The 57,671-nt window shown below is 72.6% G+C and carries 48 protein-coding genes, 1 tRNA gene and 2 pseudogenes (1 of these 51 running past the window's edge); 9 read left to right on the top strand and 42 right to left on the bottom strand.

Going from position 1 to position 57,671, the window contains the following annotated elements; all coding sequences use genetic code 11:
- Both abc-f and V6U88_RS22390 read right to left on the bottom strand, forming a co-directional pair.
- Positions 1-769 carry the start of a ribosomal protection-like ABC-F family protein gene (abc-f, locus tag V6U88_RS22395; RefSeq protein WP_334455823.1) on the bottom strand. 869 nt of this gene lie to the left of the window's left edge, so only the first 769 of its 1,638 coding nucleotides appear in the window; its start codon is at positions 767-769; its stop codon lies beyond the left edge, outside the window.
- A gap of 249 nt (positions 770-1,018) precedes the next feature.
- Complete coding sequence (locus V6U88_RS22390; RefSeq protein WP_334455822.1) at positions 1,019-1,744, bottom strand: hypothetical protein; 726 nt, start codon at positions 1,742-1,744, stop codon at positions 1,019-1,021.
- Between the two features lie 341 nt (positions 1,745-2,085).
- Between V6U88_RS22390 and V6U88_RS22385 the strand changes: the two genes are divergently transcribed.
- From V6U88_RS22385 to V6U88_RS22375, 3 genes are all read left to right on the top strand, one after another.
- Complete coding sequence (locus V6U88_RS22385) at positions 2,086-4,329, top strand: hypothetical protein (protein WP_334455821.1); 2,244 nt, start codon at positions 2,086-2,088, stop codon at positions 4,327-4,329.
- A gap of 110 nt (positions 4,330-4,439) precedes the next feature.
- Positions 4,440-4,820 (top strand): VOC family protein, encoded by a 381-nt coding sequence (locus V6U88_RS22380; RefSeq protein WP_334455819.1) that lies wholly within the window; start codon positions 4,440-4,442, stop codon positions 4,818-4,820.
- A 127-nt stretch (positions 4,821-4,947) separates the two neighbouring features.
- A complete protein-coding gene (locus tag V6U88_RS22375; protein ID WP_334455818.1) occupies positions 4,948-5,364 on the top strand; it encodes a nuclear transport factor 2 family protein in 417 nt (138 codons plus the stop codon).
- 68 nt (positions 5,365-5,432) lie between these two features.
- Here V6U88_RS22375 and V6U88_RS22370 read toward each other — a convergent pair whose 3' ends face one another.
- The 6 genes and pseudogenes from V6U88_RS22370 to V6U88_RS22345 all read right to left on the bottom strand — a co-directional run bounded on the left by V6U88_RS22370 (position 5,433) and on the right by V6U88_RS22345 (position 10,265).
- Positions 5,433-5,699 (bottom strand): hypothetical protein, encoded by a 267-nt coding sequence (locus V6U88_RS22370; protein WP_334455817.1) that lies wholly within the window; start codon positions 5,697-5,699, stop codon positions 5,433-5,435.
- Between the two features lie 112 nt (positions 5,700-5,811).
- The gene (locus V6U88_RS22365) at positions 5,812-6,831 is read right to left on the bottom strand and encodes a zinc-binding dehydrogenase (protein WP_334455816.1); all 1,020 of its coding nucleotides are present in this window, start codon (positions 6,829-6,831) and stop codon (positions 5,812-5,814) included.
- 297 nt (positions 6,832-7,128) lie between these two features.
- Positions 7,129-7,806: pseudogene (locus V6U88_RS22360) on the bottom strand (class I SAM-dependent methyltransferase); the annotation flags it as partial.
- 211 nt (positions 7,807-8,017) lie between these two features.
- Positions 8,018-9,268, bottom strand: a complete 1,251-nt coding sequence (locus V6U88_RS22355; RefSeq protein WP_334455815.1) for a glycosyltransferase — start codon at positions 9,266-9,268, stop codon at positions 8,018-8,020.
- Between the two features lie 23 nt (positions 9,269-9,291).
- Complete coding sequence (locus V6U88_RS22350) at positions 9,292-9,918, bottom strand: tetratricopeptide repeat protein (RefSeq protein ID WP_334455813.1); 627 nt, start codon at positions 9,916-9,918, stop codon at positions 9,292-9,294.
- Positions 9,915-10,265: a hypothetical protein gene (locus tag V6U88_RS22345; protein WP_334455812.1), complete on the bottom strand. Its 351-nt coding sequence runs from the start codon at positions 10,263-10,265 to the stop codon at positions 9,915-9,917. Before V6U88_RS22345 ends, V6U88_RS22350 begins: the two co-directional genes overlap by 4 nt.
- 39 nt (positions 10,266-10,304) lie before the next feature.
- On the opposite strand from V6U88_RS22345, the gene V6U88_RS22340 reads away from it, so the two are divergent.
- Entirely contained in the window at positions 10,305-11,849 is a 1,545-nt protein-coding gene (locus V6U88_RS22340; protein WP_334455811.1) for a hypothetical protein, read from the top strand.
- 276 nt (positions 11,850-12,125) lie between these two features.
- Positions 12,126-12,370: pseudogene (locus tag V6U88_RS30320) on the top strand (IS630 family transposase); the annotation flags it as partial.
- 522 nt (positions 12,371-12,892) lie between these two features.
- Here V6U88_RS30320 and V6U88_RS22330 read toward each other — a convergent pair.
- A complete protein-coding gene (locus V6U88_RS22330) occupies positions 12,893-13,204 on the bottom strand; it encodes a hypothetical protein (protein ID WP_334455810.1) in 312 nt (103 codons plus the stop codon).
- 101 nt (positions 13,205-13,305) lie between these two features.
- Here V6U88_RS22330 and V6U88_RS22325 point away from each other — a divergent pair, with 101 nt between their 5' ends.
- The gene (locus V6U88_RS22325) at positions 13,306-13,980 is read left to right on the top strand and encodes a cytidylate kinase family protein (protein ID WP_334455808.1); all 675 of its coding nucleotides are present in this window, start codon (positions 13,306-13,308) and stop codon (positions 13,978-13,980) included.
- A gap of 262 nt (positions 13,981-14,242) precedes the next feature.
- Here V6U88_RS22325 and V6U88_RS22320 read toward each other — a convergent pair whose 3' ends face one another.
- From V6U88_RS22320 to recN, 26 genes are all read right to left on the bottom strand, one after another.
- On the bottom strand, positions 14,243-15,142 hold the full coding sequence (locus tag V6U88_RS22320) for a hypothetical protein (protein WP_334455806.1): 900 nt from the start codon (positions 15,140-15,142) through the stop codon (positions 14,243-14,245).
- 448 nt (positions 15,143-15,590) lie between these two features.
- A complete protein-coding gene (locus V6U88_RS22315; RefSeq protein WP_334455804.1) occupies positions 15,591-16,664 on the bottom strand; it encodes a LysR family transcriptional regulator in 1,074 nt (357 codons plus the stop codon).
- A gap of 760 nt (positions 16,665-17,424) precedes the next feature.
- Positions 17,425-18,630, bottom strand: a complete 1,206-nt coding sequence (locus tag V6U88_RS22310) for a hypothetical protein (RefSeq protein ID WP_334455802.1) — start codon at positions 18,628-18,630, stop codon at positions 17,425-17,427.
- A 40-nt stretch (positions 18,631-18,670) separates the two neighbouring features.
- Entirely contained in the window at positions 18,671-19,123 is a 453-nt protein-coding gene (locus V6U88_RS22305) for a hypothetical protein (RefSeq protein ID WP_334455800.1), read from the bottom strand.
- 189 nt (positions 19,124-19,312) lie between these two features.
- Entirely contained in the window at positions 19,313-19,567 is a 255-nt protein-coding gene (locus V6U88_RS22300; RefSeq protein ID WP_334455798.1) for a hypothetical protein, read from the bottom strand.
- A 786-nt stretch (positions 19,568-20,353) separates the two neighbouring features.
- Positions 20,354-21,052, bottom strand: a complete 699-nt coding sequence (locus V6U88_RS22295; RefSeq protein ID WP_334455797.1) for an HAD family hydrolase — start codon at positions 21,050-21,052, stop codon at positions 20,354-20,356.
- 771 nt (positions 21,053-21,823) lie between these two features.
- Positions 21,824-22,708, bottom strand: a complete 885-nt coding sequence (locus V6U88_RS22290; protein ID WP_089006402.1) for an aminoglycoside phosphotransferase family protein — start codon at positions 22,706-22,708, stop codon at positions 21,824-21,826.
- A gap of 244 nt (positions 22,709-22,952) precedes the next feature.
- The gene (locus V6U88_RS22280) at positions 22,953-23,516 is read right to left on the bottom strand and encodes a DinB family protein (protein ID WP_334455795.1); all 564 of its coding nucleotides are present in this window, start codon (positions 23,514-23,516) and stop codon (positions 22,953-22,955) included.
- A gap of 228 nt (positions 23,517-23,744) precedes the next feature.
- Positions 23,745-23,818 (bottom strand) — tRNA-Pro (locus V6U88_RS22275).
- A 174-nt stretch (positions 23,819-23,992) separates the two neighbouring features.
- Positions 23,993-25,399, bottom strand: coding sequence for a ribosome biogenesis GTPase Der (gene der, locus V6U88_RS22270; protein WP_334455793.1), 1,407 nt, complete (start codon positions 25,397-25,399; stop codon positions 23,993-23,995).
- Positions 25,396-26,076, bottom strand: coding sequence for a (d)CMP kinase (cmk, locus tag V6U88_RS22265; RefSeq protein ID WP_334455791.1), 681 nt, complete (start codon positions 26,074-26,076; stop codon positions 25,396-25,398). Before cmk ends, der begins: the two co-directional genes overlap by 4 nt.
- Positions 26,077-26,265: 189 nt before the next feature.
- Entirely contained in the window at positions 26,266-27,036 is a 771-nt protein-coding gene (locus V6U88_RS22260; protein WP_334455789.1) for a pseudouridine synthase, read from the bottom strand.
- Entirely contained in the window at positions 27,023-27,958 is a 936-nt protein-coding gene (scpB, locus tag V6U88_RS22255; protein WP_334455787.1) for an SMC-Scp complex subunit ScpB, read from the bottom strand. The genes V6U88_RS22260 and scpB overlap by 14 nt, the downstream gene beginning before the upstream one ends.
- On the bottom strand, positions 27,955-28,938 hold the full coding sequence (locus V6U88_RS22250) for a segregation and condensation protein A (RefSeq protein WP_334455785.1): 984 nt from the start codon (positions 28,936-28,938) through the stop codon (positions 27,955-27,957). The genes scpB and V6U88_RS22250 overlap by 4 nt, the downstream gene beginning before the upstream one ends.
- A gap of 53 nt (positions 28,939-28,991) precedes the next feature.
- Positions 28,992-29,915 (bottom strand): ParA family protein, encoded by a 924-nt coding sequence (locus V6U88_RS22245; protein WP_154937924.1) that lies wholly within the window; start codon positions 29,913-29,915, stop codon positions 28,992-28,994.
- A gap of 188 nt (positions 29,916-30,103) precedes the next feature.
- The gene (locus V6U88_RS22240) at positions 30,104-31,096 is read right to left on the bottom strand and encodes a site-specific tyrosine recombinase XerD (protein ID WP_442934674.1); all 993 of its coding nucleotides are present in this window, start codon (positions 31,094-31,096) and stop codon (positions 30,104-30,106) included.
- Positions 31,093-32,208: an alanine dehydrogenase gene (gene ald / locus V6U88_RS22235; RefSeq protein WP_334455782.1), complete on the bottom strand. Its 1,116-nt coding sequence runs from the start codon at positions 32,206-32,208 to the stop codon at positions 31,093-31,095. Before ald ends, V6U88_RS22240 begins: the two co-directional genes overlap by 4 nt.
- Positions 32,209-32,636: 428 nt before the next feature.
- Entirely contained in the window at positions 32,637-33,242 is a 606-nt protein-coding gene (locus V6U88_RS22230; RefSeq protein ID WP_334455781.1) for an NUDIX hydrolase, read from the bottom strand.
- Positions 33,239-34,990: a CTP synthase gene (locus V6U88_RS22225; RefSeq protein ID WP_334455779.1), complete on the bottom strand. Its 1,752-nt coding sequence runs from the start codon at positions 34,988-34,990 to the stop codon at positions 33,239-33,241. The genes V6U88_RS22230 and V6U88_RS22225 overlap by 4 nt, the downstream gene beginning before the upstream one ends.
- A 150-nt stretch (positions 34,991-35,140) precedes the next feature.
- The gene (locus V6U88_RS22220) at positions 35,141-37,642 is read right to left on the bottom strand and encodes a hypothetical protein (protein ID WP_334455777.1); all 2,502 of its coding nucleotides are present in this window, start codon (positions 37,640-37,642) and stop codon (positions 35,141-35,143) included.
- The gene (locus V6U88_RS22215; RefSeq protein ID WP_334455775.1) at positions 37,642-38,808 is read right to left on the bottom strand and encodes a glycosyltransferase family 4 protein; all 1,167 of its coding nucleotides are present in this window, start codon (positions 38,806-38,808) and stop codon (positions 37,642-37,644) included. The genes V6U88_RS22220 and V6U88_RS22215 overlap by 1 nt, the downstream gene beginning before the upstream one ends.
- Positions 38,809-38,926: 118 nt before the next feature.
- Entirely contained in the window at positions 38,927-40,615 is a 1,689-nt protein-coding gene (murJ, locus tag V6U88_RS22210) for a murein biosynthesis integral membrane protein MurJ (RefSeq protein ID WP_334455774.1), read from the bottom strand.
- Position 40,616: 1 nt separating this feature from the next.
- Positions 40,617-41,477, bottom strand: coding sequence for a hypothetical protein (locus tag V6U88_RS22205; protein WP_334455773.1), 861 nt, complete (start codon positions 41,475-41,477; stop codon positions 40,617-40,619).
- A 58-nt stretch (positions 41,478-41,535) separates the two neighbouring features.
- A complete protein-coding gene (locus V6U88_RS22200) occupies positions 41,536-42,474 on the bottom strand; it encodes a copper transporter (RefSeq protein ID WP_334455772.1) in 939 nt (312 codons plus the stop codon).
- Positions 42,475-42,502: 28 nt separating this feature from the next.
- Entirely contained in the window at positions 42,503-43,681 is a 1,179-nt protein-coding gene (gene steA, locus V6U88_RS22195) for a putative cytokinetic ring protein SteA (protein ID WP_334455771.1), read from the bottom strand.
- Between the two features lie 119 nt (positions 43,682-43,800).
- Positions 43,801-45,558: a DNA repair protein RecN gene (gene recN / locus V6U88_RS22190; protein WP_334455770.1), complete on the bottom strand. Its 1,758-nt coding sequence runs from the start codon at positions 45,556-45,558 to the stop codon at positions 43,801-43,803.
- A gap of 80 nt (positions 45,559-45,638) precedes the next feature.
- Here recN and V6U88_RS22185 point away from each other — a divergent pair, with 80 nt between their 5' ends.
- On the top strand, positions 45,639-46,640 hold the full coding sequence (locus V6U88_RS22185; protein ID WP_334455769.1) for a helix-turn-helix domain-containing protein: 1,002 nt from the start codon (positions 45,639-45,641) through the stop codon (positions 46,638-46,640).
- A 46-nt stretch (positions 46,641-46,686) separates the two neighbouring features.
- On the opposite strand, the gene V6U88_RS22180 is transcribed toward V6U88_RS22185, so the two are convergent.
- The 5 genes from V6U88_RS22180 to V6U88_RS22160 form a co-directional block, all read right to left on the bottom strand.
- Positions 46,687-50,415 carry a S8 family peptidase gene (locus V6U88_RS22180; protein WP_334455767.1) on the bottom strand — a complete coding sequence of 1,243 codons (3,729 nt, stop codon included), beginning with the start codon at positions 50,413-50,415 and terminating at the stop codon, positions 46,687-46,689.
- Positions 50,416-50,635: 220 nt separating this feature from the next.
- Positions 50,636-51,520 (bottom strand): NAD kinase, encoded by an 885-nt coding sequence (locus tag V6U88_RS22175; protein WP_334455765.1) that lies wholly within the window; start codon positions 51,518-51,520, stop codon positions 50,636-50,638.
- Between the two features lie 97 nt (positions 51,521-51,617).
- Positions 51,618-52,478 carry a TlyA family RNA methyltransferase gene (locus tag V6U88_RS22170; RefSeq protein WP_334455763.1) on the bottom strand — a complete coding sequence of 287 codons (861 nt, stop codon included), beginning with the start codon at positions 52,476-52,478 and terminating at the stop codon, positions 51,618-51,620.
- A gap of 20 nt (positions 52,479-52,498) precedes the next feature.
- On the bottom strand, positions 52,499-52,765 hold the full coding sequence (locus tag V6U88_RS22165; protein WP_334455762.1) for a hypothetical protein: 267 nt from the start codon (positions 52,763-52,765) through the stop codon (positions 52,499-52,501).
- A 25-nt stretch (positions 52,766-52,790) separates the two neighbouring features.
- A complete protein-coding gene (locus V6U88_RS22160) occupies positions 52,791-53,306 on the bottom strand; it encodes a phasin family protein (RefSeq protein WP_334455760.1) in 516 nt (171 codons plus the stop codon).
- 113 nt (positions 53,307-53,419) lie between these two features.
- Here V6U88_RS22160 and V6U88_RS22155 point away from each other — a divergent pair, with 113 nt between their 5' ends.
- Positions 53,420-53,755: an SCP2 sterol-binding domain-containing protein gene (locus tag V6U88_RS22155; RefSeq protein ID WP_334455759.1), complete on the top strand. Its 336-nt coding sequence runs from the start codon at positions 53,420-53,422 to the stop codon at positions 53,753-53,755.
- A gap of 22 nt (positions 53,756-53,777) precedes the next feature.
- Here the strand turns inward: V6U88_RS22155 and V6U88_RS22150 are convergent, their stop codons facing one another.
- Positions 53,778-54,800 (bottom strand): HAD-IIA family hydrolase, encoded by a 1,023-nt coding sequence (locus V6U88_RS22150; RefSeq protein WP_334455757.1) that lies wholly within the window; start codon positions 54,798-54,800, stop codon positions 53,778-53,780.
- Positions 54,797-55,741 (bottom strand): tetratricopeptide repeat protein, encoded by a 945-nt coding sequence (locus V6U88_RS22145; protein ID WP_334455756.1) that lies wholly within the window; start codon positions 55,739-55,741, stop codon positions 54,797-54,799. The genes V6U88_RS22150 and V6U88_RS22145 overlap by 4 nt, the downstream gene beginning before the upstream one ends.
- Between V6U88_RS22145 and V6U88_RS22140 the strand changes: the two genes are divergently transcribed.
- Positions 55,664-57,520, top strand: a complete 1,857-nt coding sequence (locus V6U88_RS22140; protein WP_334455755.1) for a hypothetical protein — start codon at positions 55,664-55,666, stop codon at positions 57,518-57,520. The two genes, V6U88_RS22145 and V6U88_RS22140, sit on opposite strands and share 78 nt — an antisense overlap.
- Positions 57,521-57,671: the final 151 nt, after the last annotated feature.

Raw genomic sequence — 57,671 nt, 5'->3', positions numbered from 1 at the left:
GCTGCATCTCCCGCTTCTCCCGCTTGACCTCCTGTTCGGCGTGGCGGACGTTGCGCTCGGCGACCTCCTGCGCGGCCCGCACCGCCTCGGAGTACGCGGTGAAGTTGCCGCCGTAGGAGCGGACCTCACCCCGGTCGAGTTCGAGGATGCGGTCCATCCGGTCGAGCAGCGCCCGATCGTGGCTGACCAGCAGCAGGCAGCCGGACCAGTCGTCGAGCAGGTCGTAGAGCACCCGCCGGGCGTCGAGGTCGAGGTTGTTGGTGGGCTCGTCGAGCAGCAGGACGTCGGGGCGCTTCAACAACTGCGCGGCGAGGCCCAGCGAGACGACCTGACCGCCGCTGAGGGTGTCCAGGCGACGGGTCAGGGTGACGTCGGCGAGGCCGAGCCGGTCGAGCTGGGCGCGGCTGCGCTCCTCGATGTCCCAGTCGTTGCCGATCGTGGTGAAGTGCTCCTCGCTCGCGTCGCCGGCCTCGATCGCGTGCAGGGCCCGGAGCGCGGGGGCGACCCCCAGCACCTCGGCGACGGTCAGGTCACCGGCCAGCGGCAGGCTCTGCGGGAGGTAGCCGAGCACCCCCTTGACGGTCACCGAGCCGCCGGTGGGCCGGCACTCCCCCGCGATCAGCTTGAGCAGGGTGCTCTTGCCGGCGCCGTTCGGGGCGACGAGACCCGTACGACCACCGGTGACGGTGCACGACAGGTCCGCGAAGACCGGGGTGTCGTCGGGCCAGGAGAAGGAGAGGTGGGAACAGACGATGTACGCGTCGGACATGAGAGGAACCTCGACGGTGATGCGGGCGTGCCAGAGCCGCCCGGGCGGGCAATGGTCGACGAGGGCACGGCCTGCCGGCGGCGGGGCGCTCGCCGCGCGTCTGCCGGTGGCCGAACACGTCCGGTCTCACCCGGAGATGTCGTCGTCACCCGCCATGTCTGGTCTCCCTGATCCGATCACCGGCCGCCGAGACTACCAGCAGCGTGCCCAGTACCGCGTGGTCGTGACGTCACCGGACGGCTGCGCGGGTCACTGGAACCGGACGTCTCGCAGATCGATCGAGACGATGACCGTGCTCTTGTCGGGGCGGCCCTCGGCGTCGGTCAGGTACACCAGGCGGCGGGTCGGGACGAGGATGCCGTCGTACCGCCGGGGGTCGAAGCTGTAGTTGGCGGCGACGGGCGCGCTCGGGCCGAACACCTCCGGCACGTAGTCGTGCCGGCGGACGTGCCCCTCCGCGTCGACGTAGTAGATCTGCTCCCGGCTGTGCGTCGCCACCTCGTCCGGGAACACCACCCGCAGGGCTCGCCAGACCTCGCCGTCCTCGTGGTGGGGTGCCAGCTCCTCGATCCGGTATCCGGGGCCCGCGAGCAGGAAGGGCTCGGTCAGGTAGTTCCACATGGCGTACCCGTTGAAGTACGCCAGGTGCAGGCGGTCCCAGGCGGTGGCGATCTCGTGGCCCGCGAAGGAGTCCCTCGGTCGGGACCGCTCCTCGACCACCTCCCCCGTCTCGGTCTCGATCACGACGCGGTCCGGGGTGACGACGCTGCGCAGGTCCGGCCGGCCGAACGGGGTGGTGCGGGCGACCTGGCGGTGCAGTTCGGCCTGCGTCACCACGTCGTCCAGCACGCCCTCCTGGCCCTTGAGACCCCACAGCGCGCCGCCGCCGCGCACCCGCGCGCTGACCGAGGTCAGCTCGTTCCACCGCTGCATGCCGCCGTGCGCGGCGATGACCCGCTCCAACAGTTCGTTCACGTCTGCTCCCGGTTCTCGTGGTGGCCGGCGCCCAGCGTGGGGAACGGCACCGACATCGAGGCGAGCCGCACGGCAGGGGCGTCTCGCCGCTCGCCTCATGCGGTCGGCTCCCGCTGGCCTCGGCGGGGGCGGGCCCGGCGTGCCAACCATCCACGGTAGTACCGGTGAGCTGCGGCAAGGCGCTGTTCACCGGGTCCCCGACGGAGCGGGAGGAGGGGGCGAGTGCCCTGGTTGACGGCCCGCTGCGCGGGTACTCCCCCGCGCCAGCCGGTGCCGGTGCGGCTCGTCCGTCCGGTCACCGTCCCGAAACTGCTGGCCGCGCCGCCGGGGGTCGCAGGCCGATGTCGGACACCTCACCGCCGTCCGGGAAGCAGGGCCCGCCGGACGACGTCATCGAACTGCGGGTCCACGGGGTCTCGGGCGCCGCCGCCGAACAGGTGCTCGACCGGCCGCACGCCCACCAGGTGGCCGGCGACCGCAGCGGCGGCTTCTACCGGCCCAGGCCGGGCTATCCGGACAGCACCGGGCCGAGCGGCGTGGTGCTGGAGGCGTACCGGTGGAGCGACCTGCCCTCGGGCACCGCGGCCCGGACGCTCTCCCTGGTCTTCCTGCTGCCGTTCATGTTGAGCAACGTGGCGATCTGGATGCGGCCGGCCCGGCGGGGGCCCGGCTCGGGCGTCAAGGTGCTGTGCCGGCTCCTCGCGCTCAACCTCACCGTGGTGTACGTCCTCTCCGCCGCCGGCGTCGCCCTCGACCTGATCGCCTGGAAGTGCATGGGCTCGTCCCCCTGCCTGATGGGCCGCACCTGGCTGTCCTGGCTCGGCGGTCGGCCCATCGGCCTGCGGCTGGCGGTGCTGGCCCTGCTGCCGATCGCCGCGGTCGGGCTGGTGTGGCTGCTGGGCGCCCGCCCCGGCCGCTCGTACGACGCCTTCCGGATGGAGGTGGGCGGGCCGGAGGGCGACCGGCTCAGCGCCGTCGGCCAGTGGGACGCCATGCCGATGGTGGGCCGGCTGCGGGCGATCCACATCGCCGCCGCGTTCGCGATGCTCGACCTGACCCTGCTCGTCGCGCACGGCGCCACGGGCCCGTCGGTCGTGACGGTCGCCCTGGCCGGCCTCGCCGTACTCGTGCTGGTCGCCTGCGCGGCACTGCTCTGCGCGCCCGATCTGCTCGAACGGGCGGGCACCGCCCGTACCGTCGACCGGCTGGCCACCGGGCTGCGGGCGGTGGCCTGTGCCCTGACGGTGGCGGCCCTCGGCGTCCTCGCGCTGGACCGGAGCCGATGGCCGACGTCCGACGGGCTGCCCGGGTACGGCCGCATCGTCGGCTGGGCCTTCTTCAGCCAGATGGTGCTGCTGGCCGTGCTGGCCGTGCTGGCCCTGTGGCGCAGCGCCGACCGGGAACGCCGGCCGGCGCTGCTGCACGGCCTCGGCGCGCCGGTCATCGCGGCCTTCGCGGTCGGTCTGTCCGGAGCATTCTCCGCCGAGTTGGTCTACCGGACGGCCTACTTCCTCAACCGGCGGGCGATCACGGGACGCGCGACCGACCTGCCGGCCCCGCCACTGGCCTACAAGTGGGCGCTGTTCACCTTCTTCCTGACCACGATGGCGGCGGCGCTGATCGCGGCGGCGCTGACCCTGCTCTCCTGGCGGGGGCGCCGCCGGGCGGCGGCGGAGATCGTCGCCCGGGACTTCCCGAACGCCCCACCGCAGGCCGCCGAACGGATGCGCCGCGTCGAGAAGATGATCGCGCGGGCCCGGTTCACCGAGTGGCTCGGCCCGCTGGCCCTCGCGTACGCCTGCCTCTCCGCACTCGGCCTGGCCACGGGGCTGCTGGGGTTGTTCGGCCTGCAGCCCAGCCCGCTGGCGGAGCGTCTGCTGGGGGTACCGGTCGGGTTCGTGAACTTCGGGCTCACCATCGGCAGCTACCTCATCGCCGGCGTCGTCGTCGCCCTGGTGGTGGGCGGCCTCTTCGCCTACCGGACGGCGGAGTTCCGCCGGTACGTCGGCGTGGTCTGGGACCTGGGCACGTTCTGGCCCCGGGCGGCCCACCCCTTCGCGCCGCCGTGCTACGCCGAACGGGCGGTGCCCGAGCTGGCGAAGCGGATCTGCTACCTGGCCGAGCGGCACACCGGTGTCCTGCTCACCGGGCACAGCCACGGCTCGGTGCTGCTGGCGGCCACGGTGCTGCAACTGCCGCCGCAGGTGCAGCAGCGGGTCGCGCTGCTGACCTACGGCTCCCCGCTCGACCGCCTGTACGCCCGGCTCTTCCCCGCCTACCTGGGCCGGGACGTGCTGCACGAGGTGGGCGAGCGGCTCGACTGGCGCTGGCTGAACCTGTGGCGGGAGACCGACCCCATCGGGGGCTGGATATTCGCCGCGCACCGGCCCGGCGACCCGCCGGCGCGCGCCGACCCGAGCGGGCAGGTCGACCGCCGGTTACGGGACCCGGAGAGCCTGCTGGCGCCCCCGAGCGACAGCGTCCCACCCCCCGTGCAGGGGCACTGGCCGTGCGAGTCGGACGAACGGTTCGCCGCCGCGGTGCGCGAGCTGGCCGAACGGCTCCGCGCCCAGCACCGCACCTGAAGCGGGGCCGGGCCGGCACGGGCAGGCTCGCGGTCGGCGTCGTGCCCCGACCGCCACCGCCGCGCTGCGTCGGGATGCGCCGACCCGGTAGAGGCACTAGCTTGCGCGGCATGCATCGCAGCCGCGTCCATGCCGTCCTCATCGACGCCCCGCACGCGGAGGCCGCCCAGGCGGCGGCCTTCTGGTCGGCCGCGCTCGGCGTCCCTGCCGAGGCAGACCCGGAGCATCCCCAGTTCGTCGACCTGCACGGCGCCCTGCCCGGGCTGGTCACCGCCGTGCAGGCCGTCGACGACGCGCCCCGCTTCCACCTCGACTTCGAGACCGACGACGTCGAGGCGGAGACGGCACGGCTGGTCGCCCTCGGCGCCACGCAGGTGGCCCGGTGGCTGGACTGTCGCGTCCTGCGGGTGCCGGGCGGGCACCTGGTCTGCGTCCTGCCCGTGGCGAGTGCGCCGGAGGTCTTCGACGCTCAGGCCAGGACCTGGCCCTGACCCCGGTCCGGCGGCGCGGTCCGCCGGGGGACGTCCGCGGCGTCCGGCACCGGGCGGCGCCCGCCGGTGCTAGCGTCCAGGTACGCAGGTCAACAGGCAAACCTCCGTTCGGACGGAAGGTTGAGCTATGGACGAGACCGTCGCACGGGCGATGATCAAAGCCCACTTCGCGGCCTCCAACGTCAGCGCACCCGGCGGCGGGCCTGGCGACGACATCGCCCGCGCTTCCGAGATCTACGCCGACGACGCGGTGCTGGAGTGGCCCCAGGGCGGCGAGCGCATCCGCGGCAAGGCCAACATCACCGCCTTCCGGTCCCGCTACCCCGCCCGCCAGGAGTTCCAGCTGCACCGGACCATCGGCTGCGGGGATCTGTGGGTCAACGAGTACACCATCCGGTACGACGATCGGCCCATGATGGCCGTCGGGATCATGGAGTTCCGCGACGGCAAGGTCGTCCGCGAGCGGATCTACTTCGGCGAGCCCTGGGAACCGCCGGCCTGGCGGGCCCAGTGGGTCGAGCGGATGGAGCAGCCGATCACGTGAAGGCGGGCGTTCTTACCAGCGATTCCTTTCCCCCCGCCGCCGTTCGCACCCGTCCGCCACCGACAGGGTCACTCAGCAGATGCGGAGAGCAGCCCCACCAACGCGACGACAACAGCGACGGCAACAGCGGCGCATCCGACGAAGATCATTAGCCTCGGGTTGGCGAGCCAGGGCGATGATCGCAACCATCGCGGCAGGCTGGACGGTCGGCGTGCCTCGCGATCTCTCAGTTCGACGATGCCGCAACTGATCCAGATCACCCCGATGAGACAGGCGAAGACCGCCCAGACGATGACGAAGGCAGGACTGGCGGTCCTGGTAGCGGCCTGGAGCATGGCCCAGACGATCGCATGAGAGTGGACCTCATGTCAGCGTCGATGCTGGGCAGCGGGCCGCAACCGACCCGCCACGGTCAAGCACACCGCTGGTCCCCGGAGGCGTGGCCGGTCAGGGACGGACCAGGACCTTGAGGGCCTCACGACGGTCCATCGCGCGGTACCCGTCGGGCACCTCGTCGAGGCTGACGGTGCGGTCGAAGACCTTGCCGGGCTCGACCGAGCCGTCAAGGATGCCGGGGAGCAGCTCGTCGATGTACGCCCGGACCGGGGCGGGGCCGCCGGTGAGGGTGAGGTTGGCCCCGAACAGGCCCCAGCCGATCGGTCCCTCGTCGTACTGCGGCACGCCGACGCGGCTGATCACGCCGCCCGCGCGGACCACGCCGAGCGCCTGCTCGTAGGCCGCCCGGTAGCCGACGGCCTCCAGCACGGCGTGGGTGCCGTCACCGCCGGTCAGCTCGCGCACCTTGGCGATCCCTTCCTCGCCGCGCTCGGCCACCACGTCGGTGGCGCCGAACTCGACGCCCAGGTCGGTGCGGGACTTGTGTCGGCCCATCAGGATGATCCGCTCGGCGCCGAGCTGCCTCGCCGACAGCACGGCGAGCAGGCCGACCGCCCCGTCGCCGATCACGGTGACGGTGGTGCGGGGGGTGACGTTGGCCCGCTTGGCGGCGTGGTAGCCGGTGCCGTACACGTCGGCCAGGGTCAGCAGCGACGGCAGCAGCGCGGAGTCCTCGCCGACCGGCAGCTTGACCAGGGTGCCGGTCGCCTGCGGGACGCGGATCAGCTCGGCCTGGGCCTCGCTGAAGAAGCCGCCGTGGCGGCAGGAGGTCTGCACGCCCTCACGGCAGAAGTCGCAGGTGTTGTCCTGGAACGCAAAGGGCGCCACCGCCAGGTCGCCCTTCTTCAGTCCGGTCACCTCCGCGCCGAGGTCCTCGACGACGCCGAGGAACTCGTGCCCCATCTGCGTGCCCTGTTCCGAGGCCGGCATGTTGTGGTAGGGATGCAGGTCGCTGCCGCACACGCAGGTGCGCACGATTCGTACGATCGCATCGGTGGGCTGCTGCAGCACCGGGTCCGGGATTTCCTCCACCCGCACATCCCCGGCGCCGTACATCAAGGTCGCTCGCATCGCATGTCCTTCGCAGATTGTCGTGTCGCGGTTGCACCCGGGCGCTCAGCACGCCCGGTTCACTATCCCCGCCACGCCGGCGTCGCACCGGGCAACAGCCAGCAAACCGGGGCCGAGGACGATCGGGGAGAGCCTGTCGTTCCCGGTACTGGCAGACGCTCCCACACCGGCCCTGCCGGCCGGGGTCAGCGTCGACTGCTGCAGAACCATGGAAGCGGCTAGTCCTCGCCCTGCCCGCCGGCCCCCGAACGGCCGGCGCAGCTGAGCGGTGCGGTCGCCATGGACCGGATCTCCGCCGCTGCGTTCTTCCCACCGACCTGAGGCGAGGTCATCACGCAGACTGTGCACTGCCCTCTGCTCGGCGTCCGGCCCGACTCTGGCCCAGACCGATACTCCGCGACGGACCTGCTCGTCCAGGTAGGCCTCGGGTCGGCGCCAGTAGGCCTCGAAGAAGCCGCCGACGCAGTCCCACGGGATGAGCACCGGCTCCACGCGGGCTCCGATCGCACCGGCCAGTTCGGTCAGCGAAGCCCGGCCGACAAGGAGGTCAGCGACTTCAGGCAGGTAGTCGCGAGTAAGCCAGAACCGACGGAGCCATCCGGTGTCATCGGTGTCGTGCGTGAACACCACCAGGCGGCGAGCAACGCGCCGCATCTCGCGCAGGCCCGATCGGGTCCTGCCAGTGATGGATGGTGGCAGAAACCCGTCGCTGCGTCGAAGGACTGGTCCTCGAACGGAAGGCTCTCCGCGGCGGCAGCCACGCACGGCGCTGCGCCTGCGGGGCGCTCGCACGCATGAGCGCCGACGGTTCCACCGCAGTGTCCTCACGGTCGGCGGGCCCGTAGGAGCCGGTACCAGCCCCGACATTCAATACCGTCGCGCATCGCCGAGCGCAGCCCAAACCCTTGCGGCGATCCGCGGCTCGGTGCGCCGCGTCGCGGTGTAAGTGGCTCCGATGCTGTCGTACAACTGCGCGCTGGACATGTCGCCGCTTCCCTGGCTGCCACCAGACCCACGCCGCGCACGGGGCCTAGCGTCGTTGCCCGGAGAGTAGGCTGCCGCGACCACCACGGGGTCAGCCTGGTCATATCGACAGCCAGCTCCCAGCGGGTACGCGGCCAGCTGCTGCACCGGCCACCAGGACCGAGGAGTCCGACACGGACGCCGGCTGCGCCCCGCCCGATAGTCATATGTTCAGCGGGCCGCCGTTGCGTAGGGCGTCGTCCTTGATCGCGATGAGATTCGCGGAGACGTACGGGATGTTATGCGTCTGGTGCCATTCGCTCGGAAAGTACGTGACCAACCGCGACGCCTGGAATCGGCATTTGATTTCAGGCACGAACCGAGAATATTTGGCGTCCGTGAAATACCAGAACGAATTTTCGTTGTAGAACGCCACATGCGTCGGATCCTGGTAGGCTCCCCGACCGTCGGTGCTTGGCGTCAGCGACAACAGCATTCCGTTCGGCGCTAGCAGTCGGTACAACTCGTTGAAGAGTGCGATCTTGTCCGGAACATGTTCCAGGAAATCCACAGCCCGAATGACCCCGACACTGTTGTCGGGAAGGTCGATCCCCTTCGTTACATCGCAGACCATGTCGACGCCCGCCCCGTCGTGGTAGTCCAGACCGAGATATCCCTCCGGCTTGTTGTGGGCGGCACCCAGGTCGAGTGCCAAGAGACCTTGCCGCCTTGACCAGGCCAGCGCGTTCTGTTGAATGTTCCGGTCGTAGATCTCCACCGTACGCTGCTGGATACGGGCGTTGAACTCCGGAATGCGCTGCGTGTTCTTGGCATGCATGCGCTGCAGGTACAGGCATTTTTGAATGTGATGGAACTCGCTCACCTGGTAGATCCGGGCCATGAGGTCGGCGTCGTCCGCGACGTCGAGCGACACGTCGTATCCGCCGACCTTCTCGTAGATGTCCCGGCGGAAGGCCCGCACATGGTTCGGTGCGTACCAGATGTAGCTCACATTGTGCGGCGTCGGCGGCAACGCCCGGCAGGCCAGCACCTCGCGGCCGTCCACCTTCTCGTCGTAGTGCCGCCAGCCGAATGAACTCGCGAAACGGTCTTCACAGCGGCCGCCGTCCTCCTGAATCTGCGCGGTGTCGCTGTAGACGAACCCTACCTCCGGGTGGGAGTCGAAGGCGTCGACGATCTCTTGCAGACAGTCGCTGCTGAGCAGATCGTCGTCGTCGAGCTCGACCAGGATGTCCCCGGCAGCCTCGGCGCAGGCGTACCCCTTCACAGCGCCAACGCCGTTCAGGTTGTCCTGGACAATGAGCCGGATCCGATCGTCGTGCCTCTCGGGCCGCCAACGAGACCCCTGATTGAGAATGACAACCCATTCCCAGTCGGTGAAGGTCTGCTCGACCAGTGATTGGAAACATTCGTCGATGAAACGGGTGCGGTTGCTTCCGGTGAAGACCGTCACGCGGGGTGCATGCATTGAGCCAATCACCTGCCCGCCGGAGCCGAGGACTTAGCGGTCGGGGCTGTGCGGTACTTAGCCGGAACGGCTGAGGTGAGCCCCTTGTCCAGTCGGATCGCCGCCTTGAAGGCGTCCCGGGCTGCCGCGTCGTCACCGGATTGGGACAGCAGCATGCCCAGTCGGAGGTAGGCGGTTGACGACTTGTTGTCGATCGACACCACCTTGCGGTAGATGTCCATCGACGTCGTCGGGGCCTTCCTTTCCAGTGCAATGGCCTTGTTGTAGAGGGCCGGCTTGTAGTTGGCATCGGCCGCCAATGCCTTGTCGTAGTTGCGGATCGCCTCGTCGGCCTGGTTGCGCGACTGGGCGATGAAGCCCAGATTGAACCAGGCGAACTTGTTGTCGGCCTCGGCGGCCAGCACCTTCTCGAAGGTGGCCTTCGCCGCGTCGAAGTTGCCGGCTTGGCCCTGCTCGACACCCAGCTTCAGCAAATCCGCCGGGGCGGTTCCGGTGTTGGTGCCGCCGTTCGCCTTGTCGCTGTTGCCGGAGTTGCTCGTCTGCGGCTTGTCAGCAGACTTCTCGCTGCATCCCGCGACTCCGGTCAGCAGGACCGCACCACAGGCGAGTGACCCGAATACCTGACGCATGCTCATTCTTCCTCCTTAACGGTAACGGAGCGGTCCGACTTGCCGTTCGGCCGGCTGGCATTGCTACTGTCGGCCGTCGCCCGGCCCGACGTGTTGGCCGCAGGCCCGAACACCACCGGCGTGGTGGGTGAGATGCAGGACACCCAGATGTCGGCGCCTCCGCCGGTGAAGGTGAACTGGTAGCCACTGATCGAAAGCGGCTGGATTAGCACCGGATTGACGCCCGCACCCGAGAGCTGGTATCCGGTTCCGACAGCAATGTCTCCGGGCTCACACCCGAAATTGACGGGGGTGTCCGCAATCACGGTCAGCGGGCCCTGAATGTAGGCGGACTGGATTCCGTTGCCCGCCACTCCCTGCGGGCCCTGGGCACCCGCGTCACCCTGGGCACCTTGAGCGCCCGCCTCGCCCTGGGCACCCTGAAATCCTTGAGCACCTTGAACGCCCGCTTCACCCTGGGCGCCCTGGGCACCTTGAGCGCCCGCGTCGCCCTGGGCACCTTGAAATCCTTGAGCGCCTTGAAGGCCTTGAGCCCCCGCCTCGCCCTGGACGCCCTGGGCGCCCTGGGCGCCCGCATCGCCTTGAGCACCCTGAAATCCTTGAGCACCTTGAACGCCCGCCTCGCCCTGGGCACCCTGCGCGCCCTGGACGCCCGCATCTCCTTGGGCACCTTGGGCGCCCGCCTCGCCCTGGGCACCCTGCGCGCCCTGGGCGCCCGCCTCGCCCTGGGCACCCTGAAATCCCTGGGCACCCTGGGCGCCCGCATCACCCTGGGCACCTTGAGCACCTTGAACGCCCGCCTCGCCCTGGACGCCCTGGGCGCCCTGGACGCCCGCATCACCCTGGGCACCCTGCGCGCCCTGGACGCCCGCATCACCCTGGGCACCTTGAACGCCCTGAGCGCCCGCATCGCCCTGGGCACCCTGCGCGCCCTGGACGCCCGCATCGCCCTGGACGCCCTGCGCGCCCTGGACGCCTGCATCGCCCTGGGCACCCTGCGCGCCCGCCTCGCCCTGGGCACCCTGGGCGCCCTGGGCGCCCTGCGCGCCCGCCTCGCCCTGGGCACCCTGGAATCCTTGAGCACCTTGAACGCCTTGAACGCCCGCCTCGCCCTGGGCACCCTGCGCGCCCTGGGCGCCCGCATCGCCCTGGGCACCCTGAAATCCTTGAGCACCTTGAACGCCTTGAGCCCCCGCCTCGCCCTGGGCACCCTGCGCGCCCTGGACGCCCTGCGCGCCCTGCGCGCCCTGGGCACCCTGAAATCCTTGAGCACCTTGAACGCCTTGAACGCCTTGAGCCCCCGCCTCGCCCTGGGCACCCTGCACTCCCTGGACGCCCTGCGCGCCCGTATCGCCCTGGGCGCCTTGAGCGCCTTGAACGCCCGCCTCGCCCTGGGCTCCTCCAGCGCCTTGCGCGCCTGCATCGCCTTGGGCTCCTTGAGCGCCTTGAACGCCCGCGCTGCCCTGGGCACCCTGAAATCCTTGAGCGCCTTGAGCCCCTGCCTCGCCCTGGGCACCTTGAGCGCCGACATCGCCCTGGCCGCCTTGAGCACCTTGAGCACCCGCGTCGCCCTGGGCACCGTGAATTCCCTGGGGGCCTTGAACACCTTGGGGGCCTTGAGTGCCCTGGGAGCCTTGCGAGTCGTGCGGGTAATCCCAGTTCGGCCGCCTGCCCCCGTCGTGCCCACCCCACGGGCCCTGCCAGCCCTGCGGGCCGTAGTCCGGTGGCCTGACGGGGTAGTGGTCCCACGAATCGTCAGGTCCGCCGCCGTCTTGGCGGACAGCCGACCAGGACGATGGCCACCCGCCGTACTGGCCGAGCGGATCGGGCGTACCGATGTGCACGCCCTGGGCGGACGATTTCGCTTCCACAGGTTGCGCTGCGGCTGCGGGGCCACCCGTCATCCCGACCACCAGCAGGGCAGAACTCAACCCTGAAGCGGCGCGGCCGTGCTCCAGCCCTCGCCGCAGCCGTCGGTTGTTGCTCATGACCCCTCCAGAGAGCCACCCCGGACACACCCAGAGCTACTTAATAGTGACGTACCGCCATTTCGCGGGCGAGTCGCAGCGTATTCGACCGAATCGTCCCCTGAGAGGGGTTTTGGCCCCAGATGGAGGTTTCGGATAAAGTAGATTCCTTCACAAACAGTGGCACAAGTCCCGGTCGCCGCATCCTGGACCGCCATGCGGCGGCTCATCCCAAGGACTCGTCACATTCGGCGATGGATCACCGTCACGATCTGAAGGTCTGGCGGGGTACCACCGGCCCCGCGGTGGCCGCTCCCGTCTGGGCGGGCATGCCTGAGCGAGCGGGACCGGATCTTTGCGCTGCTTGGCACGCCGAGTGCGTGGAACGCCGCCCGGTACGGCAGGCCCTGGGCCGCCCGGAGATGAGGCTGCCCACCATGTACCGGCGCGTGCGCGAGCAGGCCCGCTGGTGCCGCCCTCGCCTGATCGCGGTGATCGCCGATACCGTCCATGTCGTACAGCCCGACTGCGGCGGGGCCGGTCGACAACGTCACCGCCGCACCGTCACGCATCAATGAGACCCTCAGCCGCTACGGACCGCAGTGGCCGCCGGGCAGACTGTCCTAATCACCCTTGTCCAGGTAGAGGTTGCCCTGCTGCTGCCGGATCCCGATCTCCACTGGCCGGGAGCCGATCTACCACATCAGACGCAACGCGGTGTCGAGCAGCTTCTCGGCCTGGGTGGCGGTCACCCCGATCGATGCCGAGCAGGGCGAGCTCGCAGAGGCCGCCGGCTTCGGTGGCATGGTCGCCGAGCTTGCGGAGCACCTCCATCGACTCCTCGTACCGGGCGGGCCGCCTGCTCCGAGTGCCCGCCGGTGCTGGCCAGCGCGGCCGGCCGGCGCAGGCTGAAGGGCACATCCGCGGATGCCGCCGTTCTGCGCGTAGCTGGCAAGTGTCGTGGACAGATCGTCGTGGAGAAGCCGGGGCTCAGGTTGAGGTGTTTCGCGAGTTCATCGAGCGACATCCTGCAGGGCAACTGCCACTCCCAATTGCTGCGCTTGCACGCACCGAACCCGAGGGCGCCTCGGCCTAGGGCGGACAAGGGACATCAGCTCTGTGAGGATGGCGATGCCCTGGGCGTCCAGCACGAGGGCTTCCTCCTCGGAGGCGACCAGCGAGAAGGAGTGGACGTGGGCGTTGATGATCTCCAGGACCATCGGCCCCAGCTCGCCCAGCCGCTCCTTTCTCTCCTCGTCGGAGGACTCCTTGAAAAGGGTCGGCATGACAGTGCGTTTGCGCCACGACCACAGCCACTTCCGCATGCGGCAACTTCGCTTACTCCGGCAGTGGCAGGCGCGAAAGGGCTGGCGCGCATATGGTCGGCCCGACATGGCGACCTTGCGATACTAGGACGGGGCAGGACATGGACCAAGGCACCCGCGACGAGTTGCTCGGCCGCCTAGCTGAGGCAGTCGGGTCCGTCACCGTCGCACACCCGACGCGAGTTGCCATCGACGGACCGCCCGCCGCCGGCAAGACCACCCTCGCCGACGAACTGGCGGTCGTCCTGCACACACAGGGCCACGACGTTATCCGCGCGGCGATCGACGATTTCCTCTTTCCCCGGGCGCAACGCTATCCGCGCGGCGAGTACTCGGCCGAAGGCTGCTACTTCGACACTCACGACTACGGCGCGCTGAACCGGGTTCTGCTCGATCCGCTCGGCCCGGGCGGAGATCGACGCTTCCAACACGTGGTCTACGACCACACCAGGGACACTGCCTTGTCCCCGCCGGCCACGACCGCCCCCGCCGACGCCGTCCTGGTCTTCGACGGCGTCTTCCTCATGCGCCCAGAGCTGATTGATCGGTGGGACCTGCGCATCTTCGTGTCGACGGCCCTCGAGAAGACCGTGGATCGTGCCGTGATCCGAGAGCGCCGGTTGTCATCTCCGGCCGACGTCGAACGGCGCTGGCGCGAGCGTTACATCCCCTCCCAGCAGTTCTACTTCGCTACGGTCTGCCCGACCGATCGCGTCGACATCATTGTGCACAACGACGAGCCCCAGCAGCCGGCCTGGGAGATCCAAAGGCACTGACCGCACTCAACTCGACAGATCCGGATATCGACGCAAGCCCGCTGCGGCTACGGTGCGTGACCCGCTCCGACAGCGGCTGGCCCGCCGGGGGAACTCGCGTCAAACGATACGCGCTCCTGCCAGTCGGCCGTGGGCTGCCCGGCACCTATGGTGGCGGGCAGTACGGCAATCTGCGCTGCCGGGCGGCTTCGGGCTCGCTGGGGATGCTGCCGGGACCAGACCGCCAGCTGGCGATAGAGGAAACGGACCGGCCGGTTCGCGGTCAGTGGTGGAGGATCTCGACCTGGATCGCACCGCCGAGCGCACCGGCGGGACAGATCGCCACCAGGGCTGCCGACACGGCAAGGACGATCCGGGGCCCACGTTCCATGTCCGGGTTCAGACGGTAGACCGCCGTCGCCATGAGCAGCAGTCCGGGAAGCATCATCAGGAAGGAGCGTCCGCCCTCGGCGGCAGTGGTCGCCCCGACCATGAGCACGAACGCGATCGCGAGCAGCCACAGGTCGCCGGGGCGAGGCGGCGCGATCTTCAGGTCTTCGACTCTGATCTTGAGTGCATCGGCCAGCTCGCCGCGAGTTCGGGCGGCTTGAACGGCGACCTTCACGTCCGCCAATTCGCCGGTCCTCAGCTCCCCTGCGGCCACTCGCGGGATGAGCGTCGCCAGGACGTGCTGCCTGTCCCGTTCGGTGATCAGCCTTTGAGCGATCGCAGGGGGCCGCCCGGCATCCTCGACGACCACGGGTTCGCACGTGCCGGTGTCGAAATACGACATCTGCCGTGCCCTCACGAACACGAGGTCGCCCGCCCGCAGGGGCAACGGCCTCGACACAGTCCAAGTGGGCTTCCGCTCGGACTCACCCAGCGGCTCGAGAGTGATCCGCGACTGCCCGCCCTCGATCGTGACGCCGTCGACCACGTGCGTCTTCCATCGACGGTCGCGCAGATCGCCCGGGCGCTGTCCGACACTGAAGTCACGGACGTGGGGTGCCCGGCGACCACTGACCGTCGTCACCTGCCGCATGGGATTGTCAGTGCACGGATGCTTGGGCCACGGCGGCCCCAGGTCATCGAAGAAGACGCGGCTACCGCGCTCATTGGCGTAGAAGTAGACCGCCGCGCCGCAGATCGGGCAGCGAGCATTCGGGCTGATCCACCCCACCACGCTGCTAGAGGTGCTCGCGGGGCCTCGCGGTGGCTTCGCTGACGCTGTGAAGGATGGTCTCGCGTAGCTCCGCCGAAGCGACGCGGAGGACCTGGCAGACGAGCGGGTCACCTTGTGGGTGCTCACCCAGTGCCGAGTGCCGCCCGAACCGGTGCGCCAATGCCCGCGCCGCCGGTACGTCGTCACCAGATCACCGCCAGGCGCTGCGTCAGCATCGCTGATGGATAGTCACCGTCGCAGTCAGGACGATACGCAGGTGATCAACTGGGGTTACGGTCTCTCCCATGACCGAACGGGTGGAGGTGAATCTGCCTGCGGCAGGGGCACTCGGCCGACATGAGCGAGCCGCCGGATTTGGCGGCTACTCGATCCGTCACCGGACTGGTGACGGCGGCCGGTCAAGAACCCGCCCTGACATCGGGTCCAGGCGGTCGGGATGCTGTGCCAGTCACCCCTCGCTGGACAAGGCAGAATCAGGCCGGCCCCTCGCCCCCCAATCATGGTCAGCACGGCCTACCACGGTGCGTGCGGCCTGGAGCAGGGCGGTGAGGGCAGGGTTGTCGCGGCGGGGGAGCCAGGCCAGGGCCGCTGTGGACGGCGGTAGGTCGATGACATCGACGTAGGCGACGCCCCGGCGGGTGTAGGCGTGGCGGGCTTCGGCGGGCAGGAAGGCGATGGCCTGGCCACGAGCGACCGCCGACAGCAGCACCTCCATGTCCCCGGCTATCGGCCCGTACCGTACGGCACTGCCGTCGGGGCGGGGGTTGACCGTCCAGAAGTCCCACCACTGTCGTAGTTCCGGGATCGGGACGTCGACCATCACCCGGTCAGACAGCTGCGCCAGGGTCAACGGCGCCTGCGTCACCAGCGGATCGTCAGCGGGCAGGCAGGCGACCCGGGGCTCAGTCGACAGGTGCAGGCTCCGTAGCCCTGGCGGCAGCGGCGGACGTAGGAACGCCGCGTCCACGTCGCCCCGGGGTAAGGCGTAGACCTGCTCGACGAAGTGGACCGAGCGGATCTCGACGGTGATCGCGGGGTGCTGGGTGGACAACTCGGTGAGGATGGCGGTCGCGTAGGGCATGAAGGCCTCCCCGCCGATGGCTCCGATCCGCAGCTTGCCCTGGGTCGTCCGAGAGTACGCGGCGGCGAGGTCCTGTAGCCGGGTCATGGCGTCGACCGAGTCGCGTGCCTTGGGTAGCAGAGCCTGACCCGCGAGGGTGAGCTGCACCTGGCGGGAGGAACGGTGCAGCAGGTTGACATCGAGCCGGTCCTCCAGTGCGCGGATCTGCTGGCTGAGGGCCGGCTGGCTCAGGAAGAGCCGTTGGGCGGCCCGACCGAAATGCAACTCCTCGGCCAGGACCAGGAACAGCCGCAGTTGATGAAGGCTGGGTTCACGCGAGGCGGATGGGAACCGGGGTTGTAGCCGCTCGTCGAGGCAGTAACGATCCATAAAGAAAAAGTTATCAATCTCCACCGAATCGCCATCACCCAGCGCCTGTACGCCGGGCGGGTCTGCGGGCATTGTTCGGGTAGGGCGACTCGCAGGGGACCGGCCGGCATTCGTGCTGCCGCCCCCGTACTCAAGGCCACCGCCTGGTACGCACCGGTGCCTACCAAGGGTGGTTTGAGGATCGATGAAGACAACGCCCGCTGAGCGGTACGCAGCCGGCGCACCGCTCGAATGCTGGTCGTCACCGACACCTTCACGGGGGTGTGTCGTTGGCTGGCCAGCCCCGAACAGAGGCGACGTCGTGCCCGCCGGCCACCGTCGTCCCGGCAACTCGGGTGGCACTCGCCTCGACAGACGGTGCGGGTGCCGCCCGGGCGGTCTGTCGACCCCGGCTAGAACGCGTCCGCAGCCGCGCAGCGGCGAGGAGCGGAAGCGGTGCGGTGGTAGGGGTAGTCCGGCTGCCTCCACGCCAACGACGTGCGGCACGCTGCGTATGGGGATGGGTGGGACCCGCAATGGGTGGCAGCAGGATGAGCGGGTTGTACTAGCGAACCGCAGGCCGGCGAAGATGATCGATGTCCGGATCCTGGTGAAAGATGATGCCGGGCAGGACTAGACCGCCGAGGTCGCTAGTCTCTGGCCGAATCAGAAAAGGCCACCCGGAAGATTCCGGATGGCCCTTTGACCTGCGTCGGGACGGCCGGATTCGAACCGACGACCCCTTGACCCCCAGGCAACCAGCACTCGGCTCTGACCTGGCGTTGTTGGCGAAGTGAGCTGGAGTGATACTCCGCCAGCGTCCATGCTCGTCTGCCAGTGTGCGCCCCGATCGTCACTCAGGCAGATGGGGCGGGTGCGGCATCCTCCAGCGGGTGACCTTGCCCTCGTCGCCGATCGACAACCACGAACCGTCCCCGAGCAACATCGGAGTCTCCGTCGCCGCCACCCGGAGCTGCGTAAGCGGCCGACCGGTTGCGACGTCGACGAGGAAGTGCCGGTGCTCCTCCATGTCCCCGGTGTCGTCAACGAGAATCATGGCCCGAGCAGCGTCGAGGTAGCCACCGTCGAACCCAAAACGCGCCAGGTCCTCGACCTCAACATCGGCCGCAAACTCGTCGTCCTGCTCGTCGTTCTCGTCCGCATCGTCGAGCTCGGTGTTGTCTGCCCCATTCACACCGGCAATCGGCGGGCCGAAAGCGTCCAGGGTCAGGGACAACTGCCGCTGCCCCTCTGGGAAGGTCCAGAAGGTGATTTCGTCTTCCTCGTGGCTCAGCGTCATGAACGACAGACCGTCCGGGGCCATGGCGGCGCAGCCCTGGTCGTGCCAGGAATACGGTTCGACCACCAGGCGGCCGCCGTCCAAGCTACCCCGGAACAGGTACAGCCCGTCCTGGCCTTCCCCGACGTCGAGGATCACCTGCTGGCCGTCCGGGTGCATCGCGTGCACCGCGCCTTGCCCGACCGTGGGCAGGGTGGTCTCAGCGATGAGTGTTCCGTCGGCGGGGTCGAGCACCCGCCAACAGTCCTCGCCCCGGCCAAGCATCGCATCCGGCAGATACAGCCATAGTTGCTTGCCGTCGAGCGAAAACGCGCAGTCAGCCCGGCCGATGGACGAGTGTGCGGGCGGGTCGAGCGGTATCTGCCACCGTACGGTGCCATCCGCAAGCACGCAGGCGACCTCGGTCTGCGTCGCGTAGACCACGGAGGTGCCGTCCGGGGCAATGTCACCGCTGGCCCGCTTCGTCCAGCCGGCGATCGGGAACGTCACATATGGTCCGAGTGAGCCACCGTCGGTAAGCGAAGCACAGTCCAGGACGTGAGCAGTGCCATCGGCGATCCACTGGAACCGCCGGGCGTTGGCGAGAGCCGGCGGGATGATCGGCGACGAGGTAGCCGACGGCGGTGCGACTTCGGCAACCAACACAGGCTCGCTAATCATCACGCCCAGGCAACTTACCCGAACAAGACGAAGGCGAGCAGCCGCACCGTCAGTCTGGAAGGTGCCGAGCATCAGCTTGGGAATCGGGTTGATCCGCACCGTCGGTAGTCGCGCTGCCTGGCGAGGGAGCACGGAGCGTTCAGCTTGCGGCTGCCGGGGTGCCGCTGTGGGCCGGTGTTGACCGCTGCATCGGGCACGCATCGGGCACGGCGAACGCTTCGGTGCGGGCTCTCATCGTCACCGTCGGTCGGTTTCCGTATCCCGGCAACCAGGGCAGCGAATCGACCTCGGCCACTCGCCCCTGCAGAACCACCCGGAACAGGTCCAGCATTTGGGGCCGCGAGTAGCCATCCATGTGCAGCGGGCCGCGGACTTCGTCGTGATCCTCCCAGATCACAAGCCCTCGGCTTCCCGCGAACGCCGACACGCTGTAGCCAGCCTCGTTATCGCTGATCCACACGTCAGGGTGCTCCGGGTCGTCGGCCTCTAGCTCCTCAAGCAGAACCCCAAGCTGGTCAACCGAAGAAACCTCCTCGCCGCTTCCCCAACGATGCTGGATCGAGCAGCGAGACGCACTCGGAACGTCAGCCATGGCAGCAATCCTCGCCTACGCCGCGACTGCGGGCTGCCCCGGTGCCAACCACTTAGGCCCTGACGCCTTCGGTGTGAAAGAACCAGCGTGCATGTGTGACCTGCGCTGGCAGCATGAACGACCTGCGGAAACAGTCCGTCGTCATCCTGGCCCGTCCAGGCGCGTCCGCTCCGGTCGTCACCCAAGTTTTCACTCACCCGTCATGGGCCGGCTCGCTCCCCCGAGGCGTTCCCGAGCCGCTTCCAACCGCGCCTTGTAGTCCGGCATGAACAGCTCAGGCAGCGAGGTCTCCAAGGGACCGCTGATGCTGTACAACGCAGACCAGACGGCGGGGTCGTCGACCAGGCGATCGAACGCCGCCGTCCCGATCACGCGATCAAGCCAGTCTGATAGCACCAGCGCCTGGTCGTGGCTTAGCTTCATCGCAAAATGGTCCTCGGGCATGCCCAGACGGTAGCCAGCCGCTCGTCCAGACCAGAATCCGGCGTACAGGTCGACTCGTCCGTCGCCCACCAGGTCAGCCGCCCTTGCATGGTGGCTGACCTGCTGTTTCTTCGGGCGCTGCTGGGCGTCGTCGGTCGTCTTTGGTCGGCATCTGACAGCCCAGCGACGGCCCGGAGAACCGGCCCCTCGCTTGTAGGAACTGCCGCCTCGTCTGCCGGCATCCGTTCACGTCGCCGACGTCGGCCGATCGTCCACGGGGTGCTCGCCCCGGGTGTCTCCGTTCGAGCCCGTTGCTGTCACTGTTGCTGTCACTGTTGCTGTCGCGTCTGCCGCCCCGCTGACGAACACCTGCGATGCCAAGATGTGGTCATGGCTTCTAAGCACGCCGACTGGCGTGCAACACTGCGCCGGCCCACCGGTCTCGTGCTCTACCGCACCGAAGTGGCGGTGCGCCGTGTACTCCGGGAAGGGCGTCTTGGACGGAGCGCTCTCCGTGCCCTCCGACGTCCCTCCGACGCAAGCGCAGGCAGCGCTGCTTGACTTCATCGAGGAGGCCGGCGGCTGCCTTCTGACAGTGCGTTTGCACGAGTCTGACCAACCCGGCTGGTGGTCGGGTGAGGTGACTGGGAGTGAGGCCAACCAAGACCGCCTCGGCTGAGGCAACCGGGTTGCCGCAAGTACACATGTTGAAGCGGAACTTAGGTGCGCCCTCCTGCGGCAGCCTGGTCGGCGCGCTGGTCACGTCCCGTTTTGGGCTCAAGTCATTGGTCGCTGTTTGCCGACGTTTCACGCTGTTTTGTGCCCCGTGTGTGCCCCGGACGGCTCCATGACCTTGAACGGCTCTCGGAGTATGGCGGGCAGGTCGCCCAGGGTAGCGAAAGCCCGCCCGCCCCAGCCCGGGTCGGTGTCGTTGTGCTCCGTGGTCCGGAAGACGGTCATACCGACCGCTGCCGCCCCGGCCAGCTCACCGTCTGCGCCGTCGCCAACAAAGACGCACTCCGCCGGCCCAATACCCAGGCGCTCGGCAGCAAGGTGATAGATCGCCGGGTCGGGCTTGGCCAGCCCGACATCGCAGGAGAAGACCGCGACATCGAACCGTTGGGCAAGCGGACTCTGCGGCCATGCCTCGGCAGTGTCCGAGGTGGCGTTGCTGATGAGGGCCAGCGGATGCCCGTCGCCGCGTAGCGCGTCGAGCACGTCCAGAGTGGCGGTCGAGACGCTGTCCAGCACCCGGCGCCCGAGGGCTCGCCGATGCTCACCGGCCCGTGTCACCTGTTCGTTGGTTGGTGTGCCGCCGAGGCGTCCGGCGAGGATGCGGACGGTCTCCTCCACGTCCCACCGGACCAGTCGGTCCCGCCAGGTGGCGTGGTACGCGGCGACCAGCTCGGCCGGAGCCACCCCAACCATGACCGCCATCCCGCCGACTACCCGGTCACGCTCCTCGTCGGCCCCCTGGATCAGGGTATGGAAGAGGTCGAAGATCACTGGTCGAGACATCTCAGCATCCTACTGAGATCATCACCGCTGTTACCTTGCTTGCCATCCCGTCTGCCATCGACCCGCCTTTCTGGGGAGCGGGCCGCCGCCCGGCCCGCCACGTCAAGCGGACCTTGACGGTTCGTACGGACGCTGGCGGGCCGGGCGGTGGTCTGCTCGGCTTGCCCGGGTCGATGGCAGGCGGAATGGCCTACCGCCACCACCCACGGACCGCGACCCGCCGGCGCAGCCCCGGCCATCCTGGAGCCGGAGCGCCCCCGCCGGATGCGCAGTAACCGCAACCCCGCGACCGCCGCCGGCTCGCCGACGCAGCCGGCGTGCCCTGCCCTACGCCGCGCGGGCTCGTGGTCGCGCGGCTCGGCCGGCTGCCGGCCTACCACATCACCGGTCAACGGTCTGTCGTTCTGCGGCGGCCCTCCGGGCTTCCCCGCTCTCCGCGCCAGCCGCCGGGCGTCTTGCGTGGCCGGAGCGGAGCGACAGCGAAGTGCAGGCCACGCGCCCTGGCGGCGGCGCGTGCGGCCCGTTGCGGGCCGCCTTGAAGACGTACAGAAACTTTGGACCACTCGCCGGCAGTCGGCCTGTCCTCCGTCGACTGATGCGCGACAGTCGTCCGCCAACTGATCTGCGACATCCGACTCGCAAGGTGGGCGGCCCCGGCCGCGCTGCTCGCCCAGCGTCAGCCGGCCCAGCTTGGCGGCCGGGCTCTCGACGCTGCCGTCCTAGCCGTCGCCCGACGGTGATCGCGTGGGCACCGCAGGTTCAGTCGTGGCGGTGACGCACGATGTAGTCGATGTAGCGGATCGTGTCCTCGCGGTCGTCCTCGCTGATCGAGTCCCACAGGTCCGCCAGCCAGTAGAGCGAGCCCGACAGCATCCAAGCCCACCCGCGCACCCAGGTCGCCTCGTCGAACCCGAGCGCCTCCCGGTAGGCGGCCCGCGCGCGGGCATCGAACAGGCTCCAGCCCGGCCGCACCTCGACCGCCGGATCGCCGCGGCCGAGACCGCCGAAGTCGATCACCCCGGTGAGCCTGCCCCGGTCGACCAGCAGGTTGCCTTCCAGGAGATCACCGTGCAGCCATACCGGCGGTCCGGGCCACTCGTCCGCCGCCATCGCCTCGTCCCACGCCGCGGTCACCGCCCGCCCGTCGATCCGGTCGCCCAGCGCCGCGATCGACCGGCGGGTCAGCTCGTCCCGCTGCACCAGAGGTACGCCGCGCTGAATCCCCTCCTTGACCGGCCCGCCCATCGGGTCGATCGCGATCATCGCGCGCACGAAGCCGGCGAGGTCGACGGCGAGGTCGACGAGGTCCTGCCCGGCTTCCGGATTGCGCCCGTCCAGCCACGGGACGACCGTCCACGGCCACGGATAGTCCCCGCCCGGCCGGCCGACCGCGACCGGCACCGGCACCGGCACCGGAAGATGCGGCGCCAGCCGCGGCAGCCAGGTCGCGTCGGTCGCCACCTGGTCGACCGCCCACTGCGCCCGCGGCAGCCGTGCCGTCAGGGAATCACCCAGCCGGAACAGCGCGTTGTCGGTGCCGTTCAACGGCTGCGGAACGATCGGCAGGTCCGACCATTCGGGGAACTGCTCGTCGATCAGGGCACGTACCTGCTCGACAGCGACGACGATCTCTCCAGGGCGCATCGGCGCGACCGTAGAACCCGCTTGATCATCCTGTCAATTGAATTCGGACCAGGCCGAATCGTGCGCCGGATTGACCGCGCCGCCGTCGGCTTGGACGGGTCACTGACACTCGACCACGCCAAGGCACTCCTGTCCGCTGCTGAGAGCAGCACCTTGCACGCCTACATCGTCGTTTCACTGCTGACCAGCGCGCGCACTGAGGTCCACGTAGGTTTCCGAAGCTCGATCGCCGGTTACCGGAAAGTCATATGCGGCGCGGTACGGCTCCGTCCTGACAGCGGTAGAGGTCGCGCAGCAGGGAAATCTCGGCGCCGTGATGGATCAGCTCCCGGTTGACGTGCAGGACGATGCCCTCCATGGGAAACCGCTCGGGACCCACCGTCGGCGGATTCTCCAGGTCAGCGTCCGAGAGCTCGCGGACCCCCGCGTTCCATCTCCCATACATCTCATCGAGCTGTTTTAGCGCCTCGTCAGCGGTCCCCGCGTAGGCGAATGTCTGAGAGTCGACGTCCTGGCCGCCGAAGTGCCATCCGACCCGATAGCCGAGGCAGGAGACGATGATGTGCGCCAGCCGCCAGGCAATCGTGGTCACCGGCGCCGGCACCGGGTCAGGGGACGCGGAGTCCATCGTCCATTCCCCCGAACCCACCGACATCGGTGCGGCCGACGTGCCACGTGGGCGGATGCTCCAGCAGCCACGCACCGGCTCCCAGAAGTACTCCTCATCGGCAAGACCGTGCAGCCGCGGCCGCAGGTTCTTGTGCCAGTGCCGGTCCAGCTGGTCCGCGAGTCGCTCGCTTCTTGTCACTTCCGCACACTACATACAACGGAGACCTGGCTGAGACCCTCGCGGACGCCGTCGCCAGCCGTGGGCCGCGCCCGAGATCAGCATGAGTATCCCGAGCGAGCGCCACGCCAGAGCCTCCGACCTGCATGTTCGAAGATGGCGAAGACTCAATGAGCCGTTGCTGTACTTCGCTGCTGTACAAGATCAGAAAAGGCCATCTGGAAGATTCCAGATGGCCTTTGACCTGCGTCGGGACGGCCGGATTCGAACCGACGACCCCTTGACCCCCAGTCAAGTGCGCTACCAAGCTGCGCCACGTCCCGATGCCCCCGCGCGGTCTCCCCCGCGGCAGCCGGTACAGCTTAGCGCAGGATCTTCGCACCACGCGCACAGGCCCCTCCCGCGTCGCGGCGTCCCCCGCCACTCCCCCTAGAGCGTCCTAGGAAAGAGGATGCCGGGGGGAGCGGCGCTCCCCCCGGCATCCAGGAAAAACAGGGTCAGCCGTGCGCCTTGCCGCGGCCGCCGGGGCCGAGCTTCTTGCGCGGGCGTACGGAGATCTCCACCGGGCTGCCCTCGAAGCCGAACTCCTCGCGCAGCTTGCGCTCGACGAAGCGTTGGTAGCCGGCGTCCAGCGGCGCGGTGGTGAAGAGCACGAACCGCGGCGGCGCGACCCCCGCCTGGGTGGCGAAGAGGATCTTCGGGGCCCGGCCACCGCGCACCGGGTGCGGGGTGGCCTGCACCAGCGCGGTCAGCCACTGGTTGAGCTGCGCGGTCGGCACCCGGGTCTCCCAGCTCGCCAGCGCCTTGCGCAGCGCCGGCGCGAGCTTGTCGACAGCCCGGCCGGTCATCGCCGACAGGTTGAGCCGGATCGCCCAGGGGATGCGCCGCAGCTCCCGGTCGATCTCCTTGTCCAGGTAGTACCGGCGGTCGGCGTCGACCAGGTCCCACTTGTTGAAGGCGATGACCAGGGCCCGCCCGGACTCGGTGACCATGGTCAGGATCCGCTGGTCCTGCTCGCTGATCGGCTCGCTGGCGTCGAGCAGCACCACCGCCACCTCGGCCGCCTCGATGGCCGACGAGGTCCGCAGGCTGGCGTAGTACTCGGTGCCGCTGGCCTTGCCGACCCGCTTGCGCAGCCCGGCGGTGTCCACCAGCTGCCAGGTCTCGCCACCGATCTCCACCAGGCTGTCGACCGGGTCGACGGTGGTGCCGGCGACCGCGTCGACCACCGCCCGCTCCTCACCGGAGAACCGGTTGAGCAGGCTGGACTTGCCCACGTTGGGGCGGCCGACCAACGCCACCCGGCGCGGGCCGCGGGGCCGGTTCTCGACGATCTTCGGCGCCTCGGGCATGGCGTCCAGGATGGCGTCGAGCAGTTCGCCGGAGCCCCGGCCGTGCAGCGCGGAGACCGGGTACGGCTCACCGAGGCCGAGCGACCAGAGCGAGGTCGCCTCCATCTCGATGGCGGTGTTGTCGGTCTTGTTCGCCACCAGGATGACCGGCTTGGCGCTGCGCCGCAGCATCTTCACCGCGGCCTCGTCCACATCGGTCGAACCGACCATCGCGTCGACCACGAAGACCACCACGTCGGCGGTGGCCACGGCCGTCTCGGCCTGCGCGGCGATCGCCGCGGCCCGGTCCTTGGCGTCCGGCTCCCAGCCACCGGTGTCCACCACGGTGAACGCCCGGCCGTTCCACTGCGCGTCGTAGGGCACCCGGTCCCGGGTGACCCCGGGGACGTCCTCGACGACCGCCTGACGGCGGCCGATGATCCGGTTGACCAGCGTCGACTTGCCCACGTTGGGGCGGCCCACCACGGCCACCACCGGCTGCGGGGCGGACGGCTCCTCGACGTCGAGGTCCGGCTCCCGCAGCTCCACCCAGCCGCCGTTGTCCTCGCTCATGCCACTCCCCGTTCGGTGAGCAGTTCGCGCAGCCGGGCGACGACCCCGTCGATGCTCAGCTCGGTGGTGTCCACCTCGACCGCGTCCGGAGCCTGCTGCAGGGGGTTGACCTTGCGGGTCGAGTCGAGCCGGTCCCGCCGGGCCAGGTCGGCGGCGGTCGCCGCCACGTCGGCCGCGTCCTCGGCGCTGCGCCGCTGGGCGCGGGCCGTCTCGGAGGCGGTCAGGTAGACCTTCAGGTCCGCGTCGGGCGCCACCACCGAGCCGATGTCGCGGCCCTCGACCACGATCCGGCCGGCGTTGGCGATCATCTGACGCTGCCGAGCGACCAGCAGCTCGCGCACCGCCGCCACGGCGGCCACGGCGGAGACCGCCCCGGTCACCTCGGGGCCACGGATCTCCCGGTCGACGTTCACGCCGTCGGCGGTCACCCCGTACCCCTGGGGGTCGGTGCCGATGCGCAGGTCGACCTCGCGGGCGACCTTGGCCACCGACTCCACGTCGGTCAGGTCGACCCCCGAGCGCAGCACGGCCCAGGTGATCGCCCGGTACATGGCCCCCGTGTCGAGGTAGCGGGCACCGAGGCTGACGGCGAGCCGCCGCGAGACGGTGGACTTACCCGTACCGGACGGCCCGTCCACAGCGACCACGCAGCGCCCGGCCCGTACGTTTTCCTCCACCGTCGTCCTCCTCAGCCCGTACCTCGCGGGTCACCGGTGTCTCCGGCGCCGTTGAGCGGTTGTCCATCGTCAATCATGCCCGCGCCTCGCGGGCGGCGGCGCGAGACGCCGCCGGGGGCGACCCGCGCCACCCTGCGGCCCGCCGGCCGCGACGAAGCCTACCGGCAGCCCTACCCCGATCGCGGGGGGTCAGTCACCCACGGCCTTGAACAGGGCCGCGACCTCGGCGTTGGTCAGCCGCCGGGTCCGCCCGGCGCGCAGGTCGCCCAGCCGGATCGGCCCGATCGCGGTACGCACCAGCCGGGACACCGGGTGCCCGACCTCGGCCAGCAGCCGCCGGACGATGTGCTTGCGCCCCTCGTGCAGCGAGAGCTCCACCTGGGCGGTCTTGCCCAGGGTGTCCACCACCTTGAACGAGTCGACCTTCACCGGGCCGTCCTCCAGCTCGACCCCGGCCATCAGCCGCTTGCCCAGGTTGCGCGGGATCGGCCCGGCCACCTCGCACAGGTAGGTCTTCAGCACCTCGTACGACGGGTGCATGAGCTTGTGGGCGAGGGTGCCGTCGTTGGTGAGCAGCAGCAGGCCCTCGCTGTCGGCGTCGAGCCGCCCGACGTGGTAGACCCGCTGCTCGACCCGGTTGCCGATGAAGTCGTTGAGCGCGGTGCGTCCCTTTTCGTCCGCCATGGTGGAAACCACCCCGCGCGGCTTGTTCAGGGCCAGGTAGACCAGCCGGTTGTCGGCCTGGAGGCGCTCGCCGTCGACGTGGATGACGTCGCGGGTCGGGTCGACCTTGTCGCCGAGCTGGGCGACCCGGCCGTTGACGGTGACCCGACGGCGGAAGATCAGGTCCTCGCAGGCGCGCCGGGAGCCGACACCGGCGGCGGCGAGCACCTTCTGCAGGCGCTCGGCCCCCTCGTAGGTGGGCGCGTCGGGTCGGGGGGTGCGGTCATCGCGTGGCATCAGCAAGCTCTTCTACGTCGTCGGGGAGGAACGGGGCGAGCGGCGGGAGGTCGTCCACCGAGTTCAGCCCCAGCTTCTCCAGGAACATCGTGGTGGTCCGGTAGAGGAACGCCCCGCTGTCCGGTTCGGTGCCGCACTCCTCGACCAGCCCGCGGGACACCAGCGTACGGATGACCCCGTCGCAGTTGACACCCCGGATGGCCGAGATCCGCGAACGGGTGACTGGCTGCTTGTAGGCGATCACCGCGAGGGTCTCCAGCGCGGCCTGGGTCAGCCGTACCGACTGCCCGTCCAGGACGAATCGTTCCACGTAGGTGGCGTACTCCGGGCGGGTGTAGAGACGCCAGCCACCGGCCGCCCGGCGCAGCTCGAAACCGTGCCCGGCGGCGGTGTAGCCGGCGGCGATCTCGTCCAGCATCGGCCCGACCCGCTCGGCGGGCTGCTCCAGCACCTGGGCCAGGACCAGCTCGCTGACCGGCTCGTCCACCACCAGCAGGATGGCCTCCAGCGCGCCGCGCAGCTCCGCGTCGTCCAGCACCGGCGCCGGCTCCGGCGCGGGCGTCGCCCGCCGCCGGGGTGCCGGTTGCCTCCGGGGTACGCCGGCAGCCGCGCCCTCCCCCGCCGGCTCGTCCGTGCCACCCGTCGGCGCGGGGCCGGCGGTCGCCTCGGCGTCTTCCGGCGGAACGGGGATGGCGGTCGGCTCGGCGTCGCCCGCCGGTACGGAGGCCTCGGTGAGGTCGGCGGTCGGCGCGGACGCCTCGGCGAACGGCTCGTCCGATGCCTCGGCAGGCTCGGCGGGCTCGTCGGGCGGCTCGGCGGGCGGCTCGGCGGGTTCGTCGCGGGGCGGGGTGGGGCGTTCCCAGGGTGGAATCCAGGCGGCCGCCTGGTCGGCCAGGGAGTCCCGGCGCTCCTCGTCGCTCATCCCGCTCGCTCCTCCGTCGTACCCGTGGTGTCCCCGTCCGCCGGCGCGGCCGGCGCCCCCGCGGCGCCGTCGGGTTCCGCCGCCTCCGCCGAGCCGGCGTACTCGTCGATGTGCAGCTCGGTGTCGCCGTCGGCGGGGCCGGTCCAGCGCACCGTCAGCTCCTCCAGCGCCTGGTCCTGCACGAAGGAGACCAGCCCCTCCCGGTACAGTTCCAGCAGCGCCAGGAAGCGGGCCACCACCTCCAGGGTGATCTCGCAGTCGGCGCAGAGCAGCGAGAAGGTGGCGGTCCCGGCGCGGCGCAGCCGCTCGGTGAGGATCGCCGCGTGCTCCCGGACGCTGACCCGCACCATGTGCACGTGCGCGATGGAGACCTCGGGCGTCGGCTTCGGGGTCATCGCCCTGATCGCGAGCTTGAGCAGCCGCTCCGGGCCGATGCCGAGCACCAGGTCGGGCAGCGCCTCGGCGTACCGGGGCTCCAGGGTGACCGCCCGCGGGTAGCGCCGGCCACCCACCGCCTCCAGCTCGGCGATGTGCGCCGCCGCCTCCTTGTACGCCTTGTACTGCAACAGCCGGGCGAAGAGCAGGTCCCGCGCCTCCAGCAGGGCCAGGTCCTCCTCGTCCTCGACCTCGGCGGCGGGCAGCAGCCGGGCCGCCTTCAGGTCGAGCAGGGTGGCCGCGATGAGCAGGAACTCGCTCGCCTCGTCCAGGTCCCACTGGTCGCCCATCGCCCGGATGTAGGCGATGAACTCGTCGGTGACCTGGTGCAGGGCCACCTCGGTGACGTCGAGCTTGTGCTTGCCGATCAGTTGCAGCAGCAGGTCGAAGGGGCCGGTGAAGTTCGCCAGCCGGACGGTGAAACCGGCGCTCTCCCCCGCCTGCGGTACCCCGGCCGCGTCCGTGGCCACCTCGGCGGCGGCCTCGGCGGCCAGCACGGGGGGCTGCTCCGGGGTCGTCGGCGGATCCAGGGGTGGGGCGGTCACCGGACGACCGTAGTCCACACCCCGGGCTCACCGGCGGGAAGGTGCACCTCGACCTACCGGTCCGCCTGGGCGGCGATCACCTCACGGGCCAGCTGCCGGTAGTTGCGCGCCCCGGAGGAGGCCGGGTCGAGGGTGGTGATCGGCGCACCGGCCACCGTGGACTCGGGGAACTTCACGGTCTTGGTGATGACGGTCTGGTAGACCTTGTCGCCGAACGCCTCGACCACCCGCTGCAGCACCTGACGGCAGTGGGTGGTGCGGCTGTCGTACATGGTGGCGAGGATGCCTTCCAACTCCAGGTCGAAGTTGAGCCGCTCGCGCACCTTGTCGATGGTGTCCAGCAGCAGCGCCACCCCGCGCAGGCTGAAGAACTCGCACTCCAGCGGGATGAGCACGCCGTGCGCCACGGTGAGCGCGTTGATCGCCAGCAGGCCCAGCGAGGGCTGGCAGTCGATCAGGATGTAGTCGTACTCCTTGCGGACCGTCCGCAGCACCCGGGCCAGGGCCATCTCCCGGGCGACCTCGTTGACCAGCTGGATCTCCGCGGCGGAGAGGTCGATGTTGGCGGGCAGCAGGTGCAGCCCGGCGACGTCGGTCTTGATCAGGACGTCCTCGGCGGTGACGTCGTCCTGCATGAGCAGGTTGTAGACCGACAGGTCGAGGTTGTGCGGGTTGACGCCCAGCCCGACCGAGAGGGCGCCCTGCGGGTCGAAGTCGACCAGCAGCACCTTGCGGCCGTACTCGGCGAGCGCCGCACCGAGGTTGATGGTGGTGGTCGTCTTTCCGACGCCACCCTTCTGGTTGGCCATCGCGATGATGCGCGCCGGCCCGTGCCGGTCGGTCGGCATCGGTTCCGGGATCGGCTTGCGCATCGTGTAGGCGGCCGGGTCCGCCGGACCCAGGTCCGCGCCGAGCGATGCCTGCTGCTCGCGGAGCTCCGACGTCCAGGCGTCGGCACGATCACCGTTGCCAGCCATGTCCTCGTTGCCCCCTCCCGACGACCACCGGCGTCGGAGCCGTCCGACGTCCTGCGCGGCGCCGCTGCGCACCCCGGATGTCGCCCCAGGAGGTCCGCGCCGATGCCGACTGTACGCCACCGACCAGCAGCGCGTTCGGTACCGGTCCGGCGTGTCGGCCGTCCCGCCCGGTCCGAATGGCGGCCGGGTCAGCCGCGGGCGCGGGGATGCGCGGTCGCGTACACCTCGCGCAGCCGCTCCACGGTGACCAACGTGTACACCTGGGTGGTGGTCACCGAGGCGTGGCCGAGCAGTTCCTGCACCACCCGCACGTCGGCGCCGCCGTCGAGCAGGTGGGTGGCGTACGAGTGGCGCAGGGTGTGCGGGGAGACCGCGTGCGGCCTGTCCACGGGCAGCCCGGCGCGCTCGGCGGCGCGGCGCAGGATCGTCCAGGCGCCCTGCCGGGTCAGCGCGCCGCCCCGGGCGTTGACGAAGACCGCCGGGGTGCCCCGCCCGGCGGCGACCAGCCCGGGCCGGGCCCGCACCAGCCAGGCGCGCAGCGCCTCGACGGCGTATCCGCCGATCGGGACCAGGCGGGTGCGCCCGCCCTTGCCGCGCAGCAGCGCGGTGCCCTCGTCGACGTCGAGGTCGTCCACCGCGGCGCCGACCGCCTCGGAGATCCGCGCGCCGGTGCCGTACAGGAACTCCAGCAACGCCCGGTCGCGCAGCGCGAGGGCCGCGCCGTCACCGGTGGCCGTCACCGCCCCGGCGGTCTCCAGCAGCCGGACCACGGCGTCGACCGGCAGCGCCCGGGGCAGCCGGCGCGGCGGCGTGGGCGGCCGGACGTCGCGGCTGGGGTCGGTGCCGGCCAGCCCCTCGCGCAGCGCGAAGCGGTGCAGCCCGCGCACCGCGGAGGCCGCCCGGGCCGCCGAGGAGACCGCCAGCGGCGGTTGGCCGTCGTCCCCGGCCCGCAGCCGGGCCAGGTGCGCCTCGACCTGCCCCGGTCCGACGGCGGCCAGGTCGGTCACCCCGGCCGTCGCCAGGGTATCCAGGTACCGCTCCAGGTCCCGCCGGTACGACGAGAGCGTGTTCGCCGACAGGCCACGCTCGACGGTCAGGTGGTCGAGGTAGCCGCGGACGGCACGGCGCAGCGCCGGCGCGGGCTGCACGCCCGCGCCGGCGGTGTCCGGTGCAGCGGTCAGGCCAGCACCTCGGCCAGCGGCAGGGTCGGCATGCCGTGCGCCTCGGCGACCGGGCCGTAGGTGACCTGGCCGGCGTGGGTGTTCAGGCCCAGCGCCAGGGCCGGGTCGCGGCGCAGCGCCTCGCGCCAGCCCTGGTTGGCCAGCTCCAGCGCGTACGGCAGGGTGACGTTGGTCAGCGCGTAGGTGCTGGTGTTCGGCACCGCGCCCGGCATGTTCGCCACGCAGTAGAAGATCGAGTCGTGCACCTTGTAGACCGGTTCGGCGTGCGTGGTGGGCCGCGAGTCCTCGAAGCAGCCGCCCTGGTCGATGGCGATGTCGACGAGCACGCTGCCGGGCTTCATCCGGGAGACCAGCTCGTTGGAGATGAGCTTCGGCGCCTTCGCGCCCGGCACCAGCACCGCGCCGATGACCAGGTCGGCGTCGAGCACCGCCCGCTCGATCTCATACGCGTTGGAGGCGACGGTCTGCAGGTGGCCCCGGTAGATGGCGTCGGCCTGGCGCAGCCGGGCGACGTTCTTGTCCAGCAGCAGCACCTCGGACTGCAGGCCCAGCGCGATGGCGGCGGCGTTCAGGCCGGAGACACCGGCGCCGATGACCACGGTCTTCGCCGCGTACACGCCGGAGACGCCGCCGGGCAGCACGCCCCGGCCACCGCCGGTGCGCATCATGTAGAAGGCGCCCACCTGCGGGGCGAGCCGGCCGGCCACCTCGGACATCGGGGCGAGCAGCGGCAGCGACCGGTCGGGCAGCTCGACGGTCTCGTAGGCGATGCCGGTGACCTTGCGGTCGATCAGCGCGTCGGTGCACTCCTTCGAGGCGGCCAGGTGCAGGTAGGTGAAGAGCACCTGCCCCTCGTGCATCCGGTGGTACTCCTCGGCGATCGGCTCCTTGACCTTGAGCACCAGCTCGGCGGTGTCCCACACCCCGTCGGCGGTGGGCAGGATCTTGGCGCCCGCGGCGGCGAACTCGTCGTCGGTGATGCTGGAGCCGACGCCGGCACCGGACTCGACGAAGACCTCGTGCCCGTTGCGGGTGAACTCGTTGACGCCCGCCGGCGTGATCGCCACGCGGTACTCGTGGTTCTTGACCTCGCGTGGGATTCCGACCTTCACGATGCAGACACCTCTCTTCGGGGCAGCTCACCCCCGACTGCTCGGCCCCGCGACGGCCCCTTTGCCGGCGCGGTCGACCGGTCCCGCCGGCGGCAGTCTAGGCGCGGGAGCACCCTCCGGGGCCCAGCACAGTGACATCCGGTGCCCGATACGCCTGACGATGTGTCAGGCGTGCGGTCAGCTCCCCCGCTCGGCGTTCGCCCTCATCGTCGCACCGCACGACGGGCACCGCCGGGCGGAAGCCGCAGCCGACACGCCGCGTGTCCACCCCGCCGCACTCGGTCCCGGGTGCTCGGCTCCCGGTTGCGGCGTGTCGGGGCCTCCCGACGACGGGACACCGGCGACACGCCGCAAGCACGGGCCGGGGCGGGGGCGGTACGCGGAAGGGCCGCGCGGCGAACCGCGCGGCCCTTCGGGGCGTACCCGGTCTAGCGGGGCAGCGGGGCGTCGGCCCGGCGCAGCACCGACCAGCCGGTGTCGCGGGCCCGGGCGGCGGCGAGCAGCCCGGCCACGCACGGCCCGTTGGTGATCTCCCCGGCCAGCACCATGCCGACCGCCTCGTCCAGGTCGAGCCGGACGATCTGGATGTCGGCCTCCTCCTCACGGCGCTCGTGCCGCTCATCGGCCGGCACGTCGGCCAGGTCGCGGGCGAGGAACACCCGGACCACCTCGTCGGAGAAGCCCGGCGAGGTGTGCACGTCGACCAGCAGGTCGAGCGTGCCGGCGGTCAGGTCCGCCTCCTCGGCCAACTCCCGGGCGGCCGCCGCCGGCAACTGCTCGCCGTCGACGTCCATCAGCCCGGCGGGCAGCTCCCACAGGTGCCGCCCCACCGGCTGCCGGTACTGCCGGACGAGCACCACCTGGCCGGCGTCGTCCAGGGCCACCACGGCGACCGCGCCGACGTGCCGGACGTAGTCCCGCTTCGCGGTGTCGCCGCCGGGCATGGTCACCTCGTCGGTGACCACGGAGAAGATCCGGCCACGGAAGCGTTCCTGGCGGTCGCGCAGCTCGTAGCGGTGCTCGACGGCGCTCACGAGGCGGACGCCGCCTTCGCGCTCGCGCCGTTGCGGGAGGCCTTCTTCGGGCTCGGGGCCTCCGCCACCGCGTCCAGGTCCACCGGCAGCTGGTCGGCCTCCGAGTACGCCACGGCCGCCTTCACGAACGCCGCGAACAGCGGGTGCGGGCGGGTCGGACGGCTCTTGACCTCCGGGTGCGCCTGGGTGGCCACGAAGAACGGGTGCAGGCTCCGGTCCAGCTCGATGAACTCGACCAGCCGGCCGTCCGGCGAGGTACCGGAGATGTGCAGGCCGGCCTTGGTGAGCTGGTCACGGTAGGCGTTGTTCACCTCGTACCGGTGCCGGTGCCGCTCGCTGACCTCGGTGCTGCCGTACGCCTCCGCGACCAGCGACCCCTCGGCCAGCGCCGCCGGGTACGCCCCGAGCCGCATGGTGCCGCCCAGGTCGCCCTTGCCGGCGACGATGTCCTCCTGGTCGGCCATGGTGGCGATGACCGGGTGCTTCGCCTCCTCGTCGAACTCCAGCGAGTTGGCCCCGTCCAGCCCGGCCAGGTGGCGGGCCACCTCGATGGTCATGCACTGCAGGCCGAGGCAGAGGCCGAGCAGCGGGATGCCGTTCTCCCGGGCGTACCGGGCGGTGCCGATCTTGCCCTCGATGCCGCGCACGCCGAAGCCGCCCGGGATGACGATGCCGTCCGCGCCGGCCAGGGCGGCCGCCGCGCCGGCCGGGGTGACGCAGTCGTCGCTGGGCACCCAGCGCAGCTGCACCCGGGCCCGGTGGCCGAAGCCGGCGGCCCGAATCGCCTCGCTCACCGACAGGTACGCGTCGGGCAGGTCGACGTACTTGCCGACCACCGCGACGGTCACCGTGTGGTGCGGCTGGTGCACCCGGTCCAGCAGGTCGTCCCAGCTGGCCCAGTCCACGTCCCGGAAGGAGAGGCCGAGCCGGCGCACCACGTACGCGTCGAGGCCCTCGCGGTGCAGCACCTTCGGGATGTCGTAGATGCTCGGCGCGTCCGGGGCGGCGACGACCGCCTCCCGGTCCACGTCGCAGTAGAGCGAGAGCTTCTCCTTGAGCTTCTCCGGGATCTCCCGGTCACAGCGCAGCACGATGGCGTCGGGCTGGATGCCGATGTTGCGCAGCTGGGCCACCGAATGCTGGGTCGGCTTGGTCTTCAGCTCCCCCGAGGGCGCCAGGTACGGCACCAGCGAGACGTGCAGGTAGAAGCAGTTGTCCCGGCCGAGGTCATGGCGGACCTGGCGGATCGCCTCCAGGAAGGGCAGCGACTCGATGTCGCCGACCGTGCCGCCGACCTCGGTGATCACCACGTCCGGGATCTGGCCGTCGCCGTCCGGGTCGGCCATGCCGACGATGCGCGACTTGATCTCGTTGGTGATGTGCGGGATCACCTGGACGGTGTCGCCCAGGTACTCGCCGCGCCGCTCCTTGGCGATCACGTCCGAGTAGATCTGGCCGGTGGTGACGTTCGCCTTGCCGGACAGGTCCCGGTCGAGGAAGCGCTCGTAGTGCCCGACGTCGAGGTCGGTCTCGGCGCCGTCCTCGGTGATGAAGACCTCGCCGTGCTGGAACGGGTTCATCGTCCCGGGGTCGACGTTGAGGTACGGGTCGAGCTTCTGCATCACCACGCGCAACCCACGCGCGGTGAGCAGATTGCCGAGGCTGGAGGCGGTGAGGCCCTTACCCAGCGAGGAGGCGACGCCTCCGGTGACGAAAATGTGCCTGGTCGTCCGTGCTGAAGGGGCCAAGGCCTGCTCCCGTGTCGTCCGTAGCGGTCGTGCGAACCGCCGTGCCGATCAGCAAAGTGATCACGCGATCCACGGGATTCCACGGTAACACCTCCCCGACCCGGGGCGGGCGTCGCACCCGCCCCGACCGGCTCCGGAGGCCGCCGTGGGTCAGCCCGTCGCGACCTCGGTCGATGGCGTGGCGGGCGTCTCCGGGGTCCGCGCGGCCGGCACGCCGGGGCGGTCGGCCCCCGCCCGCTCGCCCGCGGGCCGCGCCCCGCCGTCGCCGTCGCCGCCCTCGCCGCCCTCGCTGCCGCCGACGGCGTCGGTGTCGGTCTTGGTGTCGGTCCTGGTGTCGCCGGTCGCCGGGCTCCGGTCACCGGAAGTGCCCTCGACCGCGGCGGGCGCTCCGCCGCCGGCCGCGTCGACATCGCCGGTACGCCCGCCGTCGGGCTCCGCGCGGTCGGCCCGCGAGCCTTCGTCGGCCGTCGTGGTGGCACCCCCGCCCGGTCCGCCGTCCGGCGCGTCCCCGGCGGGCGGGCCGGACGGCCCGTCGCCGCGCTGCCGGCCGGCGCCCGGTTGGGTGCGGTCGGTGGAGTGGTCGAGCACCCGCAGCGAGGCCAGCGCCGCCATCGGCACCACCAGCGCGCCGGCCGCCCCGGCCACGTCCAGGGCCGACCCGCCGAGCAGCCCGCCGATCGCCGCCGCCACGGCGGTGCCGGCCATCGCCGCCCGGATCGCCGGGTAGATGCCGAAGAGCCGCATCAGCCCGCCCCAGGGCTGGAGCAGGGCGAACCAGACCAGCAGGGCGCCGACCACGGCCAGCACGGACAGCGGGCTGTTCACCAGCGTCTCGAAGTTCGCGGTGCCGGCACGGTGCACCGTCAACCCGCCGGTGCCGTCGCCGAGGGCGGCGAGGAAGCGGCCGAGGCTGCCCCGCTCCTCCGCCGGCCGGCGCACGTCCACCACGGCGTACCCGATGGTCAGCGCCAGCCCGGCCATGGCGGCCCAGACCAGCCGGCTGACGGTGAGCCAGCCGCCGGTGCTGATCGCGGCGGCGACCGCCACCCCGGCGGTCAACGCGACCGCGCCGATCGGATCCGAGCCGAGGTACGGGCTGCCGACCACCACGACGGCCGTGCCGCCGACCGTCACCACCACCATGGGCCGCCACGCCCGGCGGAACCGTTGGGCGAGCCAGCCGGCGCTGAGCAGCGCGCCGGCCAGGAACACCCCGAGGCCGACCGTGCCCAGCCCGGAGAACCGGCCGCCCTCCAGCGCCGAGTAGCCGACCACCCCGTTGAGCTGCAACCGGGCCCCGCTGAGCACGTCCGCGCCGACGACCAGGGTGGCCAGCCCGGCGACCGCGCCGAGCGGGCCGAGGGTGCGGTCGTGGCCGGGGGCGAAGCGCACCAGGGCGGTGGCCGCCACGACCAGGGCCGCGGTCACCAGCGCGAACCACCAGCCGGCGTGGTCCACCCGCCACCAGGGCACCGCGTCGGCCAGCAGCGCGGCCGGCACCGCCAGCGCGGCGGCGATGAGCAGCAGCTCCACGGTCGCCACCACCCGGCGGGAGACCGGCGGCGGGCTGTGCGGGCCGGCGAGCCGGCGGGCCCGGCGCAGCAGCGGCAGCACGATCACGAAGAGCGCCACCTGCGCCAGCGCGAGCAGCGCGAAGAACCAGCCGGCCACGGTCCGCTGGGCCCCGGCCTCCCGGTCGGCGTCGGCCGGGGCGGCGATCGCGGCGGCCAGGTCGTCCGGCCGGCCGTCGACGCGGATCGCCGGACGGCCGAGGAAGAGCCGCTCGGGCATCGGCCGGCCGAGCGCGGCGAGCGCGGTCGGGGCCAGGTCGACCAGTTGCAGGTAGCCCTCCCGGCCGGTGCTGGCCGAGGTGAGCAGGCCACCCTCCCAGCCCGGCCCGTCGGCCACCGCCACGTGCAAACGGGACGGCGTCTCGGTGTCGGAGACCCCGGCCACCATCACCAGCGAGCGGGGCGGCCGGGCGGCGAGCACCGTCGCCAGCGCCGCGTCGACCCGGCGGGCCTCGGCCTTCCGGGCCGCCGGGTCGTCACCGGCGACCGTGCCCAGGTCGACGATGCTCAGCACGCAGGAGCCGAGCAGGTCGGCGGGGTCGTCGGGCAGCTTCGGGGCGTACCGGTCGACCCGGCCGAAAGGTCGGGCGGCGGCCACCGCCGCGCCGGGTCCGATCGCCACCGAGCAGCGCACCGACTCGGACAGCGAACCGGGCACCGCCCCCCAGGGCAGCCGTTCCTGGTTGTGCTGGACCACGCTCTCCTGGTCGGGCAGGTTCGCGCCGATCCGGTCCGGCTGCTCGATCGTCACGCCGACCGACGGGCAGGCGTCCTGCTGCCGGCTGCCGTTCCAGGCCGCGTAGCTGCCCGCGCCGAGGGTGAGCCACCCGTCGACCGGGCAGGTGGGGCGGTGCGCCGAGCGGGTGGAGAGCGAGCCGATCGAACCCTGCTCGGCCATCCGCCACAGGGTCGGGGTGGTCTGCGGGTCGACGTCGTCCCAGCGCAGCCCGGCCACGCCGGCGAGCACCACGAAGTCGGCGGTACGCCGGGGCGCGCCGGTCTCCGGGCGGGCCGCCAGCGCGGTCACGCCGAGCACCACCACGAGCAGCGTGAGCAGGACCGGGGTGAGTCTGCGCAGCATCAGCGGCGTCCCGTCGAGGGGGTGTCCGCGCCGGGGGCGGCCGGCCCGGCGGGGTCGGGGTCCAGCTGGGCGTAGAGGTCCAGCAGCGCGGCGACGGTGTCCTCCTCGGTGGGCCAGGTCGCGGCGCGGGCGACGGCGCGGCGGGCCAGGTCGGCGCGGAGGCTCTCGTCGTCCAGCAGCGCCCGCACCGCCGCGTCGACCGCGTCGACGTCGCCCGCGGGCACCAGCACCGCGGCGTCGCCGACCAGCTCCGGCAGCCCACCCACGGCGGTCGCCACCAGCGGTACGCCCGCCCGCAGCGCCTCCTGCGCGAACAACTGCCGGGCCTCCCAGTCGCTGGTGACCACCGCCAGGTCGGCCCCGGCGAGCAGGTCCGCCACGTCGGTGCGGTGCCCGAGCAGCGTCACCGGCGCCCGGGCGGCGGAGATCCGGGCGGCCAGTTGCAGGTACGCCGGCCCGCTGCCCGCGATGACGACAGCCGGCGGCGGAGTCCGGGTACGCCACCGGGCCGCCGCGTCGACCAGCACGTCGTACCGCTTCTGCGGGTGCAGCCGGCCGACGGAGAGCACCAGCGGCTGGCCCGGTCCGACGCCGAACTCGGCGCGGACGGCGGCGCGCCGCCGGCGCGGGGCGGGCAGGGTGGGTGCGGCGACCGGGGCGAGCCGGGCATCGGTGGCGCCCAGCGCGGCGGCCCGCTCGACCAGGTCCGCGGAGGCGCCGAGCGCGACCCGGGCGGAACGGGCGACCACCCGCTCGACCAGCCGGGACAGCTGCCCGCGCACCCCGCCGGCGAGCACCGCGTTGTGCCAGGTGACCACGAGCGGCGCGGCCGGGCGGGCGAGCGCGGCGACCAGACCGGCGCGCAGCCCGTGCGCGTGCACGACCCGCACGGTCTCGGCGGCCAGCACCCCGCGCAGCGCGGTCACGGCCCGCGCGTCGGCCGGGGTGGGGCTGGCCGGGATCTCCACCGGGGCGAAGCGGGCCCCGACGGCGGTGAAGTCAAACTGGTCCTGGGTGGCGGCGGGCCCGCACACCAGCACGGACGCGCCGGCCTCGGTGAGGCCGCGGGCCACCGAGCGCACGTGCTGCCCGACCCCGCCGGTGCTGGAGGCCAGCAGCAGGACGATCGTGCCCCGCCAGCGGGGCGCCGAGGTCCCGTCGGTCATCGGTGCTCACCTTCCGTTCGCGACTGCGGGGCTCGCAGACCCGGCTCACTCCTCGCGCTCACCGCGACATCTTCCGTTCGCGACTGCGGGGCTCGCAGACCCGGCTCACTCCTCGCGCTCACCGGGACACCGTCTCCTTCCCGTCGCCCCGTTCCGGGGGGCTGCCCTCCTGCGCCGGACCGGGCGCCGGGGCGCGCCGTCGCCCGCCGAGCCGGCCCACCCGGGCGAGCAGCGGCCGGACGTCCGGCCGGTCGGCCAGGTAGGCCACGCCGAGGAACACCACTGCCACCACGGCCCCGGACAGCATGCCCTGAACGAGTGCCTCCGGTGTCGTCGGGGTGCCGCCGGTCACGTCGGCGAGCCACCGGGAGGCGAGCGCTCCGGCGGGCGCGGCGAGCGCGGCGGCGAGCACGCCGGCGGTGGCCGCCCGGCCCGCGCCGGACAGCGCCGCCCGGCCGGCGGAGCGGGCCACCACGGCCAGCAGCAGGCCGCCCAGGAGCAGCATCCCCAGCGAGTTGGCCAGGGTCACCGCCAGTACCCGGTCGCGCAGCGGCAGGGCCGCGCCGAGCAACAGCGCGGCGGCCGGCACCGACAGCCAGCCGACGGCGGTCGCCCAGGTGGCGGTCCGGGTCTCGCCCCGGGCGTAGAGGGCGCGGGTGAGCACCGCGAAGAGGCCGTAGCCGAGCAGCCCGGGCGCGAAGCCGGCGACCGCCGCGGCGGCGGCCGGCGCGGTCTGCGCCGGGAAGAAGAAGTACCCGATGGGCGTCGCCACGCCCACCAGGGCGGCGGCGCCGAGGCTGCTGAAGATCAGCACGCCGCGCACGGCGGGGGCGAGAGTCCGCCGGTAGGCGTCCTCGTCACCGGCGGCCCGGGCCGCGGCCAGCGTCGGGTACGCCGCGACGGCCAGCGGCACCGCGAGCACCGCCCAGGGCAGCAGGTAGACGGTCTGGGCGAGGTTGTAGACGCCGGGGTTGGTCGCCGCGCCGTAGGTGACCTGGTTGAGGCTGACGATCAGCGCGATCTGCTGGGTGGTGACGGTCACCGCGCCGGCCACCGCCAGGCCGCCGACCCGGGCCCGGGCGTCGGCCGGGAAGCCGTACCCGGGGCGCAGCCGCAGGCCGAGCCGGCGCAGCGGGACCAGCAGCGACAGCGACAGCACCACCACCCCGGCGGTGGTGCCGCCGGCCAGGATCAGCTCCCCCGCGCCGGTGACCTGGGCGACGGTGGCCAGCCGCCCCTCGACGGCGGTGAAGGCGAGGTAGACCGTGATCACGGTGATGCTGCTGAGCAGCGGCGCGATCACCGGCCAGGCGAACCGCCGGTGCGCTTGGAGCACGCCGGTGAGCACGATGCCGACGCCGTAGAGCGGCAGCTGCGGCGCGAACAGCCGCAGCATCCGCTCGCCGCTGTGCTGCTGGGCCACGCTGAGGCCGTCGCCGAGCAGGCCGACGATGGGCCCGGCGGCGAGCGCCACCAGCACGGCGAGGGGCACCAGCAGGGTGACCGTCCAGGTGAGCAGCGCCCCGGTGGTGGCGGCGACCGCCCGCCGGTCGCCGGCCGCGACCGCGCCGGCCAGCAGCGGTACGACCAGGCTGGCCAGCGCCCCGCCGGCGACGATCTCGAAGATGAAGTTCGGTACGGCGTTGGCCACCACGTACGCGCCGCCGAGGTCGGTCGGGGCCAGCGTCCAGGTGAACACCGCGGTACGACCGAAGCCGGCCAGGCGGCTGACCACGGTGAGGACGGCGATGAGGGCAGCCGCTCCGGCCACGCGGCCGGCGCCGGCGAGGGGTGCCGGTGTGGTCACGTCAGTCGGATCGCCGGCCCAGGGCGTCGAGTTCGCGCAGGCCGGGGGTGCGCTGGATGACCTGCGTGAAGCTGACCTTCTCGCTGGCGGCGGTGAGCCCGGCGAGCACGGCCAGGATCCCGGCCCGGCCGACCGGCCCGGTGCGGGCGGCCAGCGCCACGCCGAGCACCGCGCCGAGGGCGTTGGCGCCGCTGTCGCCGATCATCACCTGCTCGTCCAGGTCGTCGCCGAGCAGCCCGCCCGCCGCGCCCACCGCGCCGGCGGCGATGCCGCCGTGCGGGCCCCGGGCCAGCGGGGCGCCGAGCAGCAGGCCGGACTTCAACGCCCGGCCGGGACGCAGGTCGAGCAGGTTGAGCAGGTTGGCGGTGCCGGCCACCACCCCGGCGCCGAGCAGCACGTCGACCGCACGGGCGAGGGGACGCTGGCCCGGCCGGCGCGCGGCGACGCGGGGGTCGGCGGCGAGCAGGGCGGCCGCGCCGAGCCCGGCGGCGCCCACCCCGACCACCTTGACCATGCCGGCGGTGACCCGGCCCTCGCGCAGCGCGGCCAGGTGGCCGGCGAAGCCCTTGGCGGTCTTCTGCTCGGGCCGCCCGCCCACAACGTCGTCGTAGAGCCCGACCGCGCCGGCGCCGAGGCCGGCCACCAGCGCCGCCGCGCCGGCGGGGACGCTGTCGGCGCCGAACGCGCCGGCGCCCGCGGCGCCGACCGCGAGGGCCGGGCCGGCCGCGAGGGTGACGGTGTGGCCGCGGAAGTTGGTCCGCTCCAGCGCCGGGGCGGGCGGCGCGGTGCGGATCTCGCGCAGCGCGTACCGGGCGGTCGCGACCCCGACGGCGGCGGCCAGCAGCCGCCCCAGCCCGCTCATGCGGGGCCGCCGGACGGGACGGACGGGAGGACTCCGGTCACCGGGGTACGTCGTTCGCTCACTGGGGCAGTCTAGGCAGCAGGGACCCGGCATTGTCGCCGACGCCGTACTGGCCCGCCTTCTTCTCGGTGAGCTGCTGCACCAGGGCGAGGCTGGTGACCAGCTGGCCCTGCACGGTGTTGGCGTTGTCGACGGTGGAGATGGTCTGGGCGAGCACCGGGTCGCTGCGCACGATGCCGACGAGGTTGCCCCCGACCGAGCCGTTTCCGCCCACCACGATCGAGCCGGTCCGGTCGAACTGCTCGGCGACCTTCACCACCGACTCGTCCTTCTTGGCGGAGTCCTTGTCCACGTACGGCTGCCCGCTGACCACCACGACGGCTTCGGCCGGACCGGTGACCTTCTCCTCGGTGGTGAGGTAGCCGGCGTTGGAGTACGAGTTCAGCACGGCGCGCCGGTCGGCCTCGGCGACGGCGGGGGTGCCCTGGGCGCGGTCGAGCAGCACGCTGGCCAGCAGGGCGCTGGAGGTCTCGACCCCGTTGCCGTTGCCGGGCAGCGCGGAGGCGGGCGCGGTGGGCCGCGCGGCGGTCACCGCCAGTTCCATCAGGTTGGTGTTGTTGTCCGGGTTGATGAACTTGTCCTGCAGGTCCACCCGGCCGGTCACGTCCGCCCCGGCGAGTTCGAGCATCTTCAGCACGCCCTCGGTGTGGTCGCGGCCGGTGGGCAGGCTCAGCACCAGCACCCGCTTGCCGGTGAGCTTGCCCGGCAGAACGACCTGGGCCATCTGGGCCGCGTACTCCTCCTCGAGTTCCAGCTCCTTCTGCAGGTTGTTGACCGACTGACGCATCAGCTGGTTGTCCTTGCGCAGCGCGTTGACGTTCTCCTTGAGCGAGTCCGCCACCGGGCCGTTGAGGGCGGCCGTGCCGACCACCAGGCCGATGGCCAACGCCAGGAAGACCGCGGTCAGGGACACCACGTGGTACCGGAAGTTGATCACGCTTGCAGCCTCTTGATAGGTCGGGGAGCTAGAAGAGCTGGCCGAGCTGGAACACCAAATTGTCCCACCACTCCGAGACCACGCCCAAATACGCCTTCCCGACGGTGGAGACCGCCACCGCGGAGGCCATCGCGGCGACCGCAGAGAGGACCAGCAGCAGCAGCGAGGAGCCCGAGATGCTCTGCCGGTAGAGCCGGCTCACGCCCTTGGCGTCGACCAGTTTGCCGCCGACCTTGAGCCTGGTGAGGAAGGTCGAGGCCATGCCGCCACGGCCCTTGTCGAGGAACTCGACCAGCGTGGCGTGGGTGCCGACGGCCACCAGCAGCGAGGCGCCCTTCTCGTCGGCCAGCAGCATGGCCAGGTCCTCGCTGGTGGCGGCGGCGGGGAAGGTGATCGCCGGCACGCCGAGCCCGTTGACCCGGGCCAGGCCGGGCGCCCGCCCGTCCGGGTAGGCGTGCACGATCACCTCGGCGCCGCAGCGCAGCACGTCGTCCGTGACCGAGTCCATGTCGCCGATGATCATGTCGGGGGTGTACCCGGCCTCGACCAGCGCGTCCGCCCCGCCGTCCACGCCGATGAGCACCGGCTTGAACTCCCGGATGTACGGGCGCAGCACGTCCAGGTCGTCCTTGTAGTCGTAGCCGCGGACCACGATCAGGCAGTGCCGGCCCTGGACCTGGGTCTGGATGTCCGGTACGCCCACCCCGTCGAGCAGCAGGTCGCGTTCCTGCCGCAGGTAGTCCATGGTGTTGGCGGCGAACGCCTCCAGCTGGACCGACAGCCCCTCCCGGGCGTCGGCCATCGCCTTGGCGACGGTCTCGGCGTCCTGCAGGTCCCCGTGGGCGACCGGCTCGTCGCCGACGTAGACGGTGTTGCCCTCGATCCGGATCGTGTCGCCCTCGCGGATCCGCTCGAACACCCCCTCGCCCAGGTCGTCCAGGAGCGGGATGCCCGCGCCCACCAGCACCTCGGGGCCGAGGTTGGGGTAGCGCCCGGAGACCGACGGCTTGGCGTTGAGCACCGCGGCGACGCCGACAGCGACCAGCGAGTCGGCCGCCACCCGGTCCAGGTCGACGTGGTCGATCACCGCGATGTCACCGGGGCGGAGCCGGCCGACCAGCCGTTTGGTACGACGATCGAGACGTGCGGTGCCGAGGACTGAGCCCGGTTCCGCGTTCCGGGTCCGGCGCAACGTGGGTAGACGCATCGTGACCATCCTGGCATGTGAGGCAGGCTTTTCTGTCGCGACATGCCTGAGCAGGGCCGCCTACCCAGGGAAGCACACCGGAGCGCAGGCCGGTGTGCTTGCGCTCACAATACCGGCGGTCAGGGTCGCCTTTCCTTGGCCGCCACCGCCAGAAGTTCCTCCGCATGCGCGATACCCAGGTCGGAATCCGGCAAACCCGCGAGCATCCGGGCCAGCTCCCGGGCCCGCTCGGTGTCCTCCACCACCCGGACCCCGCTGGTGGTGACCGCTCCCCCGGTGTCCTTCGCCACCACCAGGTGCCGGTCGGCGAACGCGGCCACCTGCGGCAAATGGGTGACCACCAGCACCTGGTGGCTGCGGGCCAGCCGGGCCAGCCGGCGGCCGATCTCCACCGCCGCCTGGCCGCCGACGCCGGCGTCCACCTCGTCGAAGACCAGCGTGGGCGGCCCGCCGGAGCCGGCGAAGACCACCTCGATGGCGAGCATCACCCGGGACAGCTCGCCGCCGGAGGCGCCGCGCTGCAGCGGCAGCGAGGGCGCGCCCGGGTGGGCGAGCAGCCGCAACTCCACCTCGTCGGCGCCGTCCGGGCCGATGCCGGCCTCGGTGCCGTTGACCGTCAGTGCCGGCTCGCTCCTACCCACCGGCCGCGGCACCACCGCCACGTCGATCCGGGCGTGCGGCATGGCCAGCCCGGCCAGCTCGACGGTGACCTGCTCGGCGAAGCGGACCGCCGCCTCCTGCCGGGAGGTGGACACCCGGCCGGCCAGCTCGGCCACCTCGCCGGCGAGCCGGGTGGCCTCGCGGTCCAGCTCGTCGAGAAGCTCGTCGGAGGTGTCCAGGTCGGACAGGCGGGTGCGGGCCCGCTCGGCCCAGGCGACCACGCCGTCGACGTCGTCGGCGTACTTGCGGGTCAGCGCGCGCAGCGCGGCCCGCCGCTCGTGGATGACCTGCAACCGGGCCGGGTCGGCATCCAACGCGGCCAGGTACGCCGACAGCTCGGCGGAGACGTCGGCGACCAGGGTGGCCGCCTCCTCCAGCCGGACGGCCAGCTCGCCGAGGGCCGGGTCGGTGCCGGCCTGCGCCTCCAGGGTGCGCCGGGCGGTGCCCAGCAGCGCCGTGGCGTCGGGCGTCTCGTCGGCGGCCTCCACGCCACCGGCGACGCACTGGTGTGCCAGCTGGGCCGCGGTGCGCAGCCCCTCGGCGTGCTCCAGCCGCTGCGCCTCGGCCTTCAGCTCGTCGTCCTCGCCGGGTTGCGGGTCGACCCGGGTGATCTCGTCCAGGCCCAGCCGCAGCAGGTCGGCCTCCTGGTTGCGCGCCCGGGCGTTGCGCCGCCGGTCGGCCAGGTCGTCGACCACGTGCCGCCACCGTCCGTACGCCTCGCGCAGCGAGTCGAGCAGCTTCTCGTGCTCCGGCCCGGCGAACCGGTCCAGCGCGGCCCGCTGCTCGGCCGGGCGCAGCAGCCGCAGCTGGTCGGACTGGCCGTGCACCGCCACCACCTGCTCGCCGACCTCGCCGAGCATCGACACCGGCATGCTCCGGCCGCCCAGGTGCGCCCGGGACCGGCCCTCGACGGTGACCGTGCGGCTCAGCAGCAGGGAGCCGTCCTCGTCGGGCTCACCGCCGGCGTCGACGACGCGGGCGTGCACCGTGTCGGCGAGCCGGCCACCGAGGCGCAGCCGCCCCTCGACCACCGCCCGGCCCGGCTCGGCCCGGACCCGCCCGGCGTCGGCCCGGCCGCCGAAGAGCAGGCCGAGGCCGGTCACCACCATCGTCTTGCCGGCACCGGTCTCGCCGGTGATGACGTTCATCCCGCCGGCCAGGGGCAGCGTGGTGTCCTCGATGACGCCCAGTCCGGTGATGCGCAGCTCTTCCAGCACAGCACCCGACAGTAGACGCGGCCCCCGACAGTTGCCAGCCGGCGCGGGCGGCGCGACGGCCGCCCGTACGATCACCGGTCGTGGACGCGACGAGCGGTGGACGGCAGGTGCTGCGGATACTCGGTCTGGACGAGGACGAGGAGCGCCTGTACCGAACGCTGCTGCGGTTGTCGACCGCGCACCCGGCGCAGCTGGCGCACCAGATGGGGTGGCCGGCCGACCGGCTCGCCCGGACCTTGGACGCGCTGCGCGACCGGGGCCTGGTCGCGCCGGCCGGCGCCGAGCCCGACCCGCCGCTGCGGCCCCTGCCGCCGGACGTGGCCCTCGGCGACGAGCTGCTGCGCCAGCAGCAGTCGCTGGAGTCCGCCCGCCGCCGGGTCGCCCAGCTGACCGAGGAGTACCGGGCCGGGGTCCGCCGCCACGACGCCGACCACCTGGTCGAGATCGTCACCGGCGCGGACGCGCTACGCGCCCGGCTGCGCCGGCTGCAGGACGACGCGCGCACCGAGGTGCTCTGGTTCTGCCGGGCCAGCCCGCTGGCCATGCCCGGCGCGGAGAACGTGGAGGAGTTCGCGGCGCTGGCCCGCGGGGTCGAGTACCGGGCGATCTACGAGCGGGAGCTGCTGGCGGAGCCGGGTGCCCTGGCGGACGTGGAGAAGGCGGTCCTCAGCGGCGAGCAGGCCCGGGTCACCGACAGCCTCCCGGTCCGGCTGGCCATCGCCGACCGGACCACCGCCATCTGCCCGCTGGTGCCCGACCGGGCCAGCGGCGCGCCGAGCGCCGCGCTGATCGGCCGCAGCCAGCTCCTCGACGCCCTGCTGGCGCTCTTCGACAGCCACTGGCACGCGGCCACCCCGCTGCGGCCCGGTACGGGGCTGCCGCCCGCCGACGGCGGCCCCGGCGCCGACGAGCGGTTGCTGCTCTCGCTCTTCGTCGCCGGGGTGCCCGACAAGTCGATCGCCTCGCAGCTCGGCGTGAGCCGGCGTACCGTCCAGCGGCGGCTCGCCGACCTGATGACCCTCGCCGGGGTGGACACCCGGCCGGGGCTGGCCTTCCAGGTCGCCCGGCGGGGCTGGATCTGAGCGGAGCCCGGGCGGGGCGGCTCACGGCCGCCCCGCCCGGCCCGGGTCAGCGCAGGCCGTACGCGTCGACCACGGTCTGGTCGACGGTGTTCCCGGCCCGGTCGCGGGCGTGCACCCGCAGCGACACCGTGCCCTGCCCGGCCGGCACCACGGCGGTGAACCGGGTGCCCGAGCCGTGCACCGGCGCCGCCCGCCAGCTCTGTCCGCCGTCGAACGACACCTCGACCCGCAGGCTGGTGCCGGTCGGCGCCGGGACGCCCGCCGGCTGGCGCAGCGTCAGCTCCAGCTGGTGCGGACGGCCGCCGGCGACCTCGCCGCGCAGGTCGGCCGGGACCCGGTAGTCCACCTGCAGCAGCGACAGCGGCTGGGCGGCGTCCCCGGCCGGCCGGGCCGAGGTGAACTCCCAGGCCGTCTCGGTCCGGGTGGCCCAGCGCCAGTCCTCCGAGGCGCGCCGGGTGGTCAGGTCCAGCCGGTAGCGGGCCGCCGCCGCGGTGGTGGACACCGGTGCCCAGCCGTCGGAGAGGTCCGCGATCTGCTGCCCGTCGCGGCTGAGCCGCGCCTCGACGTCGTCCTGCTCCTCACCGAAGCCGGCCGGGGCGTGGTGCCCGTCGGCGTCGACGAACTCGGCGACCCGCAGGTCCAGCGTGTCCCCGGTGCGGGTGGGGACCGGCGCTCCGGCGGCCGGCACGGCCGGCCGGACGACCGGGGCGTACCAGCTCTCGGTGTCCCGGTCGTCGCCGGTGTACCGCCGGGCCTGCGCAAGGAGTCCAGCCTGGAGCGGACCCCAGTGCGACCACATGAGCTTGTGCAGCACCCGGTGCTGCCACCAGGAGTCGCCGGCGCTGACGTACTCCCGCCGGACGGTGCCGGTACGCACGATCCGCTGGTCGTCGCCCATGGCGACCGTCTGCCACGGACGCCAGCCGAACCGCTGCTCGCTGGCCCAGTCCAGCCCGCCGGTCTCGCCGTAGCTGGCGGTCACCTCGGCGGTGTTCTCCGCGGTCACCGTGTGCACGATCCGCTCCGGGATCTGGTCCTCGGACACCTGGAAGACGTCGTACAGGTAGGGGCTGTTCGCGGTGAGCGTCAGGTCCAGCGTCGCGCTCCCGGTCCGGGCCGCGGCGATCATCGGCTGCCCGTCGTCGTGGGCCACCACCATCGCCGGAACGGGCAGCCGCTTCCCGTTCGGACGCCAGACCGTCCACGCGCTGAAGTCCGCCGGGCGGACGATGAGCACCGCCACCGCACCGGCTGCGGCAGCCGCCGCCACCTGGTCGTTCTCGGAGACGTCCGGGCTGGCGGTGAGGAGCACGGCCGCCCCACGGGCGCGCGCCAGCTCACCGGCGGTCCCGGTGCCGGCGAAGACCAGCGGGAGCTTCCGCCGGTCGGCGGGCGCCGGCGACTGGCCCAGCAGGTTGATGTCCAGCGGACCGGACACCCCAGTGATCCGGGCGTCCACCATCGGCGCGACCAGCTGCCACCGGGAGGCGAACTCGAACTCGCCGGACCGCACCGGCCGGGTCGGGGTGACGTTGAGCTGCTGGATCGTGCTGAACGCCATCACGCTGTGGTCGACCTGCCGGCCGTTGCCGAAGACCCGGTGCTCGTAGAAGTTGAGCGCCGCCCGCTGCTCGGTCGGCTTCGGGGTCTCGATGCGCACGGGCGTGCCCTTGCGCGGGTCGAGCACCACGGTGACGTCCCGGTCGACGGTCAGCTCCGGGTCGGTGACCAGGGTGAGCTGCTCGTCCAGCGGGGCGCCGTGCTCGATGAGCCCCTGGAGCAGGTAGGGGCCTTCCTCCACCCGCGTCTTGATCTCCATGCCGGGAAGGAGGTAACCGAGCATGTCCGAGTCGGAGTGCTCGCCGAAGAGGGTGACCACCGGTGCCATCCCCGGCTTGCCGGCCATGTCCAGCGCGCGCAGGGTGACGGTGTGGATCGGGCCGCTCAGGGTGAGCGCGACCGCCGTGCGGACCGTGACGCCGTCCGCGCCGGTCGCCACCAGCCAGCCGCCGTACGTGCCGCGGTCCAGCTTCGCCGGGTCGGCGCGCAGCGGAACGGCGACGCTGCCGCCGGCGGGGACGGTGACCTCGGTGCCCACGGAGAGGCCGTCCGGCTCAGCCGTGCCGTTGTCGAGGTTGCGCAGCTCCAGCGCCAGGCGCAGGGTCTGCGCGGCGCCGGTGCCGTTGGTGTACGTCACGGTCCGCTCGACCGCCGCGGCACCGGTGGCCAGCCGACCGAAGTCGGCGGTGGCCGAACCGTACATCCGCTGGGACAGCGCCCGCGGCACGTCGACCCGGCCGGTGCCCTGCTCGAAGACGGTCAGCCCCGGCGTCGGCTTGGTCGTGCTGACCAGGGCGTCCTTGAGCTGGCCAGCGCTCCACTCGGGGTGTTCCTGGGCGAGGATCGCGGCCGCGCCGGCGACGTGCGGGGTGGCCATCGAGGTGCCGTTGGCCCGGGTGTACCCGTCGCCCACCGCGGTGCCCATGCTGGTGCCGGCGGCGCGGGCGGCGACGATCCCGACGCCCGGCGCGGTGATCTCCGGCTTCACGCCGCCGTCACCGATGCGCGGGCCACGGCTGGAAAAGTCCGCCAGGTTGTCGTCGCGGTCCACCGCGCCGACGGTGAGCGCTCCGCTGGCGGCGCCCGGGGAGCCGACGGTGTTCGCCGCCCCCTCGTTGCCCGCGGCGACGACGAAGAGCGCGCCGGTCTCGGCGGTCAGGTCGTTCAGCGCCTGGCTCATCGGGTCGGTGCCGTCGGTCGGGCTCCCGCCGAGGCTCATGTTGATCACCTTGGCGCCGGAGCGGGCGGCCCACTCCATGCCGGCGACGATCCCCGACTCGTAGCCGGAGCCTGAATCGTCCAGCACCTTGCCGACCAGCAGCCGCGCGCCGGGCGCGACGCCCTTGCGCAGCCCGTCGGAGGCGGCGCCACTGCCGGCGATGGTGGACGCCACGTGGGTGCCGTGGCCGTGCCCGTCCTGCGCGCTGCCGGTGCCGCTGAAGTCCTTCGCCTCCATGATCCGGCCGGCCAGGTCGGGGTGGTTCGCGTCGACGCCGGTGTCCAGCACCGCCACCTCGACACCCGCGCCGTCGCGCCCGGCCGCCCAGGCAGCCGGCGCGCCGATCTGCGGCACGCTGTGCTCCAGGTCCGCCCGGACCCGCCCGTCCAGCCAGACGCGGTCGATGCCGGCACCGAGCCGGGCCGGCGCGCCGGCGGCGGTACGCGCCGGCGGCGTGCCGCGCAGCGTCGTCCACAGCCCGCCGAGGTCGTTCTTGCCGACCTTCAGCGCGGCGCCGTTGATGCTCTCCAACGGCCGGGCGGCGGTGGCCCCGGCGAGCGGACGGACCCGCCCACCGGCCGGCTGCTGGTAGCGCACGATCAGCGGCAGCGCGCCCTGAGCGGCGTCGCCGTACCCGTCGGCGACGAGTTCCTGCACGTCGAACAGGTCCGAGTCGAGCACCCCGGCGGAGACGTACGGGATGACGTCGCTGGGCAGCACCCGCAGGCCACCGTCGGCCTGAATGGTCTGGAAGGTGATCCGGTCCCGGCCGGGGCCGGGGCGGACGGTGGCGGCGACCCGGCCGGATGCGGCGGGAGCCAGCTCCACCCGGTCGCCGGTGATCAGGGTGATGAGGGCGGGCGCGGCGCCCGGGGCGGTCGTGGCCGAACTCGGGCCACTGGGCCGGGCGGGCGGGTCGGCGGACGCCGGTGCGGCGAGCCCGACCACCAACGCGCCGACCGCGCCGGCGCTGAGCCAGCGTGGAGACCGGTGCATGCGATGTACTCCTCTACTCCGGGGCCGGCCTCGAGGAGGTCGGCCCACCGGAGTCTGCGCCGGAGATCATCGGTTGGTCACTAGGGGCGGTCCGCCGCACCGGCGACATGTCGCCAGGTGGACACGGGGCGACCGGGACCGGACCGCCGCCGGTCCGGCGTGTGTCCGGCGTACCGCGGGCCGGGCGGCCGGACGTGCGCCGCCGCCGCTCGGTGGGCGCTCAGCGCCGGCTGCCGCGCCAGCCCTCCACGGGCAGCGCGAACTTCGCCACCAACCGGTCGGTGAACGGCCGGGCCCGCAGCCGGACGATGCGTACCGGCAGCGCGCCGCGGCGCACCGTCACCCGGGCGCCCGGCGGCAGGTCGAAGACCCGCCGGCCGTCGCAGCAGAGCACCGCGAGGGTGGTGAACGGGTCCACGGTGATGGAGAACGTGGAGGTCGGCGCGGTCACCAGCGGCCGGCTGAACAGCGAGTGCGCGCTGATCGGCACCAGCAGCAGGGCCTCCACCTCCGGCCACACCACCGGGCCGCCGCCGGAGAAGGCGTACGCGGTGGAGCCGGTGGGCGTCGCGCAGACCACCCCGTCGCAGCCGTACCGGGACAGCGGGCGGCCGTCCACGTCGACGAGCAGCTCCAGCATCTGGGCCCGCTCGCCCTTCTCGACGCTGATCTCGTTGAGCGCCCAGGACTCGATGGTGGGCCCACCGTCGAACTCGGCGGTCACGTCCAGGGTGAGCCGCTCGTCCACCGTGTAGTTGCGCCCCACCACGTCGCGGACCGCCACGTCGAGGTCATTGATCTCGGCCTCGGCGAGGAAGCCGACCTTGCCCAGGTTGATGCCGAGCAGCGGCGCCTTGGCCGGCCGGGCCAGCTCGGCCGCGCGCAGGAAGGTGCCGTCCCCGCCGAGGGCGAAGACGATCTCGGCGCCCTCGGCCGCCTCCGGGCCGGTCACCGGCACCACGCCGGGCAGGTCGAGGTCGTCGGCCTCCTCGGCCACCACCCGCACCTCGAAACCGGCCGCGATGAGGTCGGCGGCGACGGCCCGGGCGTGTTCGGTGCTGCGCCGCCGCCCGGTGTGCGTCACCAGCAGCGCCGTGCGGCTCACCGGGCCACCCGCCCGCCCGTGCCGCCGGGGCTCACCCCGTCGCTGTCGCCCACCGGCTCCGCCTCTCGTCTCCCGCTCGCCGGGTTCCGCTCGTCGCTCACCCTGTCACCTCCCCGGTCCGGTCCGCCGGCACGCTCCCGCCGGGAGCCGGGCCCTCGGGCCCGGCCGCCACCACCGCGCGTACCCGCTCGGGGTCGGCCGCCGGGGCGCCCCGGCGTAACCATACGAAGAACTCGACGTTGCCGCTGGGCCCCGGCAGCGGACTGGCCGCCACGTCCGCCAGACCCAGCCCGAGCCCGGCCGCCGTGGCCGCCACGTCGAGCACCGCCTCGGCGCGCAGCGCCGGGTCGCGGACCACGCCGCCGGTGCCCACCCGTTCCTTGCCCACCTCGAACTGCGGCTTGACCATCAGCGCCAGGTCGCCGTCGGCGCGGGTGCAGCCGGCCAGCGCCGGGAGCACCAGGCGCAGCGAGATGAAGGACAGGTCCGCCACCGTCAGGTCCACCTCCCCGCCGATGACCTCCGGAGTCAGCGTACGGACGTTGGTGCGCTCGAAGACCCGTACCCGCTCGTCGGTGCGCAGCGGCCAGGCGAGCTGGCCGTAGCCGACGTCCACCGCCACCACCTCGGCGGCGTCGGCGCGCAGCAGCACGTCGGTGAAGCCGCCGGTGGAGGCGCCCGCGTCGAGGCAGCGCCGCCCGGCGACGGTCAGCCCGCCCGGGGCGAACGCGGCGAGGGCACCGGCCAGCTTGTGGCCGCCTCGGGAGACGTACTCGGAGGTGGGGTCCTCGCCGGTGACCAGCAGCGGATCGGCCGGGTCGACCATCGCGGCGGCTTTGCGCGCCGGCACCCCGCGCAGCTGGACCCGGCCGGCCTCGACCAGCGCGGCGGCCTGCTCACGGGAACGGGCCAGACCGCGTCGGACGAGTTCGGCGTCGAGGCGGGTACGACGTGCCATGCGGTGGTTCTCCGGTCGGTTCAGGCCTGGTCGATGGTGGCGAGGGTCTCCCGCAGCGTCTGGTACGCCGCCTCGTACTGGGCGATCTGGTCGGCCGGGGGCAGGCCCTCGGCGTTGATCATCGCCTGGACGGCGGCGTCGACGGCGGGGTGGTGCGCCTCCTCGACGTCCTCGTACGCCGTGGGCGCCGGCCCCGGGCGCGGTCCGGGCGGCGGGCCGGGGCGCGCTCCCGGCGGCGGTCCCGGACGGGCGCCGGGCGGCGGCCCGGGCCGGAACGGCCCGCTCACCACGCGCTCCGGTGGCCGGCGGGCGTCACTGCCCGCCGCCGGTGGTCCGCTTGCGGGGCGCGGCCTTCTTCGCCGGCCGGGTCGCCGGCGTGACGCCGTCGCCGCCGGTGGTGCTCACCGCGGCCGGTGGCTTCTTGGCGATCGCCTTCTTCGTTACGGCCTTCTTCGCCACCGCCTTGGTTGGGGCGGGGACCGGCGGGGTGGCCGTGGACGTGCCCGGCAGCAGCCCGCCCGGGCCGCCCTTGGCCTCGCGCAGCTGCCGCTCCAGCTCGTGCACCCGGCGGGTCAGCTCGGCGACCTCGTCGGCGGTGGCCAGACCGACCGCCCCGAGCGCCCGGTCCACCTCGAAGCGGACCAGCTTGGTCAGCGCCTCGCGGTTGGCCGCGCTGGTCGAGAGGAGTTCCTCGGCGAGCGCCTGGAGCTGGGCGGCGGTCGCGCCGCCCGTGCCGACCAGCCGCCGAGCGGCGTCCTGGGCCTTCTTCCGGGGCGCCTCCGTCAGGCCCATGGCCAGCTCGAGGTAGGCGCGCCACGCATCCTGCATGCCGGTTTTCCTTCCGCGGGGCGGGGTGTGCGGGTCTCACGCTACCGGGCGCCCCGGACCGCCCATTGCGGTACGGTGCCGAGGAACGGCGTGGCGGGGTGTGAGGAGACGATGTGGCCAGCGTGGACGAGTGCCGGCAGGCGTTGCATGATCTGGCGAGCCGGTTGGAGCGCCACGCCGAGGTCGGCCAGCGGATCGACCTGGACCGCACGCTCGCCTGCCGGATCACCGACCTGGACACCGCCTTCCACGGTCGGCTCGCCGGCGGACGGCTGGTCGACCTGTCCGACGGCGACGACCCGAAGGCCAAGATCGCACTGACCACCGGCAGCGACGACCTGATCGCCCTGGTGCGCGGTCAGCTCGACATCACCAGGGCGGTCGCCGCCCGCCAGATCTCGATCAAGGCCAGCCCGTTCGACCTGATGAAACTCCGCAAGCTGCTCTAGCGCCCCGGCCCGGGCGGGCCGGTCAGGCCGACAGGCCGAGCACCGCGAGGGCGCGTTGCGCCTCCGGCGTCGTCGGCCGCACCTCCGGCGAGGCCAGCGGCGCCGACCAGGCCGCCGCGCAGAGCGCGGCGAGGGCGTCCAGCGGGCGTCCCGCGCCGCGCAGCTCCAGGCCGCCGTCGACCCGGGCGGCCGACCAGCCGCCGACGTCCGTCCCGCCCGGCACCGCGACCACCGCCGCCGGGTCGAAGAGCCCGGCCAGGTCCATCGCCACGTACGTCGGGCGGCGCGGCTCGGGTGCCGCCAGCAGCTCGGGCACGTCGCTCACACCGGTCAGCACCAGCAGGCTGTCCAGCCCGGCACGGCGGGCGCCCTCGATGTCGGTGTCGAGACGGTCGCCGACGACCAGCGTCCGGCCGCCACCGGCCCGGCGGGCGGCGGTGGCGAACAGCGCCGCCTCGGGCTTGCCGACCACCATGTCCGGTTCCCGGTCAAGGGCGTGCCGCAGCGCGGCGACCAGCGAGCCGTTGCCGGGCAGCGGGCCGCGGCCGCTGGGCAGCGTGCGGTCGGTGTTGGTGGCGACCCAGGTCGCCCCGGCGCGGATGGCGACGGACGCCTCGGCCAGGTCAACCCAGCCCACCTGCGGGCCGTACCCCTGCACGACCGCGACCGGCGACTCGTCCGCGCGGGCGACCGGGGTGAGTCCGGCGGCGCGGATCTCGGCGCGCAGCGCCTCCGCGCCGACGACCAGCACCGGCGCGCCGGCGGGGAGCCGGTCGCGGAGCAGCTCGGCGGCGGCTGCGGCGGAGGTCAGCACCTCCTGCGGCTCGGCCGGCACGCCCATGCCGGTGAGCAGGTCCGCCACCTCGCTGGAGCGCCGCGAGGCGTTGTTCGTGGCGTACGCCACCGCGCGGCCGTCGGCGTGCAGCCGGCCGACCGCCTCGACCGCGCCGGGGATCGGCCGGTCGATCAGGTAGATCACCCCGTCCAGGTCGAACACGACCAGGGTGTACCCGTCGACCAGCCGGTCCCCGGCGACCTCGGTCATCGCGACTCCGACTCCGACTCCGACCCGCGCTCGGCCGGCTCGTCACCGGCGGGCCGCGACGCGTCGCTCACAGCCGAGTCGGTGTCGGTCGCGGCCGGCTCGGCGGCGACGGCCATGGCCGCCTCGTCGGTGAACTCGTCCGCGTCGCGCTCGTCGTCGTCCTCGTCCTCGTCGAAGTCGTCGTCGTCCTCGTCGCGGTCGTCGTCCCCGTCGGTTTCGTCGTCGTGACGGTCCTCGTCGGTCAGGCCGTCGGCGGCGGCGGTCAGGTCGACGTCCGGCTGGGCCGGCACCGCACCCGGCGCGCCCGGACCGGCGGCGACCTCCTCGGCCGACTCGTCGTCCTCGTCGTCGCCCTCGATGACAACGCCGTCGAGTTCGAGCAGCCGCTCCGCCGCGTCGGTCTCACCGTCGGTGTCCACGTCGGCGGCACGGGAGAACCACTCGCGGGCCTCCTCGCGACGACCGACGGCCAGCAGCGCGTCCGCGTAGGCGTAGCGCAGCCGGGCCGTCCACGGCTGGGTCACTTCGGCGGTCAGCTCGGGGACCTGGAGCATCGCCACCGCGGCGTCCTTCTGCCCCAGGTCACCCCGGGCACCGGCGGCCACGATCAACAGCTCGACGGCGAGGCCCTGGTCGAGCTTCTCCCGGTCGGCACCCCGGAACAGGTCGATGGCCCGCTCCGGACGCCCCAGCGCCCGCTCGCAGTCGGCGAGCACCGCCAGGTGGCTCTGCAACCCGGTCATCCGGTGGTACGTGCGCAGCTCGGCGATGGCCGTCTGCCACTCCCCCGCGTGGTACGCGGCCAGCCCGACCGCCTCGCGGACGGCGGAGATGCGCGAGGCCAGCCGACGGGCCGCCATCGCGTGGGCGAGCGCCTCGGCCGGGTCCTCGTCGATCAGCTGACCGGTCGCGACCAGGTGCCGGGCGACGGTCTCCGCCACCGGCTTGTTCAGCGACAGCAGCTCGGCGCGGACAGCGGTGTCCAGGTCGCTCGCGGCGATCTCGTCCGGCAGCGCCGGCGCGACCGCACGACCGCCCTCGGCCTCGTCCTGCCGCTCCCGGTCGGGGCCGAAGCCACCCTCGCGACGCCGGTCCTCGAAGCCCCGCCGATCGTCGCGACGCGGCCGGTCACCGTAGCCGCCACGGTCGGCGCCCCGGTCGGGCCGGTCGCCACCCTCGCGGCGCTCGCCGCCTCGGTAGCCGCCCTCGCGACGCTCGCCACCACGGAAGCCACCGCCCTCGCGACGGTCACCACCACGCGGGGCCTCGCCGTCACGGCGGAAGCCGCCCTCACGACGGTCACCGCCCCGGAAGCCACCTTCGCGGCGCTCGCCGTCGCGGAAACCGCCACCGCGCGGGGCCTCGCCGTCACGGCGGAAGCCACCTTCGCGGCGCTCACCGCCGCGCGTGTCGCCCTCGCGGCGGAAGCCACCCTCACGACGGTCACCACCGCGGTAGCCGCCCTCGCGCGGGGCGTCGCCGCCCCGGTAGCCGCCCTCGCGACGCTCGCCACCACGGAAGCCACCGCCCTCACGACGGTCACCACCACGCGGGGCCTCGCCGTCACGACGGAAACCACCCTCACGACGGTCACCACCCCGGAAGCCACCCTCACGACGCTCGCCGTCGCGGAAGCCACCGGTGCGCGGCGCCTCACCGTCACGACGGAAACCACCCTCACGGCGGTCACCACCCCGGTAACCACCCTCACGACGCTCGCCGTCGCGGAAGCCACCAGCGCGGGGGGCCTCGCCGTCCCGGCGGAAACCACCCTCGCGACGCTCACCGCCCCGCGTGTCGCCCTCGCGGCGGAAGCCACCCTCACGGGGACCCGAGCGGAAGCCGCCCTCGCGACGGTCACCACCGCGGAAACCGCCCTCGGGACGGTCGCCGCCGCGCGTGTCGCCGTCGCGGCGGAAGCCACCCTCACGGGGGCCGGAACGGAAGCCGCCCTCACGACGGTCACCGCCGCCGAAGCCACCCTCACGACGGTCGCCACCACGGAAGCCACCACCACGCGGGGCGTCGCCGTCACGGCGGAAGCCACCCTCGCGGCGCTCGCCGTCACGGAAGCCACCGGTACGCGGGGCATCGCCGTCGCGGCGGAAGCCACCCTCGCGGCGGTCACCACCGCGCGTGTCACCGTCACGGCGGAAGCCACCCTCACGGGGACCGGAACGGAAGCCGCCCTCACGACGGTCACCGCCGCCGAAGCCACCCTCACGACGCTCGCCACCACGGAAGCCACCACCACGCGGGGCATCGCCGTCCCGGCGGAAACCGCCCTCGCGGCGCTCGCCGTCACGGAAGCCACCGGTACGCGGGGCGTCGCCCTCGCGGCGGAAACCAGCCTCGCGCGGACCGGACCGGAAACCGCCTTCACGGCGCTCGCCGCCACGGAAACCACCGGTGCGCGGGGCATCGCCGTCGCGGCGGAAACCACCCTCGCGGCGCTCGCCGCCGCGCGCATCGCCCTCGCGGCGGAAGCCACCCTCGCGCGGGCCGGAACGGAAGCCACCCTCACGGCGGTCACCGCCGCGGTAGCCCCCGCTGTCACGGCCGCCGCGGTCGGCACCGGAGGTGCCCCGCTGGCCGCCTCGATCGTCACGGTCTCCGCGGTACGGGGGTCGGTCGTCCCGGCGTGGGCCGGCACCCCGCCCTTCGGGGCGGTCGGCTCGGTCCTCGTTACGGCGCGGACGGTCTCCGCCCTGCGGTCCTGAACTCACAGGTACATCCTTCCTCATTGCGCCATCCGTGGCGCTACGCAGTCGAGGGCCGACCCGGATGGGGCGGCCCTCGACTGGAAGATTGTCCGGCGGTGTCCTACTCTCCCACACCCTCCCGAGTGCAGTACCATCGGCGCTGGAGGGC

Source organism: Micromonospora sp. CPCC 205739 (genome assembly GCF_036906795.1).
Taxonomy (GTDB): domain Bacteria; phylum Actinomycetota; class Actinomycetes; order Mycobacteriales; family Micromonosporaceae; genus Micromonospora.
The sequence above is the reverse complement of the archived record's forward strand: the minus strand, read 5'-3'. Positions and strand labels throughout refer to the sequence as shown.

Coding starts and splice junctions, on each gene's coding strand:
- V6U88_RS22385 (WP_334455821.1), top strand. CDS start 2,086: ATGTCGGACACCTCACCGCCGTCCGGGAAGCAGGGCCCGCCGGACGAC.
- V6U88_RS22370 (WP_334455817.1), bottom strand. CDS start 5,699: ATGCTCCAGGCCGCTACCAGGACCGCCAGTCCTGCCTTCGTCATCGTC.
- V6U88_RS22215 (WP_334455775.1), bottom strand. CDS start 38,808: ATGACCGACGGGACCTCGGCGCCCCGCTGGCGGGGCACGATCGTCCTG.
- V6U88_RS22290 (WP_089006402.1), bottom strand. CDS start 22,708: ATGCGCCCTGGAGAGATCGTCGTCGCTGTCGAGCAGGTACGTGCCCTG.
- V6U88_RS22375 (WP_334455818.1), top strand. CDS start 4,948: ATGGACGAGACCGTCGCACGGGCGATGATCAAAGCCCACTTCGCGGCC.
- der (WP_334455793.1), bottom strand. CDS start 25,399: ATGAGCGAGGACAACGGCGGCTGGGTGGAGCTGCGGGAGCCGGACCTC.
- V6U88_RS22325 (WP_334455808.1), top strand. CDS start 13,306: ATGGACCAAGGCACCCGCGACGAGTTGCTCGGCCGCCTAGCTGAGGCA.
- V6U88_RS22365 (WP_334455816.1), bottom strand. CDS start 6,831: ATGCGAGCGACCTTGATGTACGGCGCCGGGGATGTGCGGGTGGAGGAA.
- scpB (WP_334455787.1), bottom strand. CDS start 27,958: ATGAGCGACGAGGAGCGCCGGGACTCCCTGGCCGACCAGGCGGCCGCC.
- V6U88_RS22205 (WP_334455773.1), bottom strand. CDS start 41,477: ATGAGCGGGCTGGGGCGGCTGCTGGCCGCCGCCGTCGGGGTCGCGACC.
- V6U88_RS22170 (WP_334455763.1), bottom strand. CDS start 52,478: ATGGCACGTCGTACCCGCCTCGACGCCGAACTCGTCCGACGCGGTCTG.
- V6U88_RS22315 (WP_334455804.1), bottom strand. CDS start 16,664: ATGCCCGCAGACCCGCCCGGCGTACAGGCGCTGGGTGATGGCGATTCG.
- V6U88_RS22160 (WP_334455760.1), bottom strand. CDS start 53,306: ATGCAGGATGCGTGGCGCGCCTACCTCGAGCTGGCCATGGGCCTGACG.
- V6U88_RS22245 (WP_154937924.1), bottom strand. CDS start 29,915: ATGGCTGGCAACGGTGATCGTGCCGACGCCTGGACGTCGGAGCTCCGC.
- steA (WP_334455771.1), bottom strand. CDS start 43,681: ATGCGTCTACCCACGTTGCGCCGGACCCGGAACGCGGAACCGGGCTCA.
- V6U88_RS22220 (WP_334455777.1), bottom strand. CDS start 37,642: ATGCTGCGCAGACTCACCCCGGTCCTGCTCACGCTGCTCGTGGTGGTG.
- V6U88_RS22180 (WP_334455767.1), bottom strand. CDS start 50,415: ATGCACCGGTCTCCACGCTGGCTCAGCGCCGGCGCGGTCGGCGCGTTG.
- V6U88_RS22350 (WP_334455813.1), bottom strand. CDS start 9,918: ATGAGCATGCGTCAGGTATTCGGGTCACTCGCCTGTGGTGCGGTCCTG.
- V6U88_RS22260 (WP_334455789.1), bottom strand. CDS start 27,036: ATGCCACGCGATGACCGCACCCCCCGACCCGACGCGCCCACCTACGAG.
- V6U88_RS22380 (WP_334455819.1), top strand. CDS start 4,440: ATGCATCGCAGCCGCGTCCATGCCGTCCTCATCGACGCCCCGCACGCG.
- V6U88_RS22330 (WP_334455810.1), bottom strand. CDS start 13,204: ATGCGGAAGTGGCTGTGGTCGTGGCGCAAACGCACTGTCATGCCGACC.
- V6U88_RS22150 (WP_334455757.1), bottom strand. CDS start 54,800: ATGACCGAGGTCGCCGGGGACCGGCTGGTCGACGGGTACACCCTGGTC.
- V6U88_RS22300 (WP_334455798.1), bottom strand. CDS start 19,567: ATGCCCGAGGACCATTTTGCGATGAAGCTAAGCCACGACCAGGCGCTG.
- V6U88_RS22305 (WP_334455800.1), bottom strand. CDS start 19,123: ATGGCTGACGTTCCGAGTGCGTCTCGCTGCTCGATCCAGCATCGTTGG.